This window comes from Marinagarivorans sp., from assembly GCF_982758155.1.
In genome coordinates this window covers 1-46720 of the sequence record NZ_CEXWTU010000012.1, presented here as the reverse complement: position 1 = coordinate 46720, position 46720 = coordinate 1, and the positions used below count along the sequence as shown (strand labels likewise).

43 protein-coding genes are annotated in these 46720 nt (G+C 46.8%); 29 read left to right on the top strand and 14 right to left on the bottom strand.

Translation table 11 applies throughout. From position 1 onward, the window contains the following. The 19 genes from AC3A8L_RS03035 to AC3A8L_RS02945 all read left to right on the top strand — a co-directional run. Positions 1-342 (top strand): sugar phosphate nucleotidyltransferase (locus tag AC3A8L_RS03035; RefSeq protein ID WP_487960748.1); only part of this gene is annotated, 342 nt, incomplete at its 5' end. A gap of 52 nt (positions 343-394) precedes the next feature. Then, positions 395-940: a dTDP-4-dehydrorhamnose 3,5-epimerase gene (gene rfbC / locus AC3A8L_RS03030; protein WP_487960747.1), complete on the top strand. Its 546-nt coding sequence runs from the start codon at positions 395-397 to the stop codon at positions 938-940. Positions 941-1019: 79 nt separating this feature from the next. Beyond that, positions 1020-1910 carry a dTDP-4-dehydrorhamnose reductase gene (gene rfbD, locus AC3A8L_RS03025; protein WP_487960746.1) on the top strand — a complete coding sequence of 297 codons (891 nt, stop codon included), beginning with the start codon at positions 1020-1022 and terminating at the stop codon, positions 1908-1910. Between the two features lie 87 nt (positions 1911-1997). Continuing rightward, positions 1998-3095 carry a dTDP-glucose 4,6-dehydratase gene (rfbB, locus tag AC3A8L_RS03020; protein WP_487960745.1) on the top strand — a complete coding sequence of 366 codons (1098 nt, stop codon included), beginning with the start codon at positions 1998-2000 and terminating at the stop codon, positions 3093-3095. Positions 3096-3134: 39 nt separating this feature from the next. After that, a complete protein-coding gene (locus tag AC3A8L_RS03015) occupies positions 3135-4307 on the top strand; it encodes a nucleotide sugar dehydrogenase (protein WP_487960744.1) in 1173 nt (390 codons plus the stop codon). A gap of 306 nt (positions 4308-4613) precedes the next feature. After that, positions 4614-6851, top strand: a complete 2238-nt coding sequence (flhA, locus tag AC3A8L_RS03010; protein ID WP_487960743.1) for a flagellar biosynthesis protein FlhA — start codon at positions 4614-4616, stop codon at positions 6849-6851. Between the two features lie 64 nt (positions 6852-6915). Beyond that, positions 6916-8445, top strand: coding sequence for a flagellar biosynthesis GTPase FlhF (gene flhF, locus AC3A8L_RS03005; RefSeq protein ID WP_487960742.1), 1530 nt, complete (start codon positions 6916-6918; stop codon positions 8443-8445). A 112-nt stretch (positions 8446-8557) separates the two neighbouring features. Further along, positions 8558-9379, top strand: a complete 822-nt coding sequence (locus AC3A8L_RS03000; protein WP_487960741.1) for a MinD/ParA family protein — start codon at positions 8558-8560, stop codon at positions 9377-9379. Positions 9380-9396: 17 nt separating this feature from the next. Continuing rightward, positions 9397-10113, top strand: a complete 717-nt coding sequence (locus AC3A8L_RS02995; protein ID WP_487960740.1) for an RNA polymerase sigma factor FliA — start codon at positions 9397-9399, stop codon at positions 10111-10113. A 308-nt stretch (positions 10114-10421) separates the two neighbouring features. Beyond that, complete coding sequence (cheY, locus tag AC3A8L_RS02990) at positions 10422-10805, top strand: chemotaxis response regulator CheY (protein ID WP_487960739.1); 384 nt, start codon at positions 10422-10424, stop codon at positions 10803-10805. A 41-nt stretch (positions 10806-10846) separates the two neighbouring features. Continuing rightward, on the top strand, positions 10847-11644 hold the full coding sequence (locus AC3A8L_RS02985) for a protein phosphatase CheZ (protein ID WP_487960738.1): 798 nt from the start codon (positions 10847-10849) through the stop codon (positions 11642-11644). Positions 11645-11653: 9 nt separating this feature from the next. Beyond that, entirely contained in the window at positions 11654-14011 is a 2358-nt protein-coding gene (locus tag AC3A8L_RS02980) for a chemotaxis protein CheA (protein WP_487960737.1), read from the top strand. Positions 14012-14664: 653 nt separating this feature from the next. After that, positions 14665-15810 (top strand): protein-glutamate methylesterase/protein-glutamine glutaminase, encoded by a 1146-nt coding sequence (locus tag AC3A8L_RS02975; RefSeq protein WP_487960736.1) that lies wholly within the window; start codon positions 14665-14667, stop codon positions 15808-15810. Between the two features lies 1 nt (position 15811). After that, positions 15812-16552, top strand: a complete 741-nt coding sequence (locus tag AC3A8L_RS02970; RefSeq protein WP_487960735.1) for a flagellar motor protein — start codon at positions 15812-15814, stop codon at positions 16550-16552. Continuing rightward, positions 16549-17379, top strand: a complete 831-nt coding sequence (locus tag AC3A8L_RS02965) for an OmpA/MotB family protein (protein WP_487960734.1) — start codon at positions 16549-16551, stop codon at positions 17377-17379. Before AC3A8L_RS02970 ends, AC3A8L_RS02965 begins: the two co-directional genes overlap by 4 nt. A 113-nt stretch (positions 17380-17492) precedes the next feature. Further along, positions 17493-18299 carry a ParA family protein gene (locus tag AC3A8L_RS02960; RefSeq protein WP_487960733.1) on the top strand — a complete coding sequence of 269 codons (807 nt, stop codon included), beginning with the start codon at positions 17493-17495 and terminating at the stop codon, positions 18297-18299. Positions 18300-18424: 125 nt separating this feature from the next. Further along, entirely contained in the window at positions 18425-19624 is a 1200-nt protein-coding gene (locus tag AC3A8L_RS02955; RefSeq protein ID WP_487960732.1) for a chemotaxis protein CheW, read from the top strand. A gap of 128 nt (positions 19625-19752) precedes the next feature. Further along, on the top strand, positions 19753-20238 hold the full coding sequence (locus AC3A8L_RS02950; RefSeq protein ID WP_487960731.1) for a chemotaxis protein CheW: 486 nt from the start codon (positions 19753-19755) through the stop codon (positions 20236-20238). 18 nt (positions 20239-20256) lie between these two features. Next, positions 20257-20661, top strand: coding sequence for a DUF2802 domain-containing protein (locus tag AC3A8L_RS02945; RefSeq protein ID WP_487960730.1), 405 nt, complete (start codon positions 20257-20259; stop codon positions 20659-20661). A gap of 78 nt (positions 20662-20739) precedes the next feature. Here AC3A8L_RS02945 and arsJ read toward each other — a convergent pair whose 3' ends face one another. The 3 genes from arsJ to murI all read right to left on the bottom strand — a co-directional run bounded on the left by arsJ (position 20740) and on the right by murI (position 23952). After that, positions 20740-21963 carry an organoarsenical effux MFS transporter ArsJ gene (arsJ, locus tag AC3A8L_RS02940; RefSeq protein WP_487960729.1) on the bottom strand — a complete coding sequence of 408 codons (1224 nt, stop codon included), beginning with the start codon at positions 21961-21963 and terminating at the stop codon, positions 20740-20742. A gap of 2 nt (positions 21964-21965) precedes the next feature. Then, positions 21966-22973 (bottom strand): ArsJ-associated glyceraldehyde-3-phosphate dehydrogenase, encoded by a 1008-nt coding sequence (locus AC3A8L_RS02935; protein WP_487960728.1) that lies wholly within the window; start codon positions 22971-22973, stop codon positions 21966-21968. Between the two features lie 82 nt (positions 22974-23055). Beyond that, positions 23056-23952, bottom strand: a complete 897-nt coding sequence (gene murI / locus AC3A8L_RS02930) for a glutamate racemase (protein ID WP_487960727.1) — start codon at positions 23950-23952, stop codon at positions 23056-23058. Between the two features lie 99 nt (positions 23953-24051). On the opposite strand from murI, the gene AC3A8L_RS02925 reads away from it, so the two are divergent. Beyond that, complete coding sequence (locus AC3A8L_RS02925) at positions 24052-24546, top strand: DUF2489 domain-containing protein (protein WP_487960726.1); 495 nt, start codon at positions 24052-24054, stop codon at positions 24544-24546. Between the two features lie 101 nt (positions 24547-24647). Here AC3A8L_RS02925 and AC3A8L_RS02920 read toward each other — a convergent pair whose 3' ends face one another. Then, positions 24648-24872 carry a hypothetical protein gene (locus AC3A8L_RS02920; protein ID WP_487960725.1) on the bottom strand — a complete coding sequence of 75 codons (225 nt, stop codon included), beginning with the start codon at positions 24870-24872 and terminating at the stop codon, positions 24648-24650. Between the two features lie 98 nt (positions 24873-24970). Here AC3A8L_RS02920 and AC3A8L_RS02915 point away from each other — a divergent pair, with 98 nt between their 5' ends. Beyond that, a complete protein-coding gene (locus AC3A8L_RS02915; protein WP_487960724.1) occupies positions 24971-25375 on the top strand; it encodes a DUF3127 domain-containing protein in 405 nt (134 codons plus the stop codon). Positions 25376-25767: 392 nt separating this feature from the next. Here AC3A8L_RS02915 and AC3A8L_RS02910 read toward each other — a convergent pair whose 3' ends face one another. The 4 genes from AC3A8L_RS02910 to AC3A8L_RS02895 form a co-directional block, all read right to left on the bottom strand. Continuing rightward, positions 25768-26208 carry a hypothetical protein gene (locus AC3A8L_RS02910; RefSeq protein ID WP_487960723.1) on the bottom strand — a complete coding sequence of 147 codons (441 nt, stop codon included), beginning with the start codon at positions 26206-26208 and terminating at the stop codon, positions 25768-25770. 40 nt (positions 26209-26248) lie between these two features. Then, a complete protein-coding gene (locus AC3A8L_RS02905) occupies positions 26249-26575 on the bottom strand; it encodes a hypothetical protein (RefSeq protein ID WP_487960722.1) in 327 nt (108 codons plus the stop codon). 9 nt (positions 26576-26584) lie between these two features. After that, complete coding sequence (locus AC3A8L_RS02900; RefSeq protein ID WP_487960721.1) at positions 26585-27217, bottom strand: SAM-dependent methyltransferase; 633 nt, start codon at positions 27215-27217, stop codon at positions 26585-26587. A gap of 482 nt (positions 27218-27699) precedes the next feature. Beyond that, positions 27700-28395: an AraC family transcriptional regulator gene (locus tag AC3A8L_RS02895; protein WP_487960720.1), complete on the bottom strand. Its 696-nt coding sequence runs from the start codon at positions 28393-28395 to the stop codon at positions 27700-27702. Between the two features lie 1099 nt (positions 28396-29494). On the opposite strand from AC3A8L_RS02895, the gene AC3A8L_RS02890 reads away from it, so the two are divergent. From AC3A8L_RS02890 to AC3A8L_RS02875, 4 genes are all read left to right on the top strand, one after another. Next, positions 29495-29827 (top strand): helix-turn-helix transcriptional regulator, encoded by a 333-nt coding sequence (locus AC3A8L_RS02890; protein WP_487960719.1) that lies wholly within the window; start codon positions 29495-29497, stop codon positions 29825-29827. Further along, positions 29824-31008, top strand: coding sequence for a HipA domain-containing protein (locus AC3A8L_RS02885; protein WP_487960718.1), 1185 nt, complete (start codon positions 29824-29826; stop codon positions 31006-31008). The genes AC3A8L_RS02890 and AC3A8L_RS02885 overlap by 4 nt, the downstream gene beginning before the upstream one ends. 533 nt (positions 31009-31541) lie before the next feature. Continuing rightward, positions 31542-34016 (top strand): O-antigen ligase family protein, encoded by a 2475-nt coding sequence (locus AC3A8L_RS02880; protein ID WP_487960717.1) that lies wholly within the window; start codon positions 31542-31544, stop codon positions 34014-34016. A gap of 80 nt (positions 34017-34096) precedes the next feature. Then, positions 34097-36961: an Ig-like domain-containing protein gene (locus AC3A8L_RS02875; RefSeq protein WP_487960716.1), complete on the top strand. Its 2865-nt coding sequence runs from the start codon at positions 34097-34099 to the stop codon at positions 36959-36961. Positions 36962-37180: 219 nt separating this feature from the next. On the opposite strand, the gene ubiG is transcribed toward AC3A8L_RS02875, so the two are convergent. The 5 genes from ubiG to yrfG all read right to left on the bottom strand — a co-directional run bounded on the left by ubiG (position 37181) and on the right by yrfG (position 41711). Continuing rightward, positions 37181-37909, bottom strand: coding sequence for a bifunctional 2-polyprenyl-6-hydroxyphenol methylase/3-demethylubiquinol 3-O-methyltransferase UbiG (ubiG, locus tag AC3A8L_RS02870; RefSeq protein ID WP_487960715.1), 729 nt, complete (start codon positions 37907-37909; stop codon positions 37181-37183). A gap of 17 nt (positions 37910-37926) precedes the next feature. Then, complete coding sequence (locus tag AC3A8L_RS02865) at positions 37927-39264, bottom strand: TRZ/ATZ family hydrolase (protein ID WP_487960714.1); 1338 nt, start codon at positions 39262-39264, stop codon at positions 37927-37929. A 44-nt stretch (positions 39265-39308) separates the two neighbouring features. Beyond that, positions 39309-40292 (bottom strand): Hsp33 family molecular chaperone HslO, encoded by a 984-nt coding sequence (gene hslO, locus AC3A8L_RS02860; RefSeq protein WP_487960713.1) that lies wholly within the window; start codon positions 40290-40292, stop codon positions 39309-39311. Positions 40293-40575: 283 nt separating this feature from the next. Beyond that, positions 40576-40971 carry a ribosome-associated heat shock protein Hsp15 gene (hslR, locus tag AC3A8L_RS02855; RefSeq protein ID WP_487960749.1) on the bottom strand — a complete coding sequence of 132 codons (396 nt, stop codon included), beginning with the start codon at positions 40969-40971 and terminating at the stop codon, positions 40576-40578. A gap of 32 nt (positions 40972-41003) precedes the next feature. Beyond that, positions 41004-41711, bottom strand: a complete 708-nt coding sequence (gene yrfG, locus AC3A8L_RS02850) for a GMP/IMP nucleotidase (protein WP_487960712.1) — start codon at positions 41709-41711, stop codon at positions 41004-41006. Between the two features lie 37 nt (positions 41712-41748). Between yrfG and nudE the strand changes: the two genes are divergently transcribed. The 4 genes from nudE to AC3A8L_RS02830 all read left to right on the top strand — a co-directional run bounded on the left by nudE (position 41749) and on the right by AC3A8L_RS02830 (position 45665). Continuing rightward, a complete protein-coding gene (gene nudE / locus AC3A8L_RS02845) occupies positions 41749-42300 on the top strand; it encodes an ADP compounds hydrolase NudE (protein WP_487960711.1) in 552 nt (183 codons plus the stop codon). 316 nt (positions 42301-42616) lie between these two features. Continuing rightward, positions 42617-42859, top strand: a complete 243-nt coding sequence (locus AC3A8L_RS02840) for a hypothetical protein (protein WP_487960710.1) — start codon at positions 42617-42619, stop codon at positions 42857-42859. Positions 42860-43152: 293 nt separating this feature from the next. Continuing rightward, entirely contained in the window at positions 43153-44778 is a 1626-nt protein-coding gene (locus AC3A8L_RS02835) for an AAA family ATPase (RefSeq protein WP_487960709.1), read from the top strand. Positions 44779-44780: 2 nt separating this feature from the next. Further along, entirely contained in the window at positions 44781-45665 is an 885-nt protein-coding gene (locus AC3A8L_RS02830) for a general secretion pathway protein GspB (protein ID WP_487960708.1), read from the top strand. A gap of 15 nt (positions 45666-45680) precedes the next feature. Here AC3A8L_RS02830 and AC3A8L_RS02825 read toward each other — a convergent pair whose 3' ends face one another. Further along, complete coding sequence (locus AC3A8L_RS02825; RefSeq protein WP_487960707.1) at positions 45681-46502, bottom strand: FHA domain-containing protein; 822 nt, start codon at positions 46500-46502, stop codon at positions 45681-45683. Between the last annotated feature and the right edge of the window lie 218 nt (positions 46503-46720).

The window sequence follows — 46720 nt, the reverse complement described above, 5'->3', positions numbered from 1 at the left end:
AAAGTAGTGGCATACGCCAAGGCGGTTAAGCCTAGCCCTAGGGGTGAGTTAGAGATTGCCGATATTATTCAAATGTATTTGGCAGCCGGTGACTTAGACGTTGAGGTGATGGGCCGAGGTACCGCTTGGCTCGATACCGGCACCCATGATGATTTATTGGCGGCGGCACAATTCATTGCGACTTTGGATAAGCGCCAGGGCTTAAAGGTGAATTGCCCTGAAGAGGTGGCCTATCGCAGTGGTTGGATTACTGCTGACAAGCTGCGAGAAGTCGCCGCGCCTTTGCGTAAAAGTGGTTATGGTGAGTACCTTTTAAAGCTATTAGATACAACCGTTTATTAATCTACTCCTTGTTTTGATAAGTACACTCCACTTTTAATTCTTATGTGATGTCATGAAATTTATAGATACTAAAATCCCTGATGTGAAAATACTCGAACCCGCAGTATTTGGTGATGAGCGCGGCTTCTTTATGGAGACTTTTCGCGCTGATGAATTTGCTAAATATACAGGCGCAAAGCCTTTTGTTCAGGATAATCACAGTAAATCGGTGCAAGGCATTTTGCGCGGCTTGCATTATCAGCAAACGCAAACGCAGGGTAAATTGGTGCGTGTTGTGAACGGTAAAGTGTTTGATGTGGCCGTTGATATGCGTGAAGCTTCGGCCACTTTTGGCGACTGGGTTGGTATTGAGTTATCGGCTGAAAATAAACGACAGCTGTGGGTGCCCGAAGGTTTTGCTCACGGTTTTTACGTGATGAGTGAAAGCGCCGAGTTTGTTTACAAATGTACCGATCTTTATCATCCTCAATCGGAAGTGTCGCTTAAGTGGGATGACGCTACAGTAGGCATTGAGTGGCCCCTAGTCGACGGTAAACCGCCTTCTTTATCGGGAAAAGATGAGACTGGCCTGCCTTTTGCTTCGGCACCTAAATTCTAAAAAACGCCTAATTTTTAACATTGTAAATCGAGACGCGTGTCGCGTCGATGTTTCCCATACCCGAATACTGAGTTAAAAAATGAACATCCTAATTATCGGCCAGACGGGTCAATTAGCTTCAGAGCTATCGGCATGTGTGCCGGCCTGGGCGAAGGCGACTTTTGTGGGCCGGCCTGAGTGTGATTTAACCAATACAGCATCATTACACGCCACTTTTACAGCGGTAAAACCTAGTGTTGTAATTAATGCCTCGGCTTATACGGCCGTTGATAAGGCCGAGTCTGAGCCTGAAGCGGCTTATGCGGTGAATAGTGACGGCGTTAAAAATATCGCCCAAGCATGTAAGCACGTTGGCGCGCGTTTATTGCATGTTTCTACCGATTTTGTGTTTGGTAATAGCAGTGCACTAACAGCCGATGGCATCGCCCCACTTTTGCCTAACTCGCCGTTTGAGCCCATCAGTGTTTACGGGGCGTCTAAGTTAGCGGGTGAGCAGCATATTCAAGCACTTTTGCCCGAAACCAGTGTCATTGTTCGTACGGCTTGGGGTTATTCGGTTTTTGGTAATAACTTTGTTAAAACCATGTTGCGTTTAATGGCCGAAAAACCAGAGCTAGGGATTATTGCTGATCAAATCGGTACACCCACATGGGCGAAGGGTTTGGCGCAATGGCTGTGGCTTGTGGCGGCGAACACTGATGTGAAGGGCACTTTCCATTGGACCGATGCCGGCGCTGCCTCCTGGTATGATTTTGCTGTTGCAATACAAGAGCTAGCGCTAGAAAAAGGTTTACTCAGTAAGGAAATTCCCATCAAGGCCATTTCTACCGCGAGTTATCCTACGCCGGCTAAACGACCGGGTTATTCTGTTTTAGATAAAACGACGGCAGAAAACGCAGTGGGCATGGCTACGCTTCATTGGCGGAAACAACTCTGTAATATGCTGGATGACTTGAAAGCGGTAAGTTAATCGGTTCTTTATTGTGGAATCTAAAACGGCTTTTGCGCATTGTGTGGCAACGAAATTTATTGATAAAAGTAACGAGACTGATCAAAGATGAAGACATTATTAGTGACCGGTGGTGCCGGGTTTATAGGTGCTAACTTTGTGCACTACTGGGTAGAGCTGTATCCAAACGATAAAGTGATTGTGATCGACGCGCTCACTTATGCTGGCAATATGGCGAATTTAGAGCCGGTAAAAGACCACGGAAACTTTAGTTTTGTACACGGTGATATTTGCGATACGGCCTTGGTTGAAAAAATATTACGAGACCATCAAGTAGACACACTTGTTCATTTTGCAGCAGAATCCCATGTGGATCGCTCTATTACCGGGCCGGATGCGTTTATCGAAACGAATATTTTAGGCACTTATAGCTTATTAAAAGCGGCTAAAATTGTTTGGTTGGATGGCGAACATGTTTTACCGCACCGTTTTCATCACGTTTCCACTGATGAGGTTTATGGCACTTTGTCGGCGACAGACCCTGCATTTACCGAAGAAACGGCTTATGCGCCTAACTCGCCTTATTCTGCCAGTAAGGCTGCTTCAGACCATTTAGTGCGTGCTTATCACCACACTTACGGTTTAGAAGTAACGACTAGTAATTGTTCTAACAACTACGGTCCTTATCATTTCCCAGAAAAATTGATTCCGTTAGTGATTACGCATATTTTGCACGACGAAGCCTTGCCCATTTATGGTGATGGCCAGCAAATTCGTGACTGGCTATATGTGAGTGATCATGCCTATGGTATTGATTTAGTCTTGAATAAAGGCCGCATTGGTGAAAACTATAATATTGGCGGTAACAACGAGTGGGCCAACATTGACATTGTTAAAACCATTTGCGGTTTAATGGACAAAGAATTTGCGAAAAATAGTGGCCTTGCAAATCAGTTCCCTAAGGCGACTGCGGCATTAAGCGGTAGTAGTGAATCGCTCATTACCTATGTTAAAGACCGCCCAGGCCATGATCGCCGTTACGCGATTGACGCCACTAAAACCAATGACGAATTGGGCTATGTCCCTAAAGAGTCTTTCGAAACGGGCATCGCAAAAACGGTACAATGGTATTTGAATAACGAATCTTGGTGGCGTGCCGTAATGGATGGTAGCTATAAAGATTGGATTGAAAACCAATACAACTAGTTTCTCGCTCTGGCGACAAGTGACAAGTGACAAGTGATTATGAAAATAGCAGTAGCAGGAACAGGGTACGTTGGACTTTCAAACGCAGTATTGATATCGCAAAACCATGAAGTGGTTGCTATTGATATTATTGAAGAAAAAGTTGCGATGCTGAATGATCGGAAATCGCCGATCGAAGATAAAGAGCTGCACGAATACCTTGCCGATAAAGCGCTAAACTTACGTGCGACCACGAATAAAAGAGATGCCTACGAAGGTGCTTCTTTCGTGATTATCGCCACGCCAACTGATTACGACGCAGAAACTAACTACTTTAGTACTGGCTCGGTAGAGGCAGTTATTAAAGATGTTATGGCCGTTAATCCTAGTGCCGTTATGGTGATTAAATCGACGATTCCTGTGGGCTTTACGCAGCGTATTAAAGCCCAGTTAGGTACCGATAATATTATCTTTTCACCTGAGTTTTTGCGAGAAGGCAAGGCGCTTTACGATAACTTACACCCTTCACGTATTGTGGTGGGCGAGCAGTCGGAGCGGGCACAAACCTTCGCTAATTTGTTAGTGGAGGGCGCGGTTAAAGATGCGGCTGATATCCCTGTGTTATTTACTGACTCAACCGAAGCCGAAGCCATTAAATTATTTGCCAACACCTACTTGGCGATGCGGGTTGCTTACTTTAACGAGCTAGACACCTATGCCGAAACACATGGTTTGAATAGCCGGCAAATTATTGAAGGTATTGGTTTAGACCCGCGTATTGGCAGCCACTACAACAATCCGTCTTTTGGTTATGGTGGTTACTGTTTACCTAAAGATACCCGCCAGTTGTTGGCAAACTACAATGAAGTGCCAAACAACATTATTCGCGCGATTGTTGATTCAAATACCACCCGTAAAGACTTTGTTGCCGATGCCATTGTGCGAAAAAATCCAAAGCGCGTGGGCATCTACCGTTTGATTATGAAAGCCGGGTCAGATAATTTCCGGGCTTCGTCTATTCAGGGGGTCATGAAGCGTATCAAAGCCAAAGGCATTGAAGTCGTTATCTACGAGCCAGTTTTGACTGAGTCCGAATTTTTTCATTCTAAAGTGATGACTGACCTCGACGAGTTCAAAGCGAGCTGCGATGTGATTGTGGCAAACCGTATGGTTGATGACATTCGCGATGTGGCGGATAAGGTTTACACCCGCGATTTGTTTGGTAGTGACTAAGGGCCGTGCATGAAATAACTTCCCGCTTTTGAATTCCTGTGTGCATGCTTGCCTTCGTTAAAAATATTTGCAATAGCCGGCTATTACGCCATATTTTTGCCTCGCCAAGCAAGCACCCATAAACCCAAATTCCAGCAACTTATTTCGTGCACGCCCCTAACTACCACCTGACTCGATTTCGCTTGTTTTAACACCATCATAAAAGCCCGTATCACCTTGAGTGATGCGGGCTTTTTTCATTTCGGAACACATCTTGCGATAGTCCAAACATAACGTTTTTTTTCGTCAAAGTTTGGGCGGTTTTTGATGTCGATTTCTCTGTTTCAACACCTGCGGCAAGTACCGCGAACCATGACACGCGACAAAGCGGTTCGCGGCGCTAGAGCAATGTGGCACGGTAATTTATCCGTGCCAATCCTACTGCTCATGCTGCTTGGCATGATGACAATGCCACTGCCTCCATTCTTACTGGATGCTTTTTTCTCGTTCAATATAGCGCTCTCCATCGTTGTTCTGCTGGTCAGCGTTTATACCCTCAAACCTACAGACTTTGCCATTTTCCCGACGATTCTTTTAGTCGCGACATTGTTACGTTTAGCGTTGAATGTGGCGTCTACACGTGTTGTCTTGCTAGAAGGGCACAACGGTGGCGATGCGGCGGGTAAGGTGATTCAAGCGTTTGGTGAAGTGGTAATAGGCGGTAACTTCGCGGTGGGTTTAGTGGTGTTTATTATTCTAGTCATCATTAACTTTGTTGTGGTTACCAAGGGTGCAGGGCGTATCTCTGAGGTGAGCGCACGTTTCACCTTGGATGCAATGCCTGGCAAACAAATGGCGATTGATGCTGATTTGAATGCGGGCTTAATCGACCAAGACGAAGCGCGTATTCGCCGCGCAGAAGTGTCGCAAGAAGCCGATTTTTACGGCTCTATGGATGGTGCCAGTAAGTTTGTACGCGGAGATTCCGTTGCCGGTATTTTAATTCTCATTATCAATATTATTGGCGGTTTGATCGTCGGTATGGCTCAGCATTCGCTGGAATTTTCGGACGCCTTGGAAAAATATGTGTTGCTAACCATTGGCGATGGTCTGGTCGCGCAAGTGCCTTCACTGCTGCTCTCCACAGCGGCTGCCATTATGGTAACGCGGGTGAATAGCTCCGAAGACCTGGGGAATCAGGTGACGGGGCAAATGTTTGCTTCACCCAAAGCATTGGGTGTTGCGGCAATGATTTTGGCCATCATGGGCTCTATTCCCGGTATGCCGCACGTAGCATTTTTAGGTTTGGCGGCTATCTGTGGCTCGCTCGCTTATTACATTCACTTTAAGCGTGATGTGGCAGAGATGGTGGTTGATGAGGCTGATGATCGCGGCTTGGGCGCAAGAACAATTAATGGCGAGCCTGCACCCATGATGCCAAATAGCGGCGGCGCTAATACTCCCGCGCTAGAGCACAACCCTGCAACCGAAGAACCTGTTGAGGTGAGCTGGGATGATGTTAAACCCGTGGATATTCTGGGTTTAGAAGTGGGCTACCGTTTGATTCCCTTGGTGGATAAAAACCAACGTGGTGAATTGTTGGGTCGTATAAAGGGGGTGCGTAAAAAGCTCTCTCAAGATGTTGGCTTTTTGATACCGCCTGTTCATATCCGAGACAACCTCGACCTGTTACCTAATGCTTACCGCATTACCTTAATGGGGGTTGAAGTGGGTGGCGGAGAAGTATTTGCTGACAAGTTTATGGCGATTAATCCCGGCGAAGTCTTTGGCCCGTTGAATGGCTCTGCGGCTAAAGACCCGGCTTTTGGCTTGGATGCGATATGGATTGACGATAACCAAAAAGATCAGGCTCAAACCTTAGGCTATACCGTGGTAGATACTTCCACCGTGGTTGCAACCCACTTAAATCAACTGGTGCAAAAGCATACCCACGAGCTCATGGGCCATGAAGATGTGCAAAAGTGGTTAGATTTATTGGCAGAGCAATCGCCCAAATTGGTAGAGGAGTTAGTGCCTAACACGCTCTCCGTTAACCAGTTACTTAAGGTTCTTCAGAATTTATTGCGTGAGCAGGTCAGTATTCGCGATAAGCGCTCAATTGTAGAAGCCTTAGCGGCCCATGGTGATAAAAATGGTGATGTGGCGGCTTTAACAAGCCATGCCCGCGTCGCACTCTGTCGGCAAATTGTTCAAAGTATTATCGGTAACGAGCCAACTTTAAACGTTATTACCTTAGATGCATCACTGGAACACTTGTTGCTACAGTCACTACAACAAGCACAAAAAGTTGGCGCGGACCCTTCAAACTTTATCGAGCCGCAATTAGCCGAAAGGCTTAATCACTCGTTAATTGAAGCGTCCAATAAGTTAGAAGCGGCAGGCGTTGCACAAATTTTACTCGTGGCCGCTCCGATTCGTTCAATGCTGGTGAAGTTTACGCGCTTTAGTTTGCCGGAGCTTCATGTGCTCGGGTACAACGAAATACCGGATAACAAAGAGATTTCGATTCAAGCCAGTGTTGGCGGCGAGCTACAGAAAGGGTAAACCCCAAGGATAGCGCGCTAGCACAATAGGATTACAGTTTTAGCTGAGTAGGTGGAGGTAGGTTATGACAACAAAGCGATTTATTGCGAGCGATATGAGCCGCGCATTAAAAAAAGTGCGCGAAGAGCTTGGGCCAGATGCCATTATATTGTCGAGTAAACGTGCCGAAAAAGGGGTGGAAATTATTGCCACCTTGGACGATACACCACCTTCACCAGCCAAAGCCGCTAAAAAACGTTTCGCGGCCTCTTTTGATGATGAACTCGACCAGCCTTTGGCCAGTGATACTGAGTGGGAGGAGCACCACAATGCGCAGCGTGTCGCGTCCAATACGCGCGTATCTGCTGCCGCGCCTTCGAAAGAGTCTGATCGTAGCGAGTCTAGTTATTTACCCGAAAATAATTCATCACTAGCCCGTTTTAGCGAATCTACGTCGGTGAATGCCGAGCGCCTAGCGAATGAAATACAAGCCGCGCACGAGCGAATGTTGGCGGCCAAAGGGCAGGCGGCTTCGGCAATAGATATTACCGATGAAGACTACGATTTACCGCTCAAACCTACAGCGCCCAAACAGAATGTTGCCGATCCATTTTCGATTCCCGAGATGTCGCAAAATCGACAAGTGGCCAGTTTTGCCCAGCAAGTTAAAGCGCGTGGTTTAGATGATGATCATACGGCAGAGCAAAATAAACAATTGCATAGCCTGTACGACGAAATTGCCGAAATGCGCATGCTATTGGAAGAGCAAGTCTGGCAAAAACAATATGCTCCACGCGCAGAGTCAAACCTCTTAACCGGTCGCGCGCGACAGCTTGCTGCGCAGTTGGATCAATTAGGTTTGTCGCCGGCATTAGTAAAAAGCTTATTAGTGTGTGCCGACGATAATGAACGCCTGCCAAATTGCTGGCGCAAAGCGCTCGCTATGTTAGCGCGCAGGCTTCCTATCGACGCTAGAGACCCTATTGAGCAAGGCGGCACTTTTGCATTCGTCGGTCCAACCGGGGTTGGCAAAACGACAACTGTGGCGAAGTTAGCGGCGCGTTATGTACTTAATCATGGTCGTGGCAAAGTCGCGATTGTGACGACTGATACCTATCGCGTGGGCGCCCACGATCAGCTCAAAGCTTTAGGTCGTATTTTGCAGGTACCTGTTCGTTCTATTGAAGGGGAGCACCAACTCAATGCGGTGCTATCTAGCCTTAAGCAGTATGAGTTGGTGCTGGTTGATACGGCGGGATTCCGCCAGGGCGACCCAAAGCAAATAGAGCAGGAATCGCTGATCGATGCTTGTTCTGGGCTACAACGTATTTTGGTTTTGGCGGCTAATAGTCAGCAGCAAATACTTAAAGCTTCTTTGCATGCCTACAGCAGTAGCCCCTTACGCGGTTGCATATTTACTAAGCTGGATGAGTGCGCAAGTTTGGGAGAGGCCTTTGGCGCTGTTTGCAGCCACGAAGTACCGGTGTTGTATTCTGCTGCAGGCCAAGAAATTCCCGATGATATCCATGTGGTCTCATCGAGTGACTTAGTCGCGCAAGCCGTAAAATTGGCTCGCCAGTATGACAACAGTCGTCAGACGTTATCAGCTAACTGATGTACGGCCGTGCAAGCGCATAAGTAGCCTCTATACTTTATGAGGCACGTTGTTTTTTTTGTTAAGTCGGCCTTGTTGCAGGGTCGTAATTGGTCTTAAGGATGTCGAGTTTATGAGTAATCATCCCGTAAAAGTAATCGCTGTAACTGGCGGCAAAGGTGGCGTAGGCAAAACCAATCTATCGGTGAACTTAGGCATCGCTTTAGCCGAAATGCGTAGGCGAGTGGTACTTATGGATGCTGACTTAGGCTTGGCCAATGTCGATTTACTCTTGGGTTTGAATGCCCAGTTCAATTTGTCCGATGTATTAAGTGGTAAGCGCACCCTACAGCAAGTGATGTTGCATGGCCCCAGCGGTTTAAAAATAATTCCAGCTTCTTCAGGTGTGCAGAAGATGGCATCGTTATCGCCTGCAGAACATGCCGGTATTATCCATGCCTTTAGTCAAATTGCCGACCAGATGGACGTCTTGATTGTCGATACGGCGGCGGGTATTTCCGATACCGTTATTAGTTTTGTTCGCGCCGCACAAGAGGTTGTTGTTGTGGTTTGCGACGAGCCTTCTTCTATTACCGATGCCTACGCGCTAATGAAGGTCCTGAATAAGGAGCATGGCGTTACACGTTTTAGAGTCGTGGCTAATATGTGCCGTACCGTCGCCGAGGGGCAGCGTTTATTTGGCAAGCTAAATAGCGTTTGCGAGCGCTTCCTAGATGCATCTATTCAATATATTGGCGCTATCCCTTTTGATGAAAACTTACGCAAAGCGGTACAGGCCCGCAAACCCGTTTTAGAATTTGCGCCGCGCACTAAAGCATCGCAAGCGATTCGTATCGTGGCTCAAAAACTGGATCAATTGCCGGTACAGCGCAATGCAAAAGGACACTTAGAATTCTTTTTCGAGCGCCTGCTTTCTGTGAGCGGCCAGAATTAGTGGGTTTAGGGGCTCCTATGTACTCGCCAGCGCAAGTCAAACGCGACATCAACGTAGAGGATTACGCCTACCTTGTTAAGCGTATTGCCTACCATATGGTGGCGCGTATGCCGGCCTCGGTTCAAGTCGACGACTTAATTCAAGCAGGTATGGTGGGGTTGCTTGAGGCAGCACAGAAATTTCAAGATGATAAAGGCGCCGTTTTTGAAACCTATGCCGGTATTCGCATTCGCGGTGCAATTGTGGATGAGATGCGGCGGGGTGATTGGGCTCCGCGGTCGGTGCACCGTAATTCAAGACGAATCAACGAAGCTATTTTAAAAATAGAAGCGCAGACCGGTTCAGATGCGACCGATGTTCAAGTCGCCAACGTACTTGAAGTGAGCTTGGACGAATACCACAGCATGGCTCAGGATTGCGCCAGCACTAAATTATTCAGCTATGAAGATACTTTTGATGAGGAGGGAGACGAATTACTCACCTCCGAAGACTCTCGTCAGCATCAAAACCCTGCGGATACGGCACAGAAACAGGCTCTAAAGGCGGCGTTAACACAAGTGATTTCAGGCTTGAAAGAGCGAGAGCAAATGGTGCTCAGCTTATATTACGAACAAGAGTTAAACCTTAAAGAAATTGGTGAAGTCTTGGGGGTCAGCGAATCCCGGGTAAGCCAGATACTTAGCCAAACCGCCATGCGTATCCGTTCGCGCATGAGTGACTGGCAGCGACAGTAACCGTCCTCTCTATTTTCTGAATTACGCCAAAGCCACAAAAAAGCACGATTACCCCTCTTAAAAAGTCTTCTTCTTGAACAAATTATGTCGATGTGAATTGTATTTTTGGTGCCTTTCTTACGGACTTTCATTTCTCCTCGACTAAATTACAAGGAAAACTGGCTAGCTGCAGTTGACGAGCTAGACTTACGGTTACTTAACACGGATTTATCGCTTTTGTTTATGAACTGCCAGATGTTTGGGCGGAACATGATTGAAGGCTCCAACCGTTAATTAAAACTCAGGGTATTCCGTTTGCGGAGGTTGCATTGGACAAGAATATGAAAATCCTAATCGTTGATGATTTTTCAACAATGCGCAGGATTATTAAAAATCTTCTTAGGGACTTAGGCTTCACCAATACGCAGGAAGCGGATGATGGTGCAACGGCATTGCCAATGTTAAAAAGTGGCGATTTTGATTTTCTCGTCACCGATTGGAATATGCCGGGCATGACGGGCATAGAACTTTTAAAGCACGTACGCGCGGATGAACGACTCGTCACGCTGCCTGTTTTAATGGTGACGGCTGAAGCTAAGCGGGATCAAATTATTGAAGCCGCACAAGCTGGGGTAAACGGTTATGTGGTTAAGCCGTTTACAGCGCAGGTGCTCAAAGAAAAAATCGACAAAATCTTTGAACGCGTGGGCTAGTCCTTAGGGGTTAGTTTCTATTGCTTGTAAGGCGTTAAAATATGGAATCAACAGATAACTGGCATCACAACGAACGCTTCCTCGGGGAATTAAAAGACCGATCGGCGATACTTGTGGAGCAGCTGCAAAAAGATGATTACGAAGAAGCCTCGGCGGTTATTCGATCCATAATGGATTCCCGCGATGAACATTTATTTAATTCTGTCGGTCAATTAACGCGTGCATTACACAGCGCGATTGTTAATTTCAACGTAGATTCAGACGTTCAAAAAACCAGTGTCGGAAGTAACGATAGCGAAATGCAAGATGTTTCTGATCGTTTGAACTATGTCATAAAGATGACACAGGATGCTGCTGAAAAAACGATGGATCGCGTGGAGGCTGCTGCTCCCATCGCATTAAATTTGGGGTGCGAAGCAAAAACTCTAAAAGAAGAATGGGATAAATTGCGGCGCCGTGAAGTGAGTAAAGAAGAGTTTGCCGAGCTCTACGGTCGGATTGATGGGTTTCTATTGCAAATGACATTAGGCGCCGACGAACTCAATGAAAACCTACAGGCCATTATTCTAGAGCAAGGTTTTCAAGATTTAACCGGCCAGGTGCTTAAAAAAGTAATTGGTCTAGTCACCGATGTTGAAAATGAATTAGTCAACCTAATGCGTATCGCGGGTAAAGTTGAAGCTGTCACAGGCATCACGCGTGACGATAATTCGCCTAAGGCAAAAAAAGCCATTTTGCCTTGCGAAGCCGAAGGCCCACAAATCCATGCAGATACACGTGATGATGTCGTTAATGGTCAAGACGATGTTGATGACCTGCTATCGAGTTTAGGATTTTAAGGAGCATTTATGTCATTTGGTGAAGATGAAGAGATACTCCAGGATTTTCTTGTCGAGGCTGGTGAGATTCTTGATTTATTATCTGAACAGTTGGTGGAGTTAGAGCAGCGTCCTGAAGATAAAGACCTTCTTAATGCCATTTTCCGTGGTTTTCATACGGTGAAGGGTGGGGCAGGTTTTTTACAGCTGAATAATATGGTGACGTGCTGCCACGTTACTGAAAACCTTTTTGATATTTTGCGTAATGGCAAACGGCCAGTCACGTCTGAACTCATGGATGTTGTCTTGCAAGCATTGGATACTGTTAACTCTCAGTTTGACGATGTTCAGCACCGCAGGCCGCCGCTAGATCCACCTGCCGAGCTTGTTAGTCACTTGGGCCGCTTAGTTTCATGTGAAGACTTAAATACACCAGCGGCAGATGAAGTTGTAGCCGTACCAGATGCGCCAACGGCTGCAGCTACAGCTTCAGCAAATAGTGCTGAGGGTTTAAATTTATCGGATGATGAATATCAAGAATATATTGATGCCATTGCCGATAAACCATCTGAGACAAAAGCCGAAGTGCCGGCAGCAGCGCCAGCGCCCGCCGCCGGTAACGAAATATCAGAAGATGAATTCGAAAATCTTCTCGATCAACTTCATGGTAAAGGGGGTGGGCCTGGTGCAGAAAAAACGCCAGAGGTAAGTGCTAGTCCACCACCAGTAAGCGACGCATCCAATAGTAGCGATACGGCATCCTCTACCGCAAGCTCCGATGAAATTTCTGAGCATGAATTTGAGGCCTTACTAGACCAACTACACGGTTCAGGTAAAGGTCCTTCCCCTACCGCTACACCGGCAGCTGCTCCTTCAGCCACTCCTTCAGCCGTTGCAACACCCCAGCCACCAGCAAGCTCTGTGGGTGCGGATAATACCGATTTAATTAGTGATAGTGAGTTCGAAGACTTACTCGATCAGCTTCATGGTTCTGGCAAAGGGCCTACTGGAGATGCACCTAAACCATCGGCGCCTGTAAAGTCTGCTGCGCCACCACGTGCACCCACTCCACTACCACGTACATCCACTCCGCCGCCCGCTCCAGCTAGTAATAATGTAACCGCTATTAGTGCGGCTAAACCTGCACCTCCACCCGCACCACCACAGCCAGTCCGTGAGCCTGCTGTAGCGAGCGGCGGCGGCAGTGCGGCTGCACCCGCTGCCGAAGCGACGGTGCGTGTTGATACGCAGCGTCTTGATGACATTATGAATATGGTGGGAGAGCTTGTATTAGTCAGGAACCGCCTTGTAAGGTTGGGTTTGGATGCGAATGATGAATCATTATCTAAAGCGGTTAGTAATCTTGATGTTGTAACGGCCGATTTGCAAACCGCTGTGATGAAAACGCGGATGCAGCCAATTAAGAAAGTGTTTGGTCGCTTCCCCCGTGTAGTCCGAGATCTTGCTAGGAACTTGAAAAAGGAAATTACTTTAGAGCTCGTCGGTGAAGAAACCGATCTCGATAAAAACCTTGTGGAGGCGTTAGCCGACCCATTAGTTCACTTGGTGCGCAATAGCGTGGATCACGGTATCGAGTTACCTTCTGTTCGCGAGGAAAAGGGTAAGTCTCGTGTGGGTAAAGTGATATTGGCAGCCGAGCAAGAAGGCGATCATATTCTGTTATCGATCACTGATGATGGCGGCGGCATGGATCCAGATAAACTGCGAGAAAAAGCGGTTGAAAAGGGTTTGCTTGATCCCGATGCCGCGGCGCGATTATCAGATGTCGAAGCATTTAATTTAATTTTCGCGCCGGGTTTTTCCACAAAAACTGAAATTTCGGATGTTTCTGGCCGTGGCGTTGGCATGGATGTGGTTAAAACAAAAATCACCCAGCTTAACGGTTCTATTGATATTGAGTCTAAGTTAGGTGAAGGCACACGTATTGCCATTAAAGTTCCATTAACGTTAGCGATTATGCCTACCTTAATGATTATGCTGGGCAAACAAACCTTTGCACTACCTTTAGTTAGCGTGAATGAAATCTTTCATATGGATTTACGCAAAACAAATGTTGTTGATGGTCAGCAGTGCGTCACTATTCGCGAGAAAGCAATTCCTATTTTTCACCTTAAACGCTGGTTGGTAAAAGCTCCAACCTCTATTAACCCTGAAGAAGGGCATGTAGTGATCGTCAATGTGGGCACACGGAGAGTCGGCTTTATTGTTGATCAATTAATTGGTCAGGAAGAGGTAGTGATTAAACCGCTGGGTAAAATGCTACAGGGCACACCCGGAATGGCGGGTGCGACTATCACCGGTGATGGCACAATCGCTTTAATTTTAGATGTTCCCAGCATGCTGAGTAAGTATGCGGGTGCGATGTAAGGGGCGAGGCAATAATAGTTTGTCCAATTAGACGAAGGCACGCATGCCGGGGCCTATAGGACATAGGTCAGTAGGGTAACGCAGGAGCGGTTACCGAGGCATGTAACGCTTTGGGCAACGCGTTGAGGAAGTAGGAGGCAAGTATTATTGGATAAAGTATTTTTTCCTCGGCCCTAATGATCGTGTTTAAACCGTGGCTGTAGGGTTGGAATAGAAAGCGATAAGGGGCGTGCACGGAATAAGTTGCTGGAATTTGGGTTTTGGGGTGCTTGCTTGGCGAGGCGAAAATATGGCGTAATAGCCGGCTATTGCAAATATTTTTAACGAAGGCAAGCGTGCACTCAGTAATTCAAAAACGGGAAGTTATTTCATGCACGCCCCTAAGGGGCGAGGCAATAATAGTATATCCAATTAGGGGTAGAGTACGGCTTTCTTTCAGAGGCATGTAACGTTTGAGTAAGGAAGGTAAGGAAGTCGACATTAAGTATTTGTGGATGAAATATTGTTTCCTTGTTCCTACGGTCAATTATCTTTGGCTGTACTCGTTAATTTCTGAAGTTGCACCATGGGGTGTGTTTTATGAATTTATTTTTCATTGTAATAAAAGCAATGGTGGGGCGCTTAAGTATCAATGATTCATTGTGGGATGGCCTGTGACTTATACGGTTTTGGTTGTTGATGATTCTAATTTTTTTCAGCATCGCTTGAAAGAAATTATTAATGAGCACCCGGAGCTCAATGTTATTGGCATCGCAACTAACGGACAAGAAGCCATTGATATGGCTGATGAATTGAGACCCGATGTCATATCCATGGACTATGAAATGCCGATGCTCGATGGTGTTTCGGCGGTCAAAGCCATTTTAGCCAATCAAAAAGTGCCTATCGTAATGTTTTCGTCTCTTACTTACGAAGGTGCACGGATTACTCTAGATGCACTTGAGGCTGGAGCCGTTGATTTCATTTCAAAAAACTTTTCTGAAATTTCTCAAAATTCATCTCGACTTAAGCGCCAACTCCACGAAACTTTAGTGACCTTTGCTAGGCAGTTTAAGATGCAGGCGGCTCCGAAAATCCCAACCGTAGCTGCCCTAGTTCCCATACCCGAAAATAAAGAACGGCCAGTCATGTCGCAGCCCTTATCGGTACCTCATGCGCGATCCAACACGGGGGCTTCTCTAGGCTCAATTTCTTCTTCGCCGCCTTCGCATAGGGGCGCTACTTGTCGACCGGCGTCAGCGAAGTTATTAATTATTGGAGCTTCAACCGGTGGTCCTGTTGCGGTGCATCAGGTATTAGATGCCTTGCCTGCGAATTTCCCTTTGCCTATTATCGTTGTTCAGCATATGCCACCCAATTTTACCCGAGCGCTGGCTGAGCGGTTAAATCGTGTGTGTGCGCTATCGGTAAGTGAGGCCGAGTCTGGTGACCGCTTAGTCCCTGGCCATGTTTTCGTTGCACCTGGTGGCCAGCAGTTAATTATCGACCCTAAGGATCGAAGTCGTATTAAATTAATCGATGGCGATGATCGAATGAGCTATAAACCTTCAGTTGATATGGCTTTTGTGTCGGCGGCTAATGTTTTTGAAAGGCAGTTGCATGGCATTGTGCTAACGGGTATGGGGGCTGATGGTTGTGAGGGTGCCAAAATATTAAAGCAAAAAGGTGGCACATTGTGGAGCCAAGACCAAGCGAGTTGCGTGGTTTATGGTATGCCTAAAGCAGTATTAGAGGCGGGTTTAAGTGATTCTGTCATGCCGCCAAGCGATATGGGGACGGCACTTACTCGGGGGAGTTAACATGGATGGATTGACCATTTTGGGCGTTGTTATTGCGTTTGCCGCACTAATTGGCGGTAATTATTTAGAGGGCGGGGCTTGGCATTTACTCATTAATTACCCTGCCGCACTTATTGTGTTTGGCGGTACCATTGGCGCCGCTATTATCCAAACACCCAAAAATATTCTCTTACGTGCATTTGGGCTGTTTAAATGGATGTTATCACCGCCTAAATTTCAACAGAAAAAAACGATCAAACAAATTGTGGGTTGGTCTAATATCGCGCGCAAGCGAGGTCTGTTGGGGTTGGATAATATTGTTGGCTCGGAAAAAAACCCTTTTATAAAAAAGGGGCTTCAAATGCTAGTTGATGGTGTTCCTCCGGAAAAAATTAGAGGCATTCTTGAACAGGATATTGAGCTGTTGCGCCAACACGATAGTGACGCCGCGGGTTTTTTTGAATCGATGGGCGGATATGCGCCAACGGTTGGTATTATTGGTGCTGTTATTGGGTTAATTCATGTCATGGGGCATATCGGTAATCCAGAAGAGCTTGGTCCCGCGCTAGCCATTGCTTTTGTTGCGACTCTTTACGGTGTGGCGTTAGCCAATTTATTTTGTTTGCCTATTGCGAATAAACTGCGCGCACATGTCGAGCGTGTGGCGGTGTGGCAGAAATTATTGGTCGACGGCATGATCGCTATTGCCGATGGCGAAAACCCTAAAAATATTGAAGCCAAATTAAGTGGATATTTGTTGTGAGTTCTCGTCAGCAACTGTTAACGGGGCCTGATCGATGGCAAATTAGTTATGCCGATTTGGTGACGCTGTTATTAGGTTTTTTTATTGTGATGTATGCCGTTTCCTCAATGGAGGCTGAGAAAAAAGCCGAGGTGATTGCTGCGTTGCAAGAAAAATTTTCTAGCGATGGCTCGCCGACGTATAAGCCTGTAGCTGTTTCAGTTCTAACATCGGGTGATATCTCTTTACTAACGGATGCCAAATTTGAGGTGGAAGCTCAAGGTGAGTGGTTGTATCTAGAGGTTGCGAGTGAAACGGTATTTACCAGCGGCAGTGCCGATTTAATGCCTTCTGCGAAAACACCGCTAGATGCATTGGCGTTGTGGCTTAACGGCACCGAGGGCATGGTTGAGGTTGAAGGGCATACAGATAATCAGCCAATTAATACGGCGCAATATGCGAACAATTGGGCGCTTTCTAGTGCAAGAGCCGTAGCTATTGTTAATTATTTAGTTGAGAATCATGGCCTTAGCGGCACACGTTTTCGAGCGGTGGGTTTTGGTGAGTATTCGCCTGTGGCGGACAACGCCACAATACAGGGGCGTCAAAAAAATCGTCGTGTGATCATTAAAGTTGAAAACAAACCCTTATACATAGCTCCGGTTAGTACAGAAAGTCTAGCTACGGATATTCCTACGATACCATCGACGACACCGGCCATTGCTTTATCGTCGGATACAGAGATTACGACTCAAAAAATCAACGCTTTAGCCGAGCGATTAAAAACCAAAGGAATTGATCCTGCTCGTAAAGCCAGCGGCGGCCTAAAGTTTACTGATGGTAAGTAAGGGGATTAATACCTTCAGTAGCGTTATTAAATTTCAATGTTTAGTTTTGGCATTAAACTTGTTTGCTTTTTAGTCATAAGCCTTAATTATGGCGTGAAACGAGTAGGGCGCAGATGGAAATCTGGACGGTAGCAAATCAGAAGGGTGGTGTTGGTAAAACGTCCACGACGGTTGCCTTAGCCGGTATTGCGGCCAGTGAAGGTAAGCGCGTACTCATGGTAGACCTAGATCCCCACGGTTCACTCAGCATGTATTTTCGGCAAGAGCCCGATTACACCCACAAAAGCAGTTATACATTATTCGAAAAGCAAGACCAGTTGTCGAATGCGTTTATTCATTCTTTAATTCGCGTCACACCGTTAAAAACCTTGCAATTATTGCCGGCGGCAACAGCCTTAGCGACAATTGAGCGGCAAATGCATGCCTGTGAAGGTTTGGGTATGGTCATCACGAAAGCGCTGGCCATGGTTGAAGATGACTATGATGTAGTTGTTTTAGATTGCCCCCCCGTATTGGGCGTTTTGATGATTAACGCTTTGGCGGCATGTCAGCAGTTAATTATTCCCGTTCAAACCGAGCATTTAGCCATTAAGGGGTTAGAGCGGATGCTGCATACGTTAAAAATGCTGGCACGCTCGCGGCCAAAACCGCTGTCTTTTGTGATTGTGCCAACAATGTACGATCGTCGCACGCAAGCCAGCGTTCAAAGTTTACGTGTGTTGCGTAATGAGTATGGCGATCAAGTGTGGCAGGGAAAAATTGTTATTGATACCCGTGTGCGTGACGCGAGCAAAGCGGGCGTGCCGCCTAATCTATTCGCGCCATCGAGTGCGGCTGTTGCATGCTATCAGCAGTTGTACCGGCAGTTGATAGACCATCGAGTACTGACTGGGGGCGAGCTGCAAAAAACGGCTCATTAACGATGACTGTCAGTTTATTTTGATGCCACCGAACTATACTCTTAATAAAATGTAACTATTCAGCCTGAATACGTAGGCCAGAAACTGATTGTTTCTTCGACCCTAATGCGAGATGTATAAAGCTTATGGCCACAACACCTTCCGAGCACGACAATAATTATAGTGGCGATCCGCTTGGGAATGATGCACTGCAAGATTATATGTCGAGCATGTTTGCCGGTGTTGAAAGCTCAGATGACGAGGGTTTAGGTTCTGAAATTATAGATTCTGAGGTTTTAGATTCTGAGGTTTTAGGGGGTAAGGTTTTAGGCGCCGAGGAGCTGGTTAGCAAAGATGCTTGCGATGCAGTATCTGAACTTGCTGTTCCCGAGACCGTTGTCGACAGTAGTGATACCCCTCCTGCCGAATACGTTATCGAAGAGGCTCAGCATGAGGAGTGGGAAAACCGCACTAGCCCTTCTATTGTTGAAAATACCGCTGCCAAATCATTAGAACCTCCCGTTGCGCTACCGTCTTTTGAACCTGCGCCTGCAAAGCAGTCAAGAGTGATTCAGCGGTTGATGGTCGAACAAGTTCCGAGTGATATCCCTTTAAGTCAGGAGCAAAAAAAAGGACTGCAAAAGCTACTTGATCAAAAGTTGTTAATTGCTCCAGCTGTGTTTACGGAGCAACAGAATACCCCCGATATTTTGGCGCTCGAAGAGGTCTCTGACGCTGTAGATTCGGCCCCTGCTATGATTGAGGAGAATTTACTCGAAACGGAAGTTGTTGAGGGTCTCATTGGTCAAGAGCCTTTGCCTGAAGTTGAGCCAATAAATGACAATGTTGATGGCCCGCAAACTCAACCGCAAGTGGTGTTTAATTATCGTGAGCATTGGAATAATCAATTACCGGATTGGGGGCAAGAAACATTTGAGGCATTACTATTTAGTTCGCGAGGTGTGACTTTGGCGATTCCCTTAATCGCGTTGGGCCACATTTATTTACAAACTAAACCGTTAAATCAATTGCCGAGCCTACCTTCGTGGGTCATTGGCGTTAAACCTTTGATGCAGGGTCAGTTAAAAGTCATCGATGCCGGTGCTTTTTTTATGCCGGAAAGGCCGAATCGTTTGAATACTGACGCCGATTTACATCTGTTGGCATTAGCGGATAGTCAATGGGCGTTTGCTGTTGATAGTGTTGCAAATCCCATCTCTATTTCGGCATGTGACGTACAGTGGCGCCCATTAAGTGATGCAAACCCTTGGCTAGCGGGGGCTATTAAGCAGCACATGTGTGTTTTGATTGATACACCGGCATTATTAAAGCTACTTGCTCGCTAGCCGGCGCCCCCCGTTCTTCAATAGGTGATTAAGTTGTCCAATAGCGACTGGCACAGATGCTGCTGTCGTCTATAGTTGAAGAAGTAACGATTTAATATTGACAGCTTCTTTGCTTGAGGATGTGGTACATGACGGCGCAACTAACAAAATCGAAAGCCAGTGAAGACCCCGTATTGCAATGGGTGACGTTTCACCTCGCAGGGGAAACCTACGGTGTGAATGTGATGCAGGTGCAAGAAGTCTTGCGTTATACCGAGATTGCCCCGGTGCCTGGCGCACCTCATTACGTGATTGGCATTATTAATTTACGGGGTAATGTGGTTACAGTTATTGATACCCGTAATCGCTTTGGTCTCACGCCTGGCGAGCTGACAGACAATACCCGTATTGTGATTATCGAGGCCGAGAAAAATGTTGTGGGTATTTTGGTTGATAGCGTAGCGGAAGTGGTTTATTTAAAGCAGTCTGAAATAGAAACAGCGCCTAACGTAGGTAACGAAGAAAGCGCGAAGTTTATTCAGGGCGTTTGCCATAAAAACAACGAACTTCTAATACTTATTGAGTTGGATAAATTAATTTCGGATGAAGAATGGGCCGCTATCGGCGGCTTTTAACGTCCTTGGAGATCTCGCGTGAATGCAGTTCAAAGTCTGATGATTATTGCCGCAACCGTTATTGGTTTTAGTGGCTTGTGGCTTTGGCTGCGTCGCCGGTTACGTGCGATGACGCAAGATTATGTCCGGTTAACAATTGAGCTCACAGCGCTTAAAAAAGATCAACATTTGGCATTGCAGGGCAGCTACGGTATGGGGCAGCGTATGCTGCGCTTAGAGCGCCGTTTGAAGTCTTTGCTTGATACCCCGAAGCCTGCCCCTATTGTTGAACAACCCTTTTCGTATACCCAGGCGACTCAAATGGTTGAGGAAGGAGCTGATGAAGAGGCCATCGCTGCCACTTGTGGTATTTCACGTTCAGAAGCGCATTTGATGCGTAAATTATGTGCCCAAGGTTTTACCGAAAACCCTGCTGAAGCTTAGAGTGTTATTCAGCTTAGAGCATTATTCATTGTTGAAAGGGCTCTTATAGGCTTGATGACTAGAGTAAAACTTGCCTTATTATTCTGTTTTAACAATGCCAACGAAAAATGCGGCAAGCAATAAAAACCCGCTTGATACCCATAGGCAAGCTTCTAGCCCCCACCATTGGAAAACCGCCCCGGAAAGTACAGTCCCTAATAACCGTCCAGCGGCATTGGCCATATAATAAAACCCGACATCTAATGATGTACCATCGTGTGTTGCCAAGCGCACAATGAGGTAGGAGTGCATGGATGAATTTACCGCGAATACTGCGCCAAAAATAAATAGCCCCGCAATAAAAACTAAACTAAATAAAACATCGCTAGCGCTGGCGTCGGCTACCACTAATGTCAGTGCTGCTGGGATTGTCGTGAGTGCAAATGCCCATTGTGCGCAGAGCTTGCCGTTAGGGAGTTTTCTTCGGGTGATGGCGGGTGTTAGCGTTTGAATAAAACCATAGGCAATAATCCAGGCCGCAAAAAAACCACCGACCATGGCGGGGCTCCAAGACCAGTATTGGCTTAAAAATACGGGCAATGCGACCACAAACCAAACGTCCCGCGAGGCAAACAAAAACAAACGTGAGAGCGATAAAGCATTAATGGCTGATGATTTGGAAAACAATTGTGAGAACTTTGTTTTTTGTTGACTTTGCCCTAGGTTTTTATTCAGTAGCACTAAGCTGCATAATAGCGTGCAGGCCAATAAAACAAGCATGCACATTATGGCACCGGCGAAGCCCCATATACTGAGTAGCATGGCCCCGACAAAAAAACCGACTCCCTTGAGCGCATTTTTTGAGCCGGTAAGAATGGCCACCCATTTAAACAGTGCGCCTTGTGCTTTGTGCGGTACTAATTGTTTGATGGCGCTCTTAGCGCTCATTTTATTAAGGTCTTTAGCGATACCCGATAGCGCTTGCGCTGCCATCACCCAGGCAATGCTCAGCCATGGGGTAGGTGCTAGTAGCATTGTCAGTGCGATTAACTGCAGCCCAATACCGATATTCATCGTTTTATTCAGGCCAATACGCGCACCTAACCAGCCACCCACTAAATTGGTGACAACGCCAAAAAACTCATAAAACAAAAAAAGCAGGGCTATATCGAGGGCGCCGTAACCCAGCTGGTGAAAATACAGCACCACCAGCATACGCAAAGCGCCATCCGTTAAAGTAAAGCTCCAATAATTGGCGGTTATAACGCCATATTGTTGCAGTGCCGATAAGTTGGGGCGCAAAGTACTTGAAATTAAAGGCATCGTTATTGGTCGTGCATGCCGACAAATCGCGCCAGTTCGGCGGTGCGGTTTGCGTAGCCCCATTCATTGTCATACCACAAGTACAGTTTTAGTTGCGTATCGTTAATCACCATTGTCGATAGCGCATCGACAATCACCGAGCGTGGATCGGTACGATAATCAATGCTCACTAAGGGCTTTTCTTCGTAGCCTAAAATATCTTTTAGCTCGCCTTCGGCAGCTTCGGCGAATAAAGCGTTAACGGCTTCGCTTGTGGTTGGGGTGGCTAACTCAAACACGCAATCGGTGAGTGAAGCATTGGCTAGTGGAACGCGCACGGCGTGACCATTGAGCTTGCCTTTAAGCTCGGGGAATATCTCGGTAATGGCGGTAGCCGATCCTGTTGTTGTGGGGATTAGGCTCATGCCGCAAGCGCGTGCGCGGCGTAAATCTTTATGGGGCGCGTCGATAATAGTTTGAGTATTGGTGAGGTCGTGAATTGTCGTCATACAGCCATGCACAATTCCGAGTTTTTCGTGAATAACTTTAACCACAGGCGCTAAGCAGTTTGTGGTGCAAGAGGCTGCGGTAACAATGGTATGTTCTGCTGGATTAAAAAGGCTGTGGTTTACGCCCATTACCGCATTCAAAATACCCGCTTCTTTAACCGGTGCAGTGACCACCACGCGCTTAACACCTTGTTTGGTATAGGCTTCGAGCAGGCTTTTTTGTCGCATCACGCCACTGGCTTCAATCACTAAATCACAATCTGACCAATCGGTATCGTCGATAGCAGTGTTTTGTGAGCAGTTAATGCGGTGCTGCCCAATCGACATCTCGCAGCCTTCGGCGCTGGCATCGTGCTGCCATTTGCCGTGGACGGAGTCGTAATTGAGTAAGTGCGCAAGTGTTTTTGCGTCACCAGCGACATCGTTAATACGGATGAAACTCACTTCTGGCCAATCAAATGCCGCGCGCATTACCAGGCGCCCAATTCGGCCGAAGCCATTAATACCTATTTTAATCGTCATAGTTCTGTTCTTTTTGTCGTGTTTTTGTTGAATACTTCTATGCAGGGGGGCTTGCGAACCTGTGGCGCAGTTTAGCCCTATTTTATGACAGCATTAGTGCAATGTGGTTACTGAATGTATAAGGCCCTTGCTGTTGTGGTGTGAGCGCAAAGGTTAAGTTTTGATAGCGCTTTGCGAGTATGCCGCCGGTTGTTAACAGTTGTAGCGAGAACTTACTGGGGGCTAGGCTTTCGGCCTTCGGGTTACCGCATATCTGAATCACGCGGCGCGCGATGGCTTCACCGGAGTCCACCCAATGTAGAGGGCAGGTTGCCGCGGCTGCAAGCTCTTCGCGCAGAAGCGGGAAGTGTGTACATGCCAATACTACGGTATCCAAAGTGTTTGTTTTATCTTGAGATAATAGGGCTTGTAAGACTTGGCTGATCGCGCTTTGATCTATGGCCGCACCAAGTAATTTGTTTTCAGCTTGAGCCACCAACGCCGCAGCCCCGTACAAATGGACAGTTTGTTGATCGGCATAATTCAAGATCAGTTGTGCGGTATAATCCCGCGCCACGGTTGCAGGGGTGGCGAGAATACCCATAACATTACTGCGCGAGTGCTGCGCGGCAGGCTTTATAGCTGGTACAACACCCACAAAAGGTATTGTGAACTGGTCGCGCAGAGCATCGAGTGCAAGGGTGCTGGCGGTGTTGCAGGCTACCACGACGATGTCGGGCTGAATCACCTGTAAACTTGACGCAATCACTTGCTCAATGCGATTTTTCAGCCACTTATCGTCTTTATCGCCATACGGGAACGCGGCCGTATCAGCAATGTAGCTGCATTGTGATATAGCCAATTGGTGCGCTTGAGGGTGCTCGAAAACTTCTCTTGCAATGCTCAAGCCGCCAAGGCCAGAGTCAAAAAAGGCGATGTGCATGGTGCTGGGGTGCAATCCGTGGTTGTTAGCCGGCAAATGTAACAATTTTAAGGGCATTGCGCAGATAAAAATTGCCCCCAATACACAATGGCCACCCAGCGTTTAATCGTGAACCCATCAAAATCAATAAGTCGTTTTAAGGTTGTTAAAAGAAACATGTTTGAAAATACGTTACATACCGCTTTATTGTTCGCAGGCGTGCTTGTTGTACTGTGCTTAGTCGCCATTGCGGTTTTTTTGCACTGGCAGCTACATTTACGCAAAAAACGTGATGCTTTGTTGTTAGCTGAGCAAGAAGCTAAAATTGCCAAAAACAGAGAAAGTGCCATCAATAGCCTACGGATTATCGGCAAAAGTTACATGGCGGAGCAAATTGAGCTGGCAGAAGCCAGCGTTCGCATCAGTAACCTGATGGATTACCTTTCTTTAAGTGAGTCGCAGCGGGCGCCTTATCGTGTTTTTGATGAAATGTATGCCAAAATCAAGCACATACCTATTTTGCAGGCTTGGAAGGATTTACCGGCTAAAGAAAAGCGTGGACATTTAAAGGCCATCTTTCGCGCTGAGGTTGAATATAAAGATTTTGCTCAGGATGCCGCTAAAAGCTTGGCAACTTTTGAGGTTGTTGAGGCTACGTTTTATTCGGTTTAGCAGCCAATACAGCTATCAGCAAAGCTAATAGGGACAACAGCAAACAGCAAAACACGATCACCAGCTAGGCTTAAGGGGCGAGGCAATAATGGTTTGTCCAATTAGACGAAGAGGTCGGCTTTCTTGTCGAGGCGCTTAAAGGGGCGCATGCCGGGGCATGTAACGCTTTGAGCAACGAAGGTAAGGAGGTCGAGATCAAGTATTAGTGGATGAAATATTGTTTCCTCGTCCCTAAAGCCCTCTGCCGATCGGTGATCACCATGGCTAAGGCTATCCATTTCCGTTGATGAAGATCGCTTGTTGCTATTGGCTGAGTTTTTCGCCATTGATTTGTGTGCTTAAGGGCGTAGCTCGGCAGAGTACGCGCTCTTGTGCCTTTGAAGATGGTAAAATTCGCAATTAACAATTATTAGCGGATCGCAGCATGTCAAAAACGTTTGAAATTCAAGGGCTCATTCACTCCATTGGTGAAACCACCGAGTACGGTAATAACGGTTTTACCAAGAGAGAGTTTGTTATCAAGCTTACGGGCGACGATGAGAACAGCGCGTACCCTAATCACATAGCCTTGGAATTGATCAAAGATAAATGCGCCCTTATGGATGGCTACAAAGAAGGTGATGAGCTGAAGGTTTCTTTCAGTCTTTCTGGGCGTTTGTGGTCCGGTGGTGGCAAGCCTGAAAAGTGCTTTACCAGTTTGCAGGCTTGGAAAATAGAGGCCGTAGGGGCTTCACCTGCAGTAGCGCAGCCGGCTGCACAAGAGGCTTTTGCTCCCGCGCCTACTACTAGCGCCTTCAATACGGCGTTTGATGATGATATTCCCTTCTAGCGATCCCCATTTGTTAAACCGTGTAACTACTCAAGCATGCACAAATATGCCGGCAAATTGATCATTGTCTGGGCCGTTCAAGCCATCTACGACTTTGTGCTCCTGCAAAGTCTACCCCCACGCATCCGTGCTGGGGCTGGGCACTATGCAAGCGTTCTGGACAATGTGCTCCTGCATTGTCACCCCCTAGCTATCCCTGCAAGGGCTGACGCTTGAATGCCCAGAAAACAATCAATTCGCCTTTTTGGTGAGCGTCATTTCGACCCTACCTGAGTAGTTACTTAACCGTTAGGTCATCATTGGGTTAGTCTATTTAACTGATTGATTTTATGCGGCAAATGAAGCCCTTTGGGTGTGTAAGCATTTGAAGGGTAGTGTCCACCTGTTGGGGCTTACCTTGCTGCATACGCAACCCTCGCACAGATATACCCTGGCGCTATACCAAGCGCCCCAAACATTACACTGCTCGCGATAACAGTAAGCAGGTCCGCGATATGCCGAGAGTTGAGTGTGAGGGGTGCGGCTGAGTTGATGTCTGTTAGGTTACTTAGCCCTGTAACCAAGATAAATAATAAGGCTGTTGTAATGAAGCCTTGTTTGGCAGAGAACCACTGTAGTGCTTTCCCTTGTCGCGCTCCCCGTCGGATGTGAACAACGATAAAAGTGGTTACCGCTGGGATGATGCCCACAACGGGGGAGAAGAGTATAAATAGCATGCTCATGCTAGCGGCTGCTTTGATACCGCCTGCTATGGCGATAAAAGGAAAGAAGAGCAGTGCGAGGGTGCCACCGCCGACTAGCGGCCCAAGTAAGGCGAAGGTGAAAGCTTTCATGGTGTTTCCTTGTTATTGATTGGGTTGCAGGTGGCGATAGCTAGGCTTGAGGCTTTTTGGCGCTAATGCAGTAATATCCAAAGCGCATATGGTTGCATGCAAGGGCAAGACCCCAGGCGGGCGCTAATAAATGGTGCCAGTGCTCTGGGTTGCGGTCGGCTTGCAGCAACAGTTGAGTGCCGTAGCGCAATACCATCCAAGGAATGTAGAGCGCGGAAGGCAGTACCCGCCAACTAAGGTCTTGAATGTGAATGTCTTCAAAACCCGCGCTTTCCATCGCCTTGATGGTGTCTGTAAGCACAGGGAAGTTACCTAGCGCCCAGTGTTTACACGACTGCTGGTAGCATATGCGTGTAATGGCGTTCATTGGCGCAGTTTATTTAATAAAACCGTCGCATAGGGCAAATGTGCTACCGGGTTTGAGTAGGCGATAGGCTTCGTTAATTAAGCTTTCTTTGTTGGTTTCGCTACTGTGGCACGCACTTTCAATGGCATAAACTCCGTCGAAGGTCTCCTGGGGTAGGCCTGTGTGGTGGTAGTTGGCAAGCACATAATTTAGCTTGTGGCATTGGGGTTGTTTCGCGCTAATGGCCTCCGCTTCTTGCACTTGGTTGGCCGCAATGGTTACGCCAGTAATACGCTTAATGGCTGGCAATTGGGCGGCAAAGCGCATAGTGCCGCCAAGGCCGCAGCCCATATCCAGTAGCTGATTATGCGAGCCTTTAAGTTGCAAGCTATTAATGACTTTGCGGTTGGTGTTTTCCAGCATACTTTCTAAGTTGAAGGGGTTGATGCCCCATTCAAAAGTGCCGAAATGCATGTTGAGTTTTTGACTCCAATCGCGGTAGCCGTCACTTGTTTGCGCATAGTAACTTGAGATGCACTGGGCGTTTTCCTGTGCGGTGCTTATCTCGGCTTGTTGTTGATTGCGGGTTTCTTTTTGCGGGCACCAAGGTAGTTCGTTGGGGTTATTAGCGCGCAAGAATTTGGGTAAATGTAAGTGAATCATACTGGCCTCCAATGCAAGATTTGAATCCAGTGTAAGGGCCGCTAGTGGCCAAACCCTCCTAGTTGATCATTGACGAGAAAAAAACGCTGAAAAAATAAAAAGCTATATATTACAGATGGTTACATAGTTTCCGAATTATAATCTGGGAGTTTTTTAATGTTGAAAAGTTGTAACTATTCAGATTCGGCCGAAATGACGCGCATCCAAAAGGCGAATTGATTATTTTCTGGGCATTCAAGCGTCAGCCCTTGCAGGGATAGCTAGGGGGTGACAATGCAGGAGCACATTGTCCAGAACGCTTGCATAGCGCCCAAGGATCTTGACAGGGATGTCACTTATTAGAGCAACGCATCGGGGCAGGAGCCCCTTATTAGACATTGCAGGAGCATAATGTCTTGGAGCAGTTGCCGATGGCTTGAGCGGCCCAGAAAATGATCAGTTTGCCGGCCTATTTGTGCATGGCTGAATAGTTACGAAAAGTTTTAGTTTTGTTGTTTTCGGTATTGACTGGGTGTTTGGGATGTTGTTGTTTTGAAGGTCGCATAGAAGGTGGATTGGGAGCTAAACCCCACACTTAAACCTACCGATAAAACAGAGGCGTTGGGCTCTGCGATCAGCATGTTTTTGGCAGCATTCACACGGTGAAAACTAATGTAGCGCGAGACGCTCATACCAAATTGGGTATTCACCAATTCCGATGTTTGATGGTTACTTAGCGAAAGGGCTTGGGCAAGTTTGCTGAGGTTAAGCGTGTCATCTTTGTAGAGTGCTTGTTCGGTCATTAGGACTTCGATTTTTTGCCCGAGATGCTTGCAGTTTTCATTTTGCAGTGTGGATTTGGCATAACTTTGGGCAACGAGCTCAACGGCTTTTTGCAGTAAGTCGGGGTAGCGCATTAACATCCAAAGCAGCGATGCAAATACGCCGGCACTGATGTAGGCATAGGTGATCACATAGACCCGCTCGCCCCACCAAGGAGCAATAGCCGCAGCCATAAATATAATTAATGCGGCGATTGTAATGCCCGCAAGTGCTAGCTGTTCCACCTCAAGATTTTGGCGCTGCTCTTTATGTGGCCGCAGGCGCACAATCAACCAGAGCGCTGCTGCTCCACCCAGAAAAAATGCCAGAGGTATCGCGATAGGGCTAGGTAATAAAGCGCCAAGAAGCGGCAGCATAGCTAGAGCACTATATTTTTTACCGAGTTTGGCATCAGGCGTTATGAGCGTGGAATAAAAAGCAAAGAAGGTAATAGTTGAGCAGTAGAGTACGAGTAAGTAAGCGCGCGATTCAAAAAGGCTGCTATCCGTTGCTAGCGCCCAGCCATGCCAAGCTTGTAGTGCAGCAATACTTGCCCAGCATAGCGCTACACGCTAACCGCGAGAGCGCGCTCTTTTCAAAGGCCTCGCAGACCCATTGATAGGTACACCAGAGCAGTAGGCAGGTGATGATATTGAAGCCGATAGACCATTGGCTAAGGAGTGAGAGCATGGGGGAAATCCATTTTAGGGCTGCTTGATAACAAGGGCAAAACACACAATACGATGGCGCACGCCCTCCCAACTATTTCAAAATGATACCAAACCACAAGATATTAGCCATGCATGATTAGGGTGAGGTATTCACAGCTCAAAGCTCTTAATACGTATGGTCAAGGAGAGTGGCGTGCAAATCCCATTGGGTGAAGCGCCGCATTATCGTAACTACACAGGCATGCACAAATATGCCGGCAAATTGATAATTTTTTGGGCCGTTCAAGCCATCGGAAACTGCTCCAGCGTTGCTCTAATAAGTGACATCCCTGTCACGATCCTTGGGCACTATGCAAGCGTTCTGGACAATGTGCTCCTGCATTGTCACCCCCTAGCTATCCCTGCAAGGGCTGACGCTTGAATGCCCAGAAAACAATCAATTCTCCTTTTAGGTGAGCGTCATTTTGACCCTACCTCTCACTGCACTCTTGAATCCTTTCACTGCACGACGACAGGGCAGTGCACAGAATTTACTCTCTAAATTTCGCATAACTCCCGATCACTATTTTGCTGTTTTCTCGCACTGATCTTCTTTGCTCTTCTCTCTCAATATCATCCCTTCGGATTGATTATCACTGCAAGCGGCGCTGCTCTATGACTTGTTAAAGCGGTGTTTTTTCGGCTCGCTCGTATTTTTTAAGCTAGGCTGAATTGGGTAAGCCTTAAAAAGTTGTGGATTACTGATATCTTTTACTCATTAGCATTAATTAGTTGAGGTTTAAATTAGTGCAGGCAGGAGAAATAAATGACTGATGTTGAAATGGCTGCTGCGTTAGGTGCAAGGCTAGAGCAGTTGCGCTTGCAAGCTAATATTCCGCAGCAGGCGTTGGCGCAAGAGCTAGGGATTTCTGAGGGTACTTACCGCAGTGCTATTAAGGGCAAGGTTAAGCTGGAAGTTTTTGTGGGTTTGTTAAGGCTGCTTGGTGCGAACGAAGGCTTACATAGCCTTTTGCCGCAACAGCCTTACAGCCCTATGGCGTTGCTGAACAATGCCGGCAAACAGCGCCGGCGTGCGCATGGCAATTTTGCGCAGGGGTTACGCCTTGATGAAAGTCACGCTGAAGGTTATAGGCAGTGATTGTCGCTGCCGAACGGCTGGTTTTGAGTAACCCGGCAACAGTTGTTGCGGCCCCATTGGTATGGAAGGTGAGTATCGGCAAGCGCATGGTTGGCGCATTGTCGTTTGATGCGGTTAGCCAGTGCTGGGCGTTTGAATATGCCCCGCGTTGGATTAAAACTGGTTTTTCGTTGGCGCCATTACAGTTGCCGTTGTTGCCTAAGGTTTATTCGTGCGCGTTGTCGTCACTCGCTTTAACGGCGACAGGGGATGAGCCCAGTGTAAGTTCTGTTTTATGCGATATATTTGATTTACCGGCGTTATTACCTGCGGCATCTTCTTTATCGATAAGGCCTCGTGCAATAGGGCTTGAGCTGATTGGAGCTGCTGCCAGCAATACAACTGATGAGTCACTTAGTCACCGGTTATCAAAGGCGCAAACGCTGATGGCTGTTAACTCGCAAGCGAAGGGCAAAGCAGCGCAAATTCCCGTTTGGCTTAATAATAAAGATAAATTTAGTTTTTCAGCATTATGCCCTGGGGCAGGCTTCACACCTTGGTACTTATCTGCTGAAAATGAAAAGGGGAGCGGTGACGGTTTTCGTGCACGGCATAGTTATTACTTGATGGCCAAAGCTGCAGGCTTGGCTTGTGTACCCACTCAGCTATTAGAATCACCAGAGGTGCTAGAGAGTGCTTTACTCGTGGCAAGGCACGATTTTAGTGAGCAGGGCTTTCTTTATTTTATGCGGTTTAGCTATTTGCGGGCGCCAGTTAGCGAGCCCGACAATCCAAACTGTGTGATCACGGGGTATCGTCAAGTGCTCAATATTGCAGAGCAGTGGCATTGCTCTAATCAACAGCTATTACTGTTATTCCGCCACATGGTATTTGATGCGATTACCCGTAATGGCAGCAACCCGCTTGAGGATTTAGGTTTTTTGGTGACGGAGGGTGGCAAGTGTTCTTTGGCGCCGGCGTTTGGTTTTACACCCCAGTGGCCGCCGCCAACTAAAGCCGATGCCTTAGAGCGCAATGATTTACTGAATGTGGCTGCGGGTTTTAAATGCCTACACAAACAGGCGAATCGAGTGATTGATGATGTTGTGGCTGCTGTTGAACAATGGCCTACTTTTGCAAAAATAAGTGGTTTGCCGCATGACCACATGCAACGTTTACAGCGCTCGCACCGATTGTATTAGTGGTGTTATTGTGTTTAGACGTGTCAGATTGTATATAATCGGCTTCAGATTATCGGCCTTTTAACGATTTCGGGATAGCATTGCATGCTTCTGACTGCTAATCCTTACGCTAAGTAAAGACGTGCCCCAAATTCTAATCGCCACAATTTATGCCTTTGCCGTATAATTGCTACATCGATTAAGGGCTTGCGTGTTTAAATCGAGTAACTATTCAGTCATGCTCAAATAGGCCAGCAAATCGATCATTTTCTGGGCCGCTCAAGCCATCCTTGGACGCTATGCAAGCGTTCCCGACGCTTGAATGCCCAGAAAATAATCAATTCGCCTTTTTCGAGGGCATTATTTCGAGCCCACCTGATATAGTTACTCAATCGATAGCTAGTCATCTACATCCAGTGTTCCTAATAGGTCCCCCTAGCTTCTATTTTTGAATAGCAAAGATTGTTGAGCTATAAATCGCTTTTGTGTAAACCAAGTAAGTTGTCTCCTAAAATACTCCATATGACTTTGCCTGTAATGATCAGCCACTATTTATGCTAAGCAGATTCCTTGATCGCCCCCAAGCCTGGCTGTTGCCAGCATTGACGACACCAAAAATCCATCTTATTGGCGCAATGCTTTTTTTTGTCAATGTTTCAGGTAGTCATATTTTCAATAAGGTTGACTATTTAAAGCTTGCTTTTTTAAGTTTCTCGATGGTTTTTGTGGGTGTGTTTTATTTTCTACGAGGTGGTGAGCTCACGGTAAGCCGCCAATTCTATAAGCCATTCCTATTTGCTTTAATCCCTACTCTCGCGACGCTTCCGGGGTTGGCGTTAAGTCAGCACATTTACATTAACGGTACACTCTACGAAATATACAGCAGAATTGCTCTTGCATTATGGTTCTGCTTTTGTCTGCTGATTTTTCGGTATGTGAAAAGTTATACACCAATATGCTTTTGGCTGGCTAGCATTCTGACTTTTGTTTGTGGTGTTGGTGTTGTGGAATCCTACGGATTTTCTCCTTATCTGCTTATAGGGTTAAACGGGGTAGATCAGGCCTTGCTCAATGTGCCATCGGTCTTTACTGGCCCTGTTGCACGAATTGAATCAACTTTTGGTAACTCAAACTATTTTTCTGCCTTCGTCGTTGTTGCAATGCCGGTAATTTTTTCGGGTTTATTGGTCTCCATCCGCCATCAGGCAACTAAGTTGCAATTAAGCTCGACTATGTTTGTTGGTGCGACTCTTTTGCTGGCGATGTATACATTGCCTCTTGCTGGTACTCGAGGTGCTATTGCAGCACTCATTATTAGTGGAATACTTTATTTTTTTATCGTATTCACTCTGTCTCCGCGTTATCGCGCGTTACTTTCATTTGCATTTGTTGTTATCGCGGCTGTTTTAGCACTATCGGTTGTTGATAACGATCCATTACTAAACCGTTTTAACGATTTGTCTGAAGGCGTAGCCTGGAAAGCAAGGTTCTTAGTGTGGGAGACGTCAATCAATTCAATAAAGGAGGCGCCTTGGTTCGGGTATGGCCCTGGAGCATCCTACCCATTATTTTTCGAATATGTCGCTAACGACTGGAGGCTGCATATAGGAGAGCGCAGTTTCAATCATGCTCACAATCAATGGCTGGAGGTACTTCAGGAGGGTGGGATCTTAGGGCTTATTGCATATTTCTTATTCTGGCTTTCTATTTTCTATTGGGCTGTACGCATTATAAGGTTGAGTGAAAGTCGTGAATATCAGCTTTATGCTACTGGTATATTCTGTGGGCTAGTTTCTTATCATTTGCATAGCTTAGTCTCTGTAGCTGAACGCATGGTGGTTATCAATATGCTGGCATATGCGATGGCCGCATGGGTAGTCGCTATGGCTTGGCGAGAGCAGATAATATTTCCTCGAAAAATAAAGACTCTGCAATTGAATTTAACTCATGGCCTCCCAATAGTATTTTCATTATTTCACCAGAGTCTGCTTACTGTTTGTATTTTGACAAGCTGTGTTTGGTTTGTATTCTTCTTGAGTGGTCAAAACTTATTAGTAAGAGTAAAGGCTGGCGTGACTCCAAGCAGCGAGCTAATAACATATGCCTTTGATAGTAGTGACGCTTACGTTCTAAATGAGGCCGTTCAACAGGCTTATGACTTGAATGACTTTCAAGCTATGAATAGGCTTGCGCGAAGGTTGGATCATACTTTCCCTCATTATAGGGAAAATGATTATTGGTTGGCGTTTAGTTATTGGCAGTTTGGCCTCGTAGATAAAGCAAAAGTGAGTATTGATAAGGCGCTAGTTAGAGACTCATTTTTTCCTAGTAGCCTTCACCTTCGTGCTGCAATCGCCTTGAATGAAAACGATAGTCGTGAGCTCCTGGAATCACTAGAAAACATCATTAAGTATCGTTCTTGTAGGCAGGGTCTAGCGAATTGTAAAAAAATTGTTGTTAAAGGGCAGGTTACACCTACACACCCAGACATTATAAATATTCAACAGCAAGATGATTATTTAACGCTTGCCATTAGTTCTGTTTTTTTAGACGATCTTAGGGTTTATTCTCTTGAAACAGCCAATGATGCTGAGCTTAAACCATTAATCGTTGCCGCTGCTGGCCGTATTGGTAGGCAATCTTTTTTTGCTCCGCAAAGCATTCACTCTAAAAAGCTTCCTATGAGTTCCTTGCCCTTGGAACAATTACGTCAGTTTATTGATTCAACGAAACATCTTAAGCAACTAAAAGAGACTCGTTACACGGCTGATATAACTCAAGAGAGACCACTTGCCGATCAGCAAAACGATTATCATCAGTGGGTAAGTGGTAAGCGCTCTCGAATGCAGGAGCTTCAGCAGCAGTTCGATGATTCAGAGGCTAGGTTGGTAGAATATATGGATCTGGAAAAATTTATGCGCAGGCGGGCTTTTTTACATCGATTCATGAGCGATCTTATGAGTATTGCTAATCTAAAGCCGCAGGCTCCCTCTCTCGAAGAAAAAGAAACGTATTTCAATACCCTTTGATTTAGAATAACCGCTTAATCCACAAAACGAATAAACAAAGGGGCTGCGTGCCTCTTTATCATAGTCAGTAGGAGAGGTATATGAGGAAAGTTAGTACAAGGACAATTCAAAGCATTTTACTGGGTAGTTGTATTTTTGTAATGCAGGGTTGCGGTTCATCCGGTGATGAGCAGCAAACAACCCGTGAAACGCCAGCTGTATTAGCCCCGCTGATTACTTTTCCCGCCGATGGCGCTACAGTTTCAGGTGTTACGGAGGTCCGCGTTGATCTTGATCCTTCAGCAAGTTATAAAAGCGTGGTATTGCTTGTAGATGGTGTTGAAGTCGCATCGGATGGAGAAGCGCCTTTCTCTTTAGAGTGGAATCCTTACTTTCAGTCTTCTGCTGAAGAGGCCTCTATTGTTGTAAAAGCGACTACCGCAACGAATCAACTTTTGCGTTCGGATATTTCGTTGGTCAATATCAATCATAATGCTTATGCTCCAGCAATTGCTCTCACTGATCCCCAAACGCTACAAGGCTATGCTTATGGTACCGATAGCGTATCTGTTCAGTGGAGCCCTGTTCCCGGCGCCACAGAATATGAATACCGTACCAATGACAATCTAGCGATTAAAATCGAGTCTCCTGATGCAAATATACCCCTTGACGAAGGTGTAAACTCGCTAAGGGTTCGTGCCGCTCAAGACGATCAATGGGGTGACTGGGTTTATGTTGGTGATATATTCGTTAGCGAACCTACATCACCTGCCATCACTATTAATAGTGCGGTAGAAGAATACGTAATCGATTTCGATGTGGCGCTCGACCCCAATGCGAACTTCACTCAAGTTACCCTTATTGTTAACGATCAGCCTATTAAAACATTATCTGATGCCCCGTTTTCCTTTAGTTGGGATCCGTATTTTGTAGTTGGCGGTCTAACGGGTGCTTACTGGTTTGTAGAAGTAACGTTGGCCGACGGCCGTAAACTTCAAAGCCCAGTGGAGTTTATTGATTACTCTTCCCCCGCAATTAGAGACAGAGTCAACGTCACATTGGCTAATAATGGATCTGATTACTATGGCATCGATGAATTAGCTGTAAGTTGGAATCCTGTTGATGGTGCAGTTTCTTATGACTATGAGTATGCGGGTTCGATAACTAGCACGGATTTAACCGCTGTAAACCTTCAGTCTCTGATGCTTGGAACCTATAACGTTCGCGCTCGAGCAGTAGATGCCGACGGTAATGTTGGTGTTTGGAGTCAAGCGAAAAGGTTCACCATTGCTCTGCCAAAAGCCCCTGTTTTTTCAACGGAGCTAACGGAATATAGCAATGTTCAAAATGTTGCCGTTTCATGGCCTGAGATCGCTGGCGCAAGCAGCTACCAATACCGCCTGACAGACCAATGGGTAGATGCTGGTGATTTAAGTGTTGAGGTCGCAACCGCTGAGCCTGGATTCTATACCTTGGGCGTGCGTGGTGTAGATGCCTTAGGAAGAGAGGGTGCCATCGGTACTTTCAACTTCCGCGTGTCGGCACCTTTCGCGCCTAATCTCGTTCTCACCGAAAATGTTAATGAGACTGAATTACTCCTTAATGTTAATTGGGGGGAACAGTCGCAAGACGTAATTGTTGAAGTTGCTAAAGACTACGCCTTCGATAACGTTATTTATAACTACACCTCAAATAATAATACACACACGGATTTTTCACTTCCGGCAGGTGGCTATTACGTTCGTGCTAAAACATCAAATGAAGTAGGCCATCAGAGCGAGTGGTATAGGTCTAGCAAATTCAATCTGGGGCTATTTTACATAGAAGAAGATATTGCAACATTTGGATTTGACTCTGCCGATAGGCCCGTAGATTTCATTATCGATACATCTGCGATTACACTTTTATCTGCAAATGGTAACAGCGGCGACGGTAGTGGCGATGATTTTAATATCGCTAAAGTAGCCCGGGGTGGTAATGCTGCAACGACGGAATCGTTTGGGAGCATAGCGCGGTCTCCTCGTAGTTTAGCAAAAGCCGCCAGTGGTGCTATTGCCACAGGTAGTTCGATAAACTACCAAAATAGCACCATCATAGGAACAAACGATATTGGCAGTTATCTTTGGCATAAAACTATTAAGTCGGAAATGCCGGATGATAATACCCGCCTAGAAGATCGCGTTCAAAATGCCGCAACACTCAGTGACGGCCGAGTTGTTTATGCTAGTACTTACAATATTTGGGATATTGATGGTAATTCTTCGAGACTTAGCTCTCAGGAACAGCGCGTTACCATTCTTGATGAAAATAGGGAAAACCCAATCGTAGCAACTATTCCTGCTCCTGAAGAGGGGGAGCTGCAATACCTGAGTCAACTACTCATTGATAATGATGAGATATATGCAGCAGGCCGATATACATTCGATAATACTGGCGACGCTTCGGATGATGTTTTTACTCCGGTAACAACTAAAAATGGAGCTTTTTTAGCAATAATTACTCCCCAAGGCGATGTGACATCAATTGTTACTGGCGGTGGCTTAAGTAACTCTTCAATTAACAGCATGTCTAAAATGAATGACAATATCGTTGTGAGTTATAGCAATTATGACCGATGTGCTGCGACCCTGTTTAGGGATGCTGGTGAACCAGAGGCAATATATTTAGGCGGCGTTAACTATTGCTATGCCGTATTGTCTTCTAATCAAGATGTTATTTTGGTCGGTAAGGATAACGATAGCGCTGTATCTGGTGAGCCTTTAGTCGTGTCCCGTTTTAGAAATGGTGGCGAACAAGAGCGTATCTACATCTCTCGTTTATCGAATAACTTTCAACTTAAGAAAGTAAAATATGATCCTGTATTTGGTGTCGTCGTAGCTGGAACATACAAGTTTGGTTCGAGCTACGACGATACTCGTACTGTAATTTTTAATATTTCTGATGATTTTGAACATATCGCTAATTAAAAAATACAACCGGTAAATTAGGCTGTCCAATGTGTTCGCTTCTGTTTTTAGGGGGCGAACATACTGGCCGCTGTAATCTCTTGCCGAATATACACTTATGCTAGTCTTCTTAGGTACTTGTCTCATAAGATTTCAGCTTACGCAGGTAAGTTATTTCTTCTAATTACACGCGTATCTCAATTGGCTCAGTGGAAATAAAACTGCGCATGTGTTTGGGTTTTATAGCTTATGCGCATGCACAATGTAATTAATGGCCACATGCTTTGATTCGTTAAATCGCTGGGTTATAGGGTTGTAGCCTAAGCCCGTTATTTGTTTAACGTGTAAGTCGGCTCGTCGGCAGGCGCCAGAAAGTTCGGCGGGGGTGATGAATTTTTTATAATCGTGTGTACCGCGCGGTAGAATCTTGGCGACATATTCAGCCCCCAATACGGCAATGATGTAGGCCAACGGGGTGCGGTTGAGTGTGGAGAAAAAAAGATCGCCGCCGGGTTTTGTTAATGCGGCGCAGGCATTAATAACGCTCTCGGGGTCGGGTACGTGTTCTAGCATTTCTAAGCTACACACAATATCAAAGGTGCCTGCATTTTCAGCGGCATGTTGTTCAGCGGTGGTTTGTTGGTAGTTGATGTTTAAGCCACTTTGGCTGGCATGCATGCGCGCAACGTCTAACGGCGCTTCGCCCATATCTATGCCTGTCACGTGTGCTCCACGCTGGGCCATCGCTTCACTTAACAAACCGCCGCCGCAGCCAACATCCAATAATTGTTTACCGGCGACTTTTGCACAACGGTCTATAAAGTTGGCGCGCATTGGGTTCATTTGGTGTAAGGGTTTAAATTCACCCTCGGCATCCCACCAGCGGCTGGCTGCACGCTCAAATTTTGCGATTTCGGCATCATCGACATTGGCGTGATGTTCGTTTTGTTGGGCATTTGCTGTCGTCATGAATGCATCCTATTGTCTTAGTTTTTTGGCTCAGCCATTTTTTTCTGCCACGCGATTGCATTGCGTTTAATGTCTGTTTCGTTAAGTGTGGTTAGCAGTTTATTACGAAGCAGGCGTTTACCGTCAACCCATACATCCGTCACGTTGCGGCTTTGGTTGGTGTAAACCAAAAGTGAGGGCAGGCTGAAAGTGGGCAGGCTGGTGATGTCGTCGAGTGAAATAGCAATAATATCGGCGGCTTTACCGGCTTCCAAGCTACCGGTTATGTGATCAATACCTAAGGCTTTTGCGCCGCTTAGCGTGGCCATGCTTAGGGCGCTATACGCCGAAATAGCTTCAGCATTGTTGGCTGTTATTTTACCAATCAGCGCTGCGGTTTGCATTTCACCAAACATGTCTAAATCGTTATTGCTGGCGGCGCCATCGGTACCCAGCGCTACAGTTATACCGGCATCCAGTAATTGTTGGGTGGGGCATAGGCCGCTGGCCAATTTTAAGTTGGATTCGGGGCAGTGAATCACGCTGGCGCCATTTTGTGCCGTAATGGCAATATCGCTTTCGTTAAGGGCTGTCATGTGCACGCATTGGGTGCGTGGTGTGAGTATGCCAAGTTGTTGCATTCGGTCGATCGGCCGTTCGCCGTTAGCGGCAATAGCATCGCCCACTTCACCTTGGGTTTCGTGCAGGTGAAGTTGAATCGGGGCCTGCAGCTCCTCACTTAACATTGCGATTCGCCCAAAAACTTCGTCGCATACTGTATAGGGTGCGTGGGGGCCAAAGCCAATGGTAATTCGTTCCATGGCTTTGTAGCTATCGTGAAGAGCAAGCCCCTTGGTAATCGCCTCGTCTGGGTCTTGGGCCCAAGGTGTGGGGAAGTCTAAAATAGGGAAGGTAATTTGCGCTCGAATACCGCTGGTGCGTGCTACCTCGGCGGTGGCTTCGGGGTAGAAATACATATCACTGAAGCAAGTAGTGCCGCCTTTTAGCATTTCGGCAATGGCTAGCTCTGTGCCGTCGGTAACAAAGCTTTCATCAACCCACTGTGCTTCTGCTGGCCAGATGTGGTCTTCTAGCCAGCGCATTAATGGGAGGTCATCCGCGTAGCCGCGCAGCAAACTCATGGCAGCATGGCCGTGGGCATTGATTAAGCCCGGCATAATCACATGCTCGTCTAGCTGTATGTGTTCTTTGGCCACGTACTTTGCTTTTGCTTGCGCTGTCGGCTCAATGGCAATGATCTTACCTTGGCTTACCATCAGGCTGCAGTTTTGCAATGCGCGAGGATTGGCCGACATAGGAAGTATCCACGCGGCGCTGATCATAAGGTCGATAGAGTTATTGGCTGTTGCTGGCATAAAAAGCTCTTGGTCTTGAGTCGGTGCTGAATGGTACGGGTGGCTTAATGCAGTTGATCGTTACTGTTAAAAATACGGTCGAGATCTTCACTGTCGAGTGGATAGTTCTTGCCACAAAACTGGCAATCAATCTCAATCGTGGTTTGCTCTTTTAACAGGGTGTAAGCATCGATTTTTCCGATAGCAGCAATCGCATTTTCGCTGCGTTCTTGTGAGCAAGTGCAGGCGAATTGTGCCGGTACATTGCTTGCCGTGCGTAGCGTAAATTCATGAAAAAGGCGTGTTAGTTGTGTTTCATGCGGCAGCGTTAAGCTTTCTTCTGTCTTCAGGGTATTCACTAGCGTCACCAGTGTTTGCCAGTCATTGGCGGCGCGTTCGGCAGGTTCCATTTCCGAATCGTCTAGGTATTCGGTTTGTCGGCTAATGGCCGGCAGGCTTTGTAAAAATAAACCGCCAGCACTTTTGTTGTCGCTGAATAACCAAAGTTTGGTGGGTAGCTGTTCAGATTGTGCGAAATAATGGCTGAGGCAGTCGGCAATGTTATCGCCTTCAATGGGAACAATACCTTGATAGCGCTTCCCTTTAACGGGGTCGATGGTAAGTGTTAAGACGCCGTTACCCACAAGCTCGCGTAGTGATTTCCCTTCGATGTCGGCATTAGTCACAATCACGCCATTGTTATGCTCTTGCTGGGCAAGCTTAACAATGCCGCGCAAGCTACGCTCGTGGGTGGCTTCAGCCATAATCAGAGGCACCAAACCGTCGCCGCGAATTTGCAGTGTGAGTAAACCTTCAAATTTTAATATGCCTGCCAGCAATGCGGCACCACTTAAAAACTCGGCAAGAAGCGCTTGCGCATTTACGGGTAGGTTTTGATGCTCGGTCGCGTCTTGTACGCTACGGCTGAGTGTCACCATCTCGCCACGCATATCGCAGTCATCAAAGTAAAAACGGGTGATGGAATCATCCGAAGACTTTGGTGTAATGGGCGTGGAGGTTAAATCGGGGTCAGTTTTTTTTGTGGTCATAATCGGTAAATCAATTTCCAGCCGGTGTTAGCCAGCTTAAAGTGTGCGGCATTGCGGGTGTGTTGGGTTAAAGAGCGAATTTTATCACGCGCAAAGGCAAAGCGTTGATCAGTTTCGAGTCTTAGGGGCGAGGCAATAATAGTTTGTCCAAATTAGACGCAGGGTCCTGTTTTCTCAGCAAGGCGCTCGAAGAGGCGCATGCCTGGGCCTGTAACGCTTCGAGCAACGCAGCTGAGGAAGCAGGAAACCAGTATTGTTGGATAAAGTATTACTGCCTCGTCCCTTAGGCTTCTGGTTCGGCATTGACATTTTTGAAGCGGTGAATTTGTCGGCGCTGTTTCTTATTGGGCTTGGTGTCGTGGTGGGTAATGCTTAATCCAGCGGCTTTGCGCTCGAGTGCAAGCTGTTCTCGCTTGGACTGGCTCTCTTCGGTTTCAGTATAAAGTAGGGCTGCTTCGGGCGCCCCGCGGCGTTGCTCGGACAGCGCAGTAATTTGCACTGTTTTTTGAATGTGCCCCTGAGTAATGGTGAGTAGCATATCGATGACTAATTCTTTACTGGGTTTTACGCGAGCGCCATCTACATGCACTTTGCCTCCGTCGATAGCTTGTTTGGCTAAGCTGCGCGTTTTATAAAAGCGGGCAGCCCAGAGCCATTTATCAATGCGCACACGAGTCAGTTCGATTGTTGTCATAAGATAGGGTGCTATTTTTATGGGTTGGCTGAGTGTGGGATTATCTTGTCAAAATCGTCGATATAGATAAAGTCTTGATCGCAAGCGGGGCGGGGCTCTTGTTTGGTATCAGGGTGGGTAATGCAGGCCAGGTGCGCAATACCAAATTCACGTGCTTTTGCAACTATGCGGGGTGTGTCATCAATAAATAGTGTGCGCGCAGGATTAAAGCGCTCACTGGCGTGTAGCTGCAACCAAAATTCGGGTGCTTCTTTAGGGATTTGATAATCGTGAGACGAAACCACAACATCTAGGTACGAATCTATTTTTGTGATGCCCAGTTTTATCTCTAGGCCATCACGGTGAGCGTTGGTGACTAAAATCACTTTTTTCTTCTGTGCTTTTAAAAACGATAGAAAATGTTCGGTATGTGGGCGTACTTTTATTTTGTGGCTAATTTCTCGCTTTAACGCGGGAATGTCCATTTTCACCAATTCGGACCAATGATCTAAACAGTACCACTGCAACGTGCCTTCATAGGCTTTAATTTGCGTGTGCAGTTTTTCTCGAGCTTCGGTGTAATCAAGCTTATGATGCTCTGCGTATCGTATGGGTAGGTGTTCTAGCCAAAAGTAATTGTCAAAGTGTAAATCCAGAAGTGTGCCATCCATATCCAGAAGCACAGTATCTATGGCATTCCAATCTAGAGCGTAGGCAGGTTGTGAAGGTATGGGGATGTCAGTCATAGGGCGCAAGCAAACCATTTAATCAGTCGGAGTTAGTATGCCTATCCCCCCAGAAATATTAAAGCGCGAAACCGTGTGCCAGAGCCGTTTGTTTAAAGCGGAGGCCTTGCAGCTTAAGTTTAGTAACGGCGAGGTCCGTGATTACGAACGTTTAATGGGGAGTCATGCGGCTGTGCTTATTGTGCCCATTCTGCCGAATAACCGTGTGGTTATGGTGCGTGAATACGGCGCAGGCGTGGAGCGCTACGAGCTCACCTTGCCAAAAGGCAAAGTCGACCCCGGTGAAACCTTTGAGCAGGCGGCTAATCGTGAGCTGCAAGAAGAGGCCGGTTATGCCGCTGCAAGCTTGGAAAAGCTAAAGCTGATGTCGCAGTCGCCCAGCTATATGCAGCACACCACGCAAATTGTTCTAGCTCAGGGCTTAACGCCCAGTAAGCTTGAGGGGGATGAGCCTGAGCCCTTAGAGGTCGAAATTCACTCGCTGGACGATATCGCAGAACTGATCGCCCGTGAGGATGTTACAGAGGCTCGGACGATCGCAGCGCTTTTCATGGTGCGAGACCTTTTGAAGGCAAATATTAAACGTTAGTCTATACAGACTGGAGCCAGATTTTCCCCGTCCTCTTCCGCGGAGATCACAAAACAATCGACCAGGTTGAACAGTGATCATGTAAACCGGCGTTTGAAAAACATGACGTTTAAAACATTTTGTGTCGCCTGAAAAGTTCATACTTTAGTATGTTATTGGATATTATTGCCTAACTTAATCATGAGTCGCCTTTGAGGCTCTCGTTAAAAGCTAGTATGCCTTTAAGGTATGAATAATAAGCAAGCGGATGTCGCTACGTACCTTAATAGGTGCAACGGGTAGTGATTGGTTTGTAATAACAATAATAGAGGCGTAAATGCGTTATTTATCAGGAAGTGCAGTGCAGAGTTCTTCGGCGATGGCTGCTTTGGGGGCAAACTTGAGTGATTCACGCTTGCTAAAGCAGCAGTTAGCGCGTGAAATCACCTCGCTAGAGGGGCAGTTGTATCGTTTGCGCACCCGCAATGACATGATCGATTACAATACATTGCAAACTTATCAAGACATGATTTTAAGCCGCAAGCGCATGCTGGATGGCTTGCTTTGGGATGAAGAATAACGCCTAGCGAGTTGCTGTCTTTCAGTTGCACTAACTCTCGCTCCGTATCGTGAGCCTGTCTAATTCTTAAGTTTTTATCACCTCACCCCTAAAAGCGTTCCCTTCTATCGCACAATTGCGCTATTGAATGGAACGCTTTTGTGTTTTTGGCCTCTGCTTTTTTGCTTCGACCTCAGTATTCACGCTATCATCACCGCCGTTCTGGCGAGTTTTGCCTTCGCGTGTTTTTAAGTGTCGCAGTGTTACGTGACATGCGCTTTCAACATTAAACAACCAAGTGAATAAATTAGGTTATGTACCACAGTTATTTTGGTATTGAAGAACAAGCATTTTCTATAGCGGTTAATCCCCGTTATATGTACATGAGTGCCCAGCATCGCGAGGCATTGGCGCACTTACTTTATGGCGTTAACAGCGGCGGCTTTGTCATGTTGACGGGAGAGGTGGGTACCGGCAAAACAACGACCATACGTTGTCTGTTGGAGCAGCTGCCAGCCAATGCCGATGTGGCTATGGTGATGAACCCGGCGGCCAGTGCGCGGGATTTAATGTGTAGCATCTGTGATGAGTTTGGTGTGACTTATGATGTTGATGAAACCAGCATTAAAATACTCACCGATAAGCTGTATGAGTTTTTATTGCTGAATCACAGTAATGGCCGCAATAGTATTGTGTTGATTGATGAAGCGCAGTTGCTTCGTATATCAACCTTAGAGCAAATCCGTTTGCTAACGAATCTTGAAAGCAATACTCAAAAAATGCTGCAAATTATTTTGGTGGGGCAGCCTGAGTTAAATGAATTACTGGCTAAGCCGGCTTTGCGGCAGCTGTCACAGCGTATTACGGCACGCTACCATCTTCGCCCTTTAACGGTTGAGGAAACGGGAGCTTACATCCGCCATCGTTTGTCTGTTGCAGGTATGCCTCCTGGGCGCGACCCGTTTCCGGCGAATGTTGTAAAAAAAGTGCATGGTATTAGCGGCGGAATACCTCGCCTTATCAACATTTTATGCGATCGCATGTTATTGGGCGCGTTTACTCAAGAGTCGACGGAAGTTGATAAAACCATCTGCCAGCAAGCGTCTGATGAAGTTCTTGGCGACCCGCGCGAACGAGCGTTTAAGCGAACCCCCAGGCTATCGCATCCCATAATTTATGGTGGTTCAGCGGTATTGGTCTCGTTGATTGTATCAACACTCATCTGGCTGTTGGTCACTCATGATGCTCAACCTACTGTATTGGTGGTCGAGCCTGTTGTTGCGACCATAGCCCCTGAACCCGAAAAGCCGGCTTTATCACATGCTTGGGTGCGTAATCAAGATCAGGCCTTGGCGCAATTACTCGATTACCTGGGTGAGGATCAAGGATCTTCTGTTTACCCCTGCTGGCTTGCGAGCAAAAAAGGCTTGCACTGCGAAACGATGGAGGCGCGAACATGGAGTGATTTTCTGGCAACTAATCGGCCGGCGGTACTTTCGTTAAATACACCTTCGCGGCATGCGGCTTTTGTTACGGTAATTGCGATTGATGGCAATATGGCAACCGCATTAGTTAACGGTAAAAAAGTAGAAGCGAGCTTAGATGACTTGGGTGCCATGTGGACTGGCGAATATGTGATTATGTGGCAGCGCCCAGAAGCTTTTGATAAAGCCATTGGTGTGGGCTCTACTGGCCCGTTAGTCGATTGGCTGGCCGGCCAGTTTGTGAAGCTCGATGAACAGCGTACGCCTTTAGCGAAAGGCAAATTTAACAAAATGTTAGAGCGGCGCGTTAAGCTTTTTCAGCGCAGTTATCGGCTTGAAGATGATGGTTTGGCGGGCTTGCAAACCTTGTTGCGGTTAGGTGAGGCCTTGGGGCGTGAAGTGCCGCTGCGTGCGCTAACGCCTTCTAATGAGCCTTTGTCGGCAATGGAACATTAATTATGTCGTTAATTTTGGATGCGTTGAATAAGGCTGATCGTCAGCGTGATGACCAAGAGCCGGTACCCAGCCTCACCACATATCATGCCGCACCGCTTAAACCCAAGCTAGATGCCGGTATTCCCCGATGGATGCTTTACAGTGTATTGGGCTTGCTTTTGCTTGTGGTGGTAGGCTTAGGGCTATTGTTAGTGCAGGGCAGTGTAGGGCGCCCCCCTGCTTTTCCTGTTCCTGTTGTTGATGTTAAGCCTTCGTTGTCACCGCTCGCCGAGCCTAAGGTTCAAGCATCAGAGCTTCAGGCTGCTATCAATAAGCCACTGCAAGACCAGCGAGTAGGCGGCGAGCGGATAGATAATGCTCCTTTGGTGAGCGAACCTGAGCCGGCGATCTCGGCTGAAGTTGCCGCTATTTACGGGCAAGTTGGGGTTGAAGGTGTGGCGACACCAGAAGATGACGTTGTTGATTTGTATGGCGGATCAATTAGCCCGGAGAAGTCGCAGCGTGAAGTAAGGGCGCCAAGTGTTCAAAAGCCGAAGCCGGCGGTTAGTCCTTTGGTTGACGATAACGAGCTGCAGGCTTTGTGGTTACAATCGCAGGTTGAGGGGGAGGCTATTCAGCAAAAAGTTATCGATCCCTATGCAAAATTACCGTATTTACATCAGTTGCCCGAAAGCTTTCAAAACCGTATTCCTACGTTGATGTATCAAAACCATATTTATTCAGCTAAAGCGAGCGCTGTCATTTTGAACGGTAAGACCTACCGTAAAGGTGACGAGCTCGCGCCAAGCTTACTGATCGAAGCCGTGACGGAAGAAGAGCTGGTGCTGAGCTATTTGAATAAGCCTTTTAAACTGGCTGCACTGAGCAGCTGGGTAAAAATGGATTAACCCTCTGTTTGAGGGTTACAGGAATACGTAAGCTGATAAGCCCAGTAGAAGTGCAATCATGAATGCACTGAAGGCGTAAATTAAGACGGGCGGTTTGCGTGTTTCGACTTCCATGCCGGAACGGTTGCCGGGAGATGTAGGTCTTGTGACCCACTGTTTTGGAATAATGGTGGGTTCATCATCCTTTAGTGTTGGGGTGGCGGCAGCGGGCTTGGCAATTGCAGAGCGAGGTTGGTCAATGCCTGGGCCAAAAACGCGAAAGCTATAAACATCCAGCCTTACTTTATCGCCGGCGCGAAGAACGGCCTCTTCAATGCGTTCGTCGTTGACAAAAATACCGTTATCCGTATCTAGGTCGACAACGTGTAAGCCTTCATCGCTGGCGGTGAAACGCGCATGTTCTTTGGAGAGGTGCGTACCGGGAAAAGCGATATCACAGCGTTTGCCGCGGCCGATAACAACTGAGCCGGTTTCGCTCATACGTAAAGGGAATTCTTGGCCGGATAAAAAGCCTGAGTTTGCAATGAGAGACCATTCATAACCTTGGGCTTCACTGGCCGGGTCGACAATGGTGATTTCGACATCGCCAAACTTCAACACGTCGTGACAGGCGACCGCGTGCTGGTTAATCGCGTCGCCATTAACATAGGTGCCCTCGGCACTGCCTAGGTCTTTTAGGACGAACGTTTGCCGCGCACCGTTAAGTTTTGCGTGCTGTGGGCTAACGGAAGCATCATTGATAACAAGACTGTTGTCATCGTCGCTTCCGATAGTAAAGTTCTTCTCTACTACCCAGACGGGATCTTGTCGATTGTCGTTGAATCGTAACTTCAGCATTTTCACCCCTAATATAAGCGCACAAAGTATACAGGTTCATAGTGGTAAATATAAAGCGACATTGGGGTACGAAATGAATGAGTGTCTCTGAAAGTGGAGGTTTTGTGGGTACGTCGATGGCTAATGCGCAGTGGTGTGCTTCTTTCCGTGTGATGGGAATATCTTAGGGGCGAGGCAATAATAGTTTGTCCAATTAGACGAGGGAGCCTGTTTTCTCA

What these genes read in the sequence shown, in the direction of transcription:
- flhA (WP_487960743.1), top strand. Translation starts at nt 4,614, where the DNA reads ATGTCGATTTCTCTGTTTCAACACCTGCGGCAAGTACCGCGAACCATG.
- AC3A8L_RS02925 (WP_487960726.1), top strand. Translation starts at nt 24,052, where the DNA reads ATGTTTGAAAATACGTTACATACCGCTTTATTGTTCGCAGGCGTGCTT.
- AC3A8L_RS02890 (WP_487960719.1), top strand. Translation starts at nt 29,495, where the DNA reads ATGACTGATGTTGAAATGGCTGCTGCGTTAGGTGCAAGGCTAGAGCAG.
- murI (WP_487960727.1), bottom strand. Translation starts at nt 23,952, where the DNA reads ATGCCCTTAAAATTGTTACATTTGCCGGCTAACAACCACGGATTGCAC.
- AC3A8L_RS02905 (WP_487960722.1), bottom strand. Translation starts at nt 26,575, where the DNA reads ATGAACGCCATTACACGCATATGCTACCAGCAGTCGTGTAAACACTGG.
- flhF (WP_487960742.1), top strand. Translation starts at nt 6,916, where the DNA reads ATGACAACAAAGCGATTTATTGCGAGCGATATGAGCCGCGCATTAAAA.
- AC3A8L_RS02920 (WP_487960725.1), bottom strand. Translation starts at nt 24,872, where the DNA reads ATGGCGAAAAACTCAGCCAATAGCAACAAGCGATCTTCATCAACGGAA.
- AC3A8L_RS02970 (WP_487960735.1), top strand. Translation starts at nt 15,812, where the DNA reads ATGGATGGATTGACCATTTTGGGCGTTGTTATTGCGTTTGCCGCACTA.
- AC3A8L_RS02880 (WP_487960717.1), top strand. Translation starts at nt 31,542, where the DNA reads ATGCTAAGCAGATTCCTTGATCGCCCCCAAGCCTGGCTGTTGCCAGCA.
- AC3A8L_RS02910 (WP_487960723.1), bottom strand. Translation starts at nt 26,208, where the DNA reads ATGAAAGCTTTCACCTTCGCCTTACTTGGGCCGCTAGTCGGCGGTGGC.
- AC3A8L_RS02995 (WP_487960740.1), top strand. Translation starts at nt 9,397, where the DNA reads ATGTACTCGCCAGCGCAAGTCAAACGCGACATCAACGTAGAGGATTAC.
- AC3A8L_RS03015 (WP_487960744.1), top strand. Translation starts at nt 3,135, where the DNA reads ATGAAAATAGCAGTAGCAGGAACAGGGTACGTTGGACTTTCAAACGCA.
- AC3A8L_RS02960 (WP_487960733.1), top strand. Translation starts at nt 17,493, where the DNA reads ATGGAAATCTGGACGGTAGCAAATCAGAAGGGTGGTGTTGGTAAAACG.
- AC3A8L_RS02985 (WP_487960738.1), top strand. Translation starts at nt 10,847, where the DNA reads ATGGAATCAACAGATAACTGGCATCACAACGAACGCTTCCTCGGGGAA.
- nudE (WP_487960711.1), top strand. Translation starts at nt 41,749, where the DNA reads ATGCCTATCCCCCCAGAAATATTAAAGCGCGAAACCGTGTGCCAGAGC.
- AC3A8L_RS02835 (WP_487960709.1), top strand. Translation starts at nt 43,153, where the DNA reads ATGTACCACAGTTATTTTGGTATTGAAGAACAAGCATTTTCTATAGCG.
- ubiG (WP_487960715.1), bottom strand. Translation starts at nt 37,909, where the DNA reads ATGACGACAGCAAATGCCCAACAAAACGAACATCACGCCAATGTCGAT.
- AC3A8L_RS02840 (WP_487960710.1), top strand. Translation starts at nt 42,617, where the DNA reads ATGCGTTATTTATCAGGAAGTGCAGTGCAGAGTTCTTCGGCGATGGCT.
- AC3A8L_RS03000 (WP_487960741.1), top strand. Translation starts at nt 8,558, where the DNA reads ATGAGTAATCATCCCGTAAAAGTAATCGCTGTAACTGGCGGCAAAGGT.
- yrfG (WP_487960712.1), bottom strand. Translation starts at nt 41,711, where the DNA reads ATGACTGACATCCCCATACCTTCACAACCTGCCTACGCTCTAGATTGG.
- AC3A8L_RS02900 (WP_487960721.1), bottom strand. Translation starts at nt 27,217, where the DNA reads ATGATTCACTTACATTTACCCAAATTCTTGCGCGCTAATAACCCCAAC.
- AC3A8L_RS02980 (WP_487960737.1), top strand. Translation starts at nt 11,654, where the DNA reads ATGTCATTTGGTGAAGATGAAGAGATACTCCAGGATTTTCTTGTCGAG.
- AC3A8L_RS02865 (WP_487960714.1), bottom strand. Translation starts at nt 39,264, where the DNA reads ATGCCAGCAACAGCCAATAACTCTATCGACCTTATGATCAGCGCCGCG.
- AC3A8L_RS02915 (WP_487960724.1), top strand. Translation starts at nt 24,971, where the DNA reads ATGTCAAAAACGTTTGAAATTCAAGGGCTCATTCACTCCATTGGTGAA.
- AC3A8L_RS02955 (WP_487960732.1), top strand. Translation starts at nt 18,425, where the DNA reads ATGGCCACAACACCTTCCGAGCACGACAATAATTATAGTGGCGATCCG.
- AC3A8L_RS02935 (WP_487960728.1), bottom strand. Translation starts at nt 22,973, where the DNA reads ATGACGATTAAAATAGGTATTAATGGCTTCGGCCGAATTGGGCGCCTG.
- AC3A8L_RS02825 (WP_487960707.1), bottom strand. Translation starts at nt 46,502, where the DNA reads ATGCTGAAGTTACGATTCAACGACAATCGACAAGATCCCGTCTGGGTA.
- rfbC (WP_487960747.1), top strand. Translation starts at nt 395, where the DNA reads ATGAAATTTATAGATACTAAAATCCCTGATGTGAAAATACTCGAACCC.
- AC3A8L_RS02830 (WP_487960708.1), top strand. Translation starts at nt 44,781, where the DNA reads ATGTCGTTAATTTTGGATGCGTTGAATAAGGCTGATCGTCAGCGTGAT.
- arsJ (WP_487960729.1), bottom strand. Translation starts at nt 21,963, where the DNA reads ATGCCTTTAATTTCAAGTACTTTGCGCCCCAACTTATCGGCACTGCAA.
- rfbB (WP_487960745.1), top strand. Translation starts at nt 1,998, where the DNA reads ATGAAGACATTATTAGTGACCGGTGGTGCCGGGTTTATAGGTGCTAAC.
- AC3A8L_RS02895 (WP_487960720.1), bottom strand. Translation starts at nt 28,395, where the DNA reads ATGCTGCCGCTTCTTGGCGCTTTATTACCTAGCCCTATCGCGATACCT.
- hslO (WP_487960713.1), bottom strand. Translation starts at nt 40,292, where the DNA reads ATGACCACAAAAAAAACTGACCCCGATTTAACCTCCACGCCCATTACA.
- rfbD (WP_487960746.1), top strand. Translation starts at nt 1,020, where the DNA reads ATGAACATCCTAATTATCGGCCAGACGGGTCAATTAGCTTCAGAGCTA.
- AC3A8L_RS02875 (WP_487960716.1), top strand. Translation starts at nt 34,097, where the DNA reads ATGAGGAAAGTTAGTACAAGGACAATTCAAAGCATTTTACTGGGTAGT.
- AC3A8L_RS02950 (WP_487960731.1), top strand. Translation starts at nt 19,753, where the DNA reads ATGACGGCGCAACTAACAAAATCGAAAGCCAGTGAAGACCCCGTATTG.